Source organism: Salinivibrio sp. MA440 (genome assembly GCF_001996265.1).
Classification (GTDB): Bacteria; Pseudomonadota; Gammaproteobacteria; order Enterobacterales; family Vibrionaceae; genus Salinivibrio; species Salinivibrio costicola.
Map to the genome: position 1 here is coordinate 1 of NZ_MUFI01000032.1, position 42,350 is coordinate 42,350.

The 42,350-nt window shown below is 50.5% G+C and carries 32 protein-coding genes and 1 tRNA gene; 19 read left to right on the plus strand and 14 right to left on the minus strand.

Annotation, left to right across the window (positions count from 1 at the left end; all coding sequences use genetic code 11):
• Positions 1–140: 140 nt before the first annotated feature.
• Positions 141–1,631 carry an aerolysin family beta-barrel pore-forming toxin gene (locus tag BZG80_RS10760; protein ID WP_077679330.1) on the plus strand — a complete coding sequence of 497 codons (1,491 nt, stop codon included), beginning with the start codon at positions 141–143 and terminating at the stop codon, positions 1,629–1,631.
• A 75-nt stretch (positions 1,632–1,706) separates the two neighbouring features.
• Here BZG80_RS10760 and BZG80_RS10765 read toward each other — a convergent pair whose 3' ends face one another.
• The 4 genes from BZG80_RS10765 to BZG80_RS10780 form a co-directional block, all read right to left on the minus strand.
• Positions 1,707–2,264 carry a sugar O-acetyltransferase gene (locus BZG80_RS10765; RefSeq protein WP_077461072.1) on the minus strand — a complete coding sequence of 186 codons (558 nt, stop codon included), beginning with the start codon at positions 2,262–2,264 and terminating at the stop codon, positions 1,707–1,709.
• Between the two features lie 129 nt (positions 2,265–2,393).
• Entirely contained in the window at positions 2,394–4,853 is a 2,460-nt protein-coding gene (locus tag BZG80_RS10770; RefSeq protein ID WP_077679331.1) for a M9 family metallopeptidase, read from the minus strand.
• Between the two features lie 124 nt (positions 4,854–4,977).
• Positions 4,978–6,777 carry a Na/Pi cotransporter family protein gene (locus tag BZG80_RS10775; RefSeq protein WP_241833897.1) on the minus strand — a complete coding sequence of 600 codons (1,800 nt, stop codon included), beginning with the start codon at positions 6,775–6,777 and terminating at the stop codon, positions 4,978–4,980.
• Positions 6,778–6,975: 198 nt separating this feature from the next.
• Positions 6,976–8,982: a M4 family metallopeptidase gene (locus BZG80_RS10780; RefSeq protein ID WP_077679332.1), complete on the minus strand. Its 2,007-nt coding sequence runs from the start codon at positions 8,980–8,982 to the stop codon at positions 6,976–6,978.
• A 184-nt stretch (positions 8,983–9,166) separates the two neighbouring features.
• Between BZG80_RS10780 and BZG80_RS10785 the strand changes: the two genes are divergently transcribed.
• From BZG80_RS10785 to udp, 5 genes are all read left to right on the plus strand, one after another.
• Positions 9,167–9,949 carry a DUF2927 domain-containing protein gene (locus tag BZG80_RS10785; RefSeq protein WP_077679333.1) on the plus strand — a complete coding sequence of 261 codons (783 nt, stop codon included), beginning with the start codon at positions 9,167–9,169 and terminating at the stop codon, positions 9,947–9,949.
• 137 nt (positions 9,950–10,086) lie between these two features.
• Positions 10,087–10,503: a CBS domain-containing protein gene (locus tag BZG80_RS10790; protein ID WP_025744667.1), complete on the plus strand. Its 417-nt coding sequence runs from the start codon at positions 10,087–10,089 to the stop codon at positions 10,501–10,503.
• 400 nt (positions 10,504–10,903) lie between these two features.
• On the plus strand, positions 10,904–12,130 hold the full coding sequence (gltS, locus tag BZG80_RS10795) for a sodium/glutamate symporter (RefSeq protein WP_077461076.1): 1,227 nt from the start codon (positions 10,904–10,906) through the stop codon (positions 12,128–12,130).
• 156 nt (positions 12,131–12,286) lie between these two features.
• Positions 12,287–14,545 (plus strand): zinc/cadmium/mercury/lead-transporting ATPase, encoded by a 2,259-nt coding sequence (locus BZG80_RS10800; RefSeq protein WP_077679334.1) that lies wholly within the window; start codon positions 12,287–12,289, stop codon positions 14,543–14,545.
• A 228-nt stretch (positions 14,546–14,773) separates the two neighbouring features.
• Positions 14,774–15,535 (plus strand): uridine phosphorylase, encoded by a 762-nt coding sequence (udp, locus tag BZG80_RS10805; protein ID WP_077679335.1) that lies wholly within the window; start codon positions 14,774–14,776, stop codon positions 15,533–15,535.
• Positions 15,536–15,638: 103 nt separating this feature from the next.
• Here udp and BZG80_RS10810 read toward each other — a convergent pair whose 3' ends face one another.
• Positions 15,639–16,808: a Card1-like endonuclease domain-containing protein gene (locus BZG80_RS10810; protein WP_077647315.1), complete on the minus strand. Its 1,170-nt coding sequence runs from the start codon at positions 16,806–16,808 to the stop codon at positions 15,639–15,641.
• 236 nt (positions 16,809–17,044) lie between these two features.
• Entirely contained in the window at positions 17,045–19,306 is a 2,262-nt protein-coding gene (gene yccS, locus BZG80_RS10815) for a YccS family putative transporter (RefSeq protein ID WP_077679336.1), read from the minus strand.
• Positions 19,307–19,549: 243 nt separating this feature from the next.
• Between yccS and helD the strand changes: the two genes are divergently transcribed.
• Entirely contained in the window at positions 19,550–21,625 is a 2,076-nt protein-coding gene (helD, locus tag BZG80_RS10820; RefSeq protein WP_077679337.1) for a DNA helicase IV, read from the plus strand.
• 65 nt (positions 21,626–21,690) lie between these two features.
• Here helD and BZG80_RS10825 read toward each other — a convergent pair whose 3' ends face one another.
• Positions 21,691–22,146: a methylglyoxal synthase gene (locus tag BZG80_RS10825; RefSeq protein WP_025744664.1), complete on the minus strand. Its 456-nt coding sequence runs from the start codon at positions 22,144–22,146 to the stop codon at positions 21,691–21,693.
• Positions 22,147–22,460: 314 nt separating this feature from the next.
• Between BZG80_RS10825 and BZG80_RS10830 the strand changes: the two genes are divergently transcribed.
• Both BZG80_RS10830 and BZG80_RS10835 read left to right on the plus strand, forming a co-directional pair.
• A complete protein-coding gene (locus tag BZG80_RS10830; RefSeq protein WP_025744663.1) occupies positions 22,461–22,946 on the plus strand; it encodes a hypothetical protein in 486 nt (161 codons plus the stop codon).
• Positions 22,947–22,975: 29 nt separating this feature from the next.
• Positions 22,976–24,091, plus strand: coding sequence for an endonuclease/exonuclease/phosphatase family protein (locus tag BZG80_RS10835; protein ID WP_108744119.1), 1,116 nt, complete (start codon positions 22,976–22,978; stop codon positions 24,089–24,091).
• Here the strand turns inward: BZG80_RS10835 and BZG80_RS10840 are convergent.
• Positions 24,088–24,960 (minus strand): (2Fe-2S)-binding protein, encoded by an 873-nt coding sequence (locus BZG80_RS10840; protein ID WP_077679338.1) that lies wholly within the window; start codon positions 24,958–24,960, stop codon positions 24,088–24,090. The genes BZG80_RS10835 and BZG80_RS10840 overlap by 4 nt on opposite strands.
• Positions 24,961–25,152: 192 nt before the next feature.
• Positions 25,153–25,755: a YitT family protein gene (locus BZG80_RS10845; RefSeq protein ID WP_077461083.1), complete on the minus strand. Its 603-nt coding sequence runs from the start codon at positions 25,753–25,755 to the stop codon at positions 25,153–25,155.
• Positions 25,756–25,984: 229 nt separating this feature from the next.
• Between BZG80_RS10845 and BZG80_RS10850 the strand changes: the two genes are divergently transcribed.
• The 5 genes from BZG80_RS10850 (at position 25,985) to BZG80_RS10870 (ending at position 32,368) form a co-directional block, all read left to right on the plus strand.
• A complete protein-coding gene (locus tag BZG80_RS10850; protein ID WP_077461084.1) occupies positions 25,985–26,698 on the plus strand; it encodes a GntR family transcriptional regulator in 714 nt (237 codons plus the stop codon).
• 90 nt (positions 26,699–26,788) lie between these two features.
• Positions 26,789–27,658 carry a methylisocitrate lyase gene (prpB, locus tag BZG80_RS10855; protein WP_077661232.1) on the plus strand — a complete coding sequence of 290 codons (870 nt, stop codon included), beginning with the start codon at positions 26,789–26,791 and terminating at the stop codon, positions 27,656–27,658.
• Between the two features lie 114 nt (positions 27,659–27,772).
• The gene (gene prpC, locus BZG80_RS10860; RefSeq protein ID WP_077679339.1) at positions 27,773–28,924 is read left to right on the plus strand and encodes a bifunctional 2-methylcitrate synthase/citrate synthase; all 1,152 of its coding nucleotides are present in this window, start codon (positions 27,773–27,775) and stop codon (positions 28,922–28,924) included.
• A gap of 43 nt (positions 28,925–28,967) precedes the next feature.
• Complete coding sequence (locus BZG80_RS10865) at positions 28,968–30,419, plus strand: bifunctional 2-methylcitrate dehydratase/aconitate hydratase (RefSeq protein WP_077679340.1); 1,452 nt, start codon at positions 28,968–28,970, stop codon at positions 30,417–30,419.
• A gap of 65 nt (positions 30,420–30,484) precedes the next feature.
• Positions 30,485–32,368, plus strand: a complete 1,884-nt coding sequence (locus BZG80_RS10870) for a propionyl-CoA synthetase (RefSeq protein ID WP_077677335.1) — start codon at positions 30,485–30,487, stop codon at positions 32,366–32,368.
• Between the two features lie 185 nt (positions 32,369–32,553).
• Here BZG80_RS10870 and BZG80_RS10875 read toward each other — a convergent pair whose 3' ends face one another.
• Together BZG80_RS10875 and BZG80_RS10880 are read right to left on the minus strand one after the other, a co-directional pair.
• On the minus strand, positions 32,554–33,741 hold the full coding sequence (locus tag BZG80_RS10875; RefSeq protein ID WP_077677336.1) for a class I SAM-dependent methyltransferase: 1,188 nt from the start codon (positions 33,739–33,741) through the stop codon (positions 32,554–32,556).
• Positions 33,742–33,926: 185 nt separating this feature from the next.
• Positions 33,927–35,300 (minus strand): methyl-accepting chemotaxis protein, encoded by a 1,374-nt coding sequence (locus BZG80_RS10880; protein WP_077677337.1) that lies wholly within the window; start codon positions 35,298–35,300, stop codon positions 33,927–33,929.
• Between the two features lie 81 nt (positions 35,301–35,381).
• On the opposite strand from BZG80_RS10880, the gene yccX reads away from it, so the two are divergent.
• Positions 35,382–35,654 carry an acylphosphatase gene (yccX, locus tag BZG80_RS10885; protein ID WP_077677338.1) on the plus strand — a complete coding sequence of 91 codons (273 nt, stop codon included), beginning with the start codon at positions 35,382–35,384 and terminating at the stop codon, positions 35,652–35,654.
• Positions 35,655–35,791: 137 nt separating this feature from the next.
• On the opposite strand, the gene BZG80_RS10890 is transcribed toward yccX, so the two are convergent.
• The 3 genes from BZG80_RS10890 to BZG80_RS10900 all read right to left on the minus strand — a co-directional run bounded on the left by BZG80_RS10890 (position 35,792) and on the right by BZG80_RS10900 (position 38,476).
• The gene (locus tag BZG80_RS10890; protein ID WP_025744655.1) at positions 35,792–36,121 is read right to left on the minus strand and encodes a TusE/DsrC/DsvC family sulfur relay protein; all 330 of its coding nucleotides are present in this window, start codon (positions 36,119–36,121) and stop codon (positions 35,792–35,794) included.
• Between the two features lie 201 nt (positions 36,122–36,322).
• Positions 36,323–36,991 carry a Bax inhibitor-1/YccA family protein gene (locus BZG80_RS10895; RefSeq protein WP_046073363.1) on the minus strand — a complete coding sequence of 223 codons (669 nt, stop codon included), beginning with the start codon at positions 36,989–36,991 and terminating at the stop codon, positions 36,323–36,325.
• Between the two features lie 207 nt (positions 36,992–37,198).
• Positions 37,199–38,476 carry an NRAMP family divalent metal transporter gene (locus BZG80_RS10900; protein ID WP_077679341.1) on the minus strand — a complete coding sequence of 426 codons (1,278 nt, stop codon included), beginning with the start codon at positions 38,474–38,476 and terminating at the stop codon, positions 37,199–37,201.
• Between the two features lie 581 nt (positions 38,477–39,057).
• Here BZG80_RS10900 and BZG80_RS10905 point away from each other — a divergent pair.
• From BZG80_RS10905 to BZG80_RS10920, 4 genes are all read left to right on the plus strand, one after another.
• On the plus strand, positions 39,058–40,266 hold the full coding sequence (locus BZG80_RS10905) for a NupC/NupG family nucleoside CNT transporter (protein WP_077461092.1): 1,209 nt from the start codon (positions 39,058–39,060) through the stop codon (positions 40,264–40,266).
• A 180-nt stretch (positions 40,267–40,446) separates the two neighbouring features.
• Positions 40,447–40,537 (plus strand) — tRNA-Ser (locus tag BZG80_RS10910).
• Positions 40,538–40,982: 445 nt separating this feature from the next.
• Complete coding sequence (locus BZG80_RS10915) at positions 40,983–41,456, plus strand: hypothetical protein (RefSeq protein ID WP_077679342.1); 474 nt, start codon at positions 40,983–40,985, stop codon at positions 41,454–41,456.
• 98 nt (positions 41,457–41,554) lie between these two features.
• Positions 41,555–42,350, plus strand: a 796-nt coding sequence (locus tag BZG80_RS10920; RefSeq protein WP_077679343.1) for a hypothetical protein, incomplete at its 3' end; no start/stop codon positions are given.

The following is a 42,350-nucleotide window of genomic DNA, read 5'->3' on the forward strand; positions in this document are numbered from 1 at the left end:
ACCTAAAGTAATGAACTATAAGGGGAATTTAAATCATCGTTTTTCATTTTGTTTTTATTGTTGGCTATGGAAAGGTCAAAAAGGTCAGCTTTCGAATAGCTGGCAGACTCTAATAACACCTAACAAAAGGAAGACGTCAAATGGCGACAATCTCACGTACAACAACCTTGACTCTCTCCACCATCGCAGTGCTCGTCAGTGCGGGAGTTGCACAGGCGAGAGTCTATCCTGACCAAATTGTGCTTGATACCTTAGGCGATGACCAATGCCGGGCCAACTATCGGCCCTTAACGGCAGACGAGGCGAGTACCCACCGCCACTTTTTGAACGATCGCATGGGGAAATGGCAAATCGCTGGGCTCGAAGGCGATTGGGCGATCATGGGTAGCGGCTATAACGGTGAAATCAAACACTACGGTCAAACGAAAGATACATGGTGTTATCCCATCAATGATAAGGGCGATATTCCGGATTACGCCGCTCAAAGCGTACCAGAAGGGACTGAGCTCGATGTCCAATATTCACTGGTCAATAATCGCAGTGAATTTGTCAAACCGCTGAGCTATCTCGCGCATTACCTGGGTTACGCATGGGTAGGTGGTAATCACAGTGATTACGTCGGTGAAGATATGAACGTTTGGCGTTCCGGTGATCAATGGTTGATTCGGGGCAATAATGATGGCGGGTGTGATGGCTACCGCTGTGGTGATAAAACCACCATCAAAGTGGATAACTTTGCTTATACCTTAAATGACAGTGATTTCTGGCATGGTGATGTGGTTGAGTCCGATAAACAGTTAGTCAAAACGATTTCTGCTGTCGCCCGCAACAACCTCGACGAGCCTCAACAAGTGGTCGTTGATCTCAAAGTCGATGAGGCCACTAATTGGTCGAAAACCAACACCTATGGTTTTGCGCAAAAAGTACAAACAGAAAACGAATTTAAATGGCCATTGGTTGGCGATACCAAGCTCACTATTTCATTTGAGGCGAATCAAAGCTTTGCCAATAGCAATGGTGGCTCGAGCAGTGAGCAGGTGACGTTACAAGCACGTCCATTTGTTCCGGCGAACTCCGAGATACCTATTCGCGTCGAGCTTTATCGGTCGAGCATTTCTTATCCGTATCGCTTTGGCGCCGATATTAGTTATGACGTGACTTTTGACGGCTTCTTGCGCTGGAGCGGTAACGCATGGCACTCGCACCCTGAAAATCGTCCTACAGTACACCACACCTTTACGATGGGACGTAGTAGTGAGCCGTCTGCAGATATCGCATATCAATGGCATCACCGCTACATTCCTGGCGAAGTGAAATGGTGGGACTGGAGCTGGGCGGTTGAAAAGTATGGCCTAGAAAGCATGCAGTGGGCAACAGGAAAAAGCTTACGTCCGTTCTATTCCTACGTGTCGGGTGATTTTTATGCGGAATCCCAGTATGCAGGGACTATAGAGCTTGGCCAAGCGAAGCCGATTGGCAAAGCGGCTTCCGCTCGCGTCAAGCGATCTATTTCGCCAATGACCACGACGGGCGAAGCGAATGGGGTAGAATTGATTTCTAACTTTGACTCCGATGAACTTGCGAGCCTCGGTTTCGACAATGCCGAATTGACCATCAAACCTGTGAAGTAAGCAGGAAGACCAAGCTGTCAGTAAAGAGGTCGCTCCCAAAGGTGCGGCCTTAATTGATTAGCCAGATTCATTTTTCTATCTATTGCCATTAAGTGCCTTTAGGAAACGTGCAGGGGTGCCGCCGTAAAGACTGTCAGGTGGCACGTCGTGTTTAACCACCGCATTGGCGGCGATGACGCTGCGCGCCCCGATAGTGACCCCTTGACAGATCACCACATTACCGCCAATCCACACATCGTCTTCTACCACAATGGGTTGGCACCATGTCTCCCATGCGCGGCGGCTTTGATAGTCGAGGGAGTGGGTAGGGGTGTAGAACTGCGTATTGGGGCCAATCAGCACATGGTTGCCAATCGTGATCGGTGCACCATCCAGCATAGTGACATTCATGTTGATTAAGGTGTTGCTGCCAACCTCAATGGTCTCGCCAAACTCACAATGGAACGGAGGTTGAATGACCGAACCTTCGCCGATGGTACGTAATAACGTGGTAAGCAGTTGCTTTCTTGTCGTCGTATCTAGGCTTTGATTGAATGCTAATAAGGTTCGTGTGGCATGGTCTCGCCTGATATCAATGGATCCATCGCTGTCATCAAACACAAGTCCTTGGCACATCTTTTCCCATTCGGTCATTATTTATCTCCTTATCAACCCCAAAACGACGGATGTTGCAGTTCTAGGTGACGTAAAAAAGCGCCACCTGGGGTAGCGCTTGATAATATTATCGTTACTTAGTTACTTAGTTACTTAGTTACTTAGTTGCTATTGAAAGTAAACACGAACATCGGTTTGGCTCCGGCTGCCGTCGCCAGCGAGTAGCAAGTACAAATGTTGCTGGTTGCGTAAGTCGATCTCAATGTATTGATTGCTGCCGGGTCTTTCAGAGGCTGCCTGATTTTGCGCTTGCGTTGGCCAATACTCTTCAGCCGCAAACACGTTCAAATCACCTGTATCACCGTCTGCCATGACCCACACTTGCGCTTTGGTTGCGCCTTCAGGCACGTCGGCATACAGGTAACGGCGTTGATAGACGCTGATGCTATTGGGACTTGCGACCTTAAGCTGAGCCGGGCGCAAGTCATCGGTGCCAGCCGGTGTTTCAGGCTGTGGCTCTGGCGTTGGCTCGGGATCGACTTGGCCTTCCGCATTTACCGCGACAGTGACATCGGTAAAGTCTCCGCGTCCGGTGACACTCAAGGTATACCGCCCTGGCTCGACATCGTTCAGGGTCACGGTTTCATTACTGGTTTGGTTCCACTCGGTGGTGTCAAAGTCATAATAGTGCGCCTGGCGGTCTTTGGCGACGTAGAGATCAGCATTGCCTTGGCCCGCGATGCTAAAGGTAAGCGCAGTGGCGGCACGGTTCAGGTCGATCTGATAGAGATATTCACTGTATGCCTGCCCGCTAATGGTGACGGTTTGTCCCAGGGATAGGGTTGTAACGTCTGGGTGCTCAGGCTCAGGCTCAGGCTCAGGCTCGGGGTCAGGATCTGGATCTGGACGAGGAGGCTCGCCGCCATCTGAACTATCCAGCGTCGTCAGCCATTGCGAAAATGCGGGGCCATATTGTTCACCATACTCTTTGGCTAAGCTTGCCCATTGTTCAAATTGTCCAGTTCGTCCGGCTGCGAGCAACGCATCTACCGCTTCTGGGTGCTTTTCAAACAAGAAGCGTACGGCCAAATACCCCCAACGATACACACGATTAACATCATGTTGGTAGGTGGTAGCAAACACGTCACTGAGTGAATAACCGCCTTCTTTGCCCAAGTGAATTGCTTCGGCATAGTCATCGCCATGAGCCATGTATTCAGCAAAGCCTTCCAGCCACCACACGGTATGACCATGACGCAGCACGTCGTTGAAGTCGCCGTACATGTTAAAACGGCCATCAAGATAATGAACGTACTCGTGTTCGAGGTTCCAAATGGAGAGCGATTTCCCCTCGTCATTGCGGTAGGCAATAAAGCGAGCTTGGTTGTCAGGGCTTGCTGGGTCGCCCTCTAAGTACTGGCCGCCGTTATCGGTCGAGTTACCAAACAAGAACGATGAATAGGTTTTGTAGTCCGACGGGTTATCAAATACCACCACTTCAACACTGTCGTTTAGATCATCAGCCACCGCTTGATAACCGGAGCGAACGGTTTGATGAAATGCGTTTTCTTTTTGATGCAGGCTTTCACAGGCTTGTTGCGACTGCGCTTGTGTCATGCTTTGTGAGCGGATCACGGCAGGACCATCACATTGAAAACGATAGGGAACGATTTTGGTGGCTAACGTCGATTTGGCATTGGTGAGGCCTAATTCTTGGATTTTATCAGGGGCAAACGCGTCGACCATTTCAACCAGTCCGACCCAAACGGCATCGTTGGCGCCACCTAGAGGAAAACGAGGCAGAAGATCACGGTAGTGGGTTAGAACCCGTGCACGGATACTTGGCTGAGGTGCCATGAGTAATCGGCCCATCTCGCGGACTGTATTCGACACCAATAAAGCACCGTTTTCAGTTTGTGATAACTGAGGGTTATCAATGACAAACTGGTAGAGACGATCGATCAAAGACAAGTCAGCTGCAAGCACATCGTAGAAGGCTTGACGCGATTGGTGACCTGCCATGGCGACAAATAGATTGTTCAGCGCGTTGACATAGCCACGCTCTTGTAAGCGCGCTTGATTCAGGTTTTCCAGCAGTCGCAGTTGTAGGTTAAAGGTTTGTGGTAATTGCTTAATGCTATCGGCCATCAACGTCAGGCCATGTAATGCATCGGTTTGCGCACGGCCATCTTCGGTTGCAAAAGGGGATTGTAGAAACTGGACGATGGTATGCGCCAATGCTTCGTCAAGCTTATCAGAATAATCAGCTTGGTCTGTGTCACCATAAAAGCGGACGTAATAAGCTGCGCGAATATATTCAGTGAGGTTGGCGATTTGGCGTGCTTGCGTTGCTTGACCTTGATATTGCGTGACGGTTTGCTCTAGTCGCTGAGCGACTTTGCGGACAAAGGCTTCTTGGTAAACGGAATCATAACGGCTTGATTGGGTATCGTACCAGCTTGTAAAGCAGCTGCGATCCGCATTCGCAATCACTTGGATAGGGCTAGCACTGGCTGCTAAATCGGCGACCTCGCATGACTCGCTAGCCCATGCACTGGTGCTACTTAGCGCGGCAAGCGCGATAAGTGCCGAAAGAGGCTTGGGACGGGAAGGAAATTCATAAGACATTTCAAGCTCCTAGTTTAATTTGGGCGGAGCTTTTATAACGATTTTCTCGATATTTTTGGCGAATTAAGCCCAAATATTAGGGCTTAGTTCCACTTTGTTTGTCTTATCAGCTACTTATTCATCATTACGTTTCTTTTTCACGCAGGTGCAACTTGGCAATACGTTTGGTCACGGTATAGACGCGCTTGAGCGATTCGGTCCACTCCATTTCAATACTAAACAGTTGAAGACGATTGGGGTTATGCTCGACCAAACGCTCTGCTTGATGAGCCAGTACTTTATCCAATAGCGCGTTAAGGGTACGTTTGGTGTTTAGTACCCGCTTAGCCCGTTGCGTATCCCCACGTCGAATCGCATTCACGCTATCAAGTAACGCATGCGTCACCTTATCCTGGATTTCATCAAGCGTTGATTGCATTTCAGGGCTGATGCTAATCTCCGCATGAAGTGATTTATCCATGATGGGAACTAAGGTGTCTTCAATCAGATCCGCAATGCTTTCGAGTTGGTCGGTCACACTGATCAGCATGATTTGACGATCACTTTGTACCTGTGAAAGTGGCTCTTTACGCAGTCGTCCTAAGTAAAACAAAATATGCCCATGTAGAATATCTACTTGTTGTTCTAGAGTCTCTATTTTCCCCAGCGCCTCCACGGCTGCGCTTTGCTCTTGCTGCGTGGCCAGTTTTGAGGTTAGAGGCGGTAGGGCATTCATCATGTTGCAAACTCTACGCCCAACGCGACCTATCTCAAGCTGTGCCTGGTCCATGGCAATGTCTGGCGTCATCAATAGTTCTTTCGACAAATATTTCGGTGCGACAATCGGCCGTTCGCTGATCGTTGGTTTAGGCGTTTTCGGTATGATTTTTTTTGCCAGCCAAACAAATCCTCCCACGAATGGCAGCATAATAAGCGTATTCACGACGTTAAATAACGTATTCGCATTCGCGATTTGACGCGGGAGCTCAGCTCCTAATCGTTCAACGCCGGTTAAATCAGGGTGAATCGGCGAAAGCGCGACACTCCAATCACTGAGCGTACTGATCATTGGCAACCAAATGAATACGCCAATAATGTTAAAGAGAATATGAACACTGGCGGTTTGCTTGGCTTCGCGAGATTTGCCGATGGCGGCCAATAATGCGGTGACGCAGGTCCCGACGTTAGCCCCCATGGCAAGTGCGATCCCACTTTCCAACGAAATAAAGCCTTGTCCCGCTAATACGATCACAATCCCGGTGGTGGCCGACGAGGATTGTACTAATGCAGTAAACAAGGCTGCAAGTAAGATAGCGAGGAAGGGGTTTCGCATTTGGGCCATGGCATCAATAAATGGCTGATAGCCGCGCAGGGGTGACATCGCCTCACTCATCATATTCATGCCCGTAAAAATAAGACCCAAGCCAAACAGCATCTTGCCGTATTGCTTGGTTTTATCGGCCTTGGCGGTAAATTGAATAAAAAAGCCAATAGCGACCATCAGATACGCGGCTTGGGTGATTTTAAAGGCCACAATCTGGGCCGTTACCGTGGTGCCAATATTGGCACCCATGATCACGCCTGTTGCTTGTGTCAGTGACATCAAACCTGCAGAAATAAAGCCAATTAATAGCACTGTGGTGACAGAGGAAGACTGGATGGTTGCGGTCACACCGGCTCCTGTGAATACACCAGCCACCCGGTTAGTCGTTAGTCGCGCTAACAAGGATTTGAGTCGACTCCCTGCGGCATTTTTAAGCGCATTGGACATCTTATCCATGCCGTATAAAAACAGAGCAAGACCTCCGAGCAGCCCCATGAGCATGGTCGGGTAATGAATCGACGATGTGTTGACCTCAGCGGCCCAGACAGCGGTAGGGATGAGGAGAAGGAGCAGCGCGAGGTGATGCCAGCGTCCGATAGTGGGAAATACCTTTTTTTGCATCCAATCTATCCATAACTTAATTGTTACCAATAATCATTAACATAGATGTAATAAATCAGTAATGCGAGAGATAGGTACCATTATCGGCGAGAATCGCGCGGGGATCACAATACGTCATCGCTTCACTGGCAAGGGATGGGGCGCATGATCAGTAACAGACAAATGAAGCGGCTGGCATGATGCCAGCCGCCATGGAAACTAGCCTTGGCAACGACCTTGGTAGCGCCAAACCCATTGGTTGGACATAGGATCAATGCCCCAATTGTTTTGTGAGGCTTGGAAAAAGTGTCCTTGATACTGAACCTGTACGCCGGCCGAGTAATAATTGTATTGACTCCAGCTAGGCATATTGGCGCAGCGATTTTTTTCTACACCGCGGTCATCAACCCGGGCTAAGACATTCGTGGTGTAGTTACCATTACTGGTTACCGTGACATAAATGTCTTGGCCTTGAACTTGGCTAAAGCCACAATACTCATCGTTGCCCGAATTGGTTGAACGACAGTCATGATCATTCGCGCTTGCCGGGCGACCGACAGCGGCATATAAATCGACATCGCCTTGGCCGCGATAGGTTTGTAGCCAAACCGTACCGCGTGGTGCGGATTGAACCACAAACTGCTGTGTGCTTCCCGCTGTACCTTGAATTTGCACGGGCTGCTCTAAGGTGAGCGGTTTTAGCTGCGGCTCGGGTTGTGGTTCAGGCTCAGGCGTCGGTGTGCCACCGCCACCTTGGCAGTTTTGCATCTCGATACCGACTTCTGCAAAGGCCTGACTCACTGCCCCCGCAGGGTAGTTAAGGTCTTTAGCTGCTTCGCAAACCCCATTCGCGCCTTGTTGGAAGCTCGCGTTAGGACGCCAGTAAAGTTGGTTAGCAGTTGCAAATGCGCGGAAGGCCTTTTTGATATTCCACTGTTCGCTGGTGGCCAAATGATAAAAGGCTTTGTTATAAATCCCCGAGCTTAAGTGGACATCAATGCCTTGATAGTAACGATCAACGTGACCAATAGAGCGACCGTCTTTACTGGGGTTAATGAAATAACGCATAGCTTCGCTATGCTTCATCACATCTTCACCCATTTTCCAGTTAAAGTCGCCGAATACATACTGGCCTAGCGCTGCGGCAGCGATATCTGAAAAGGCTTCATTCATGCCACCAGACATTCCGCGATACTCTAAGCCAGAGTTTTGCTCGGTAAAACCATGACTGACTTCGTGTGCAATCACATCCCAAGTGGTAAGCGGGTACATGCTGCGATTTCCGTCACCAAATGTCATCTGGCGACCATCCCAAAACGCATTACCGTAGCCTTGACCATAGTGAACACGCATTGTGAGCTGCTGGCGAATAGGGCGAACACCTAACCAATCTTGATACATGTTGAAAACTTGCTGACCAAAGTACTGCGCATCATTCATCGGGGCATAGGCGCCGTTGACTTGGCGATAGGTATTTTGAGGGCAATTAAATTGATGAACTTGTCCGCCCCATTCACGGTTGTTCATATTAATGGTTTTCACGTCGGGGCTGTCCATTTGGCAGCGACTATTCACCTGGAATCCACCGAGCTGCGTGTTCGGACCAAAGTTAAACCGACCACTTTTTTGGTTCCCTCCTGGGCCACTCGCTTCTAGGTGAGCGATGCCTTCCCAGCTATCTAAAACAGTGCCGGATTTCGCATCGATAATTTTAATCGGGCGTGACGGATGGCCATTATCGCTGGCTAAATAGTCGACTTTATACACCAGGCGCGCAGTTTGCTGCTCATCAAGCCAAATCAACAACTGTGTGTTCGCATCTGGTTGCTTAAATTGCCGCGCATTTGGGGTCGATTCGCCCTGTGCAATGGCAATAGCCTGTTGCTGATTCAACATCGGCAGCGTGCTGCCAATATCAGACTCAATACCGGTGACGACCTCGCCTTTTACCTCCGGCGCAAAATTGCGCGCCGATGTGTTCTCAACCACCGAGTAACCATAAACAGGAATACCGTAATGAAGTTGTTGTTTGCGAACCAGAGATTGGTCACCAATGTTAAGGCGAGATTGCTCTTGGTAACTTAATGGAGAGCCATTCACCATGGCACTGCGAGATTGCTCAGGTGCGAGTGCTTCGCTCAAATCAATACTGGTCGCATCGACAATATTGGCGGCATAAGCGGGCAACGCAAGTGGAATAAATAAGGCAAGTAACGTTTTACGCATAATATCCTCGTTAGATAGGAAAGATCCTGGTTACTATCCACAGCCATTGCTAGAGTAAAATGTGATTGGAGTCATAGTGTCGATCCGGTTCAAAATCTGTCTAGAAAAATGGTACCTGGCTTCCATTTTTCTGTTGTTTTTGCAGCGACGCTGGATAACGTAATGAAAACAAAGGAGTGATGCTGTGTATCGCCGAGGATGGCTGGCTTTGATGTTGATAGGATGTTTATGGACCGTTCCGGCCGAGGCGAGTGATCAGGCGTGGCAATCGCCTGCTTATATCCTTGACGCTTTTTACCGAATAGCAATGAAAAGCGAATATATTGAAGGGGAGCAGGGCATCCGAAAGTGGCAAGCGCCGATTCGGTATCATATTGCCCATCCAATTAATAACAGTGAGCTCCATGATAATTTAGTGGCGTACCATCTTAGTCATTTGCAATCAATCACTGGGGTAGCCTTTACCCCAACCGAAAGGCCTGAACGCGCCAATCTATCGATCGTATTTACTAATCATGCCCGTTTTTTAGACGATGCACGCAAACAGTTTGCGACGGACGATGTCTCGCCATTAGAGAACGCGATATGTGCTGCCAACATTAAAGTGGATAGACACGGGGTAATTCAGTATGCGGCGGTGCTGATCCCCGTCGATCTCGCCCGATCAAAAGGTAAGCTGGTGGCGTGCGTGGTGGAAGAGTTGACGCAAGTCATGGGGTTACCCAATGACGATAACCGAGTCTATCCGTCTATTTTTAACGATCAGAGCTCGCAGCAGTTACTGACTGGACTCGATAGCCTACTGTTGCAGCTGTTATATCTCGATGCCGTAAAACCAGGGCAAAACTGGGAAACCACCCAGGCAATTATTCGGCCCGTGATCACGAAATGGGCGCAAGATGGCACCATTAATAACGCCCATCGAGCAGTAAAAACCGGAAAACTCTATCCGCTACTCGGATGGTAGCCTGGCTGAAGATGCCAACGTGTTGATGATTGGTCTGCCCGATAACAAAAATTGTTGAAAGTGATTTAGACATTTCGCCAACTTAGACGACACTTAAAGGGTGGACTGATAATGTCATAACGATTTGGGGAGGCGACATGGAGTCGATCACAGTCAAAGATTATATGAACAAACGACCGGTTACATTCTCGCAGGACATGCCGTTGTCTAGTGCGCTCGAAAAGTTACTTCGTAGCCAGCAAACGGGAGGACCAGTCATTGATGCAAATAAGCGTTTGGTGGGCTTTATATCCGAGCAAGATATGTTGCAGCAGTTATTACGAGACAGCTACCACTGTCAAGACTCACACACCGTCTCAGATTGCATGACGCCCAACGCGTTAGCGGTAGAATCAGAAGACAGTATCATTAAACTGGCCGAAATGATGGCACCGACCAAACCTAAACTGTATCCGGTCGTCGATGAAGGTAAATTAGTTGGGATCATCACGCGTCGTGACATACTGCGCGCCATTGGGATGCAGATGGGCGAATGTTTAACCCACCCTGTGTGACCACAGTACGATACGCACGCACCCTACTGAGCCGTCAGTAGGGTGGTTGAATTGAGCATCTCCTCTCGTTTCCCGTCTATTTTTTAATCAGCACACTCTGCTGTTATCCTGCCTTTTAATATTGATATTTCAATAACTAAAGCGATGATCGTGATAGATCGTGCGATTTTTGGTGCCAGTTTTAAGGTTTTCTGCTATTGTGCTGCCCATTGGCAAGCTGGTGGCCTGCCGTGCGGATACAGAGGTTAGCCCCTGTCATGCAGTGAATACGATAAGCAGGATGCGGGAATATCGTGGGTGTGGAGGCCAGCATTGACTTTACGACAATATCAAATGAGGTAGAAACAAAGGTTAAATTGGACGATCAGGGAGGACGAGGTGAGAGAAACAAAGAGGTTATATGTATCAACTCAATTCAATTGGTGCACTAGAATCATTCTTGATTGCTATTGGTGTACTTTTTCTAGGCCATTTCGTTAATTCAAAAATTCCCGCATTACGCAAGTTTAATATTCCCGAACCTATTGTTGGGGGATTGATCATTGCTTGTGTGATTTCAGTTTTACATTATAACGGTATCAACTTTAAATTTGATCTACCGTTAAAAAACACCTTTATGCTAATGTTTTTTGCCACCGTTGGGTTGGCAGCCAATTATAAACAGTTAGTCAAAGGTGGGCTAAAAGTTTTCTGGTTTTTAGCGATCGCGTCTGTCTATATTATCATTCAAAATGCGATTGGCGTCAGTTTTGCCTCGCTCCTAGGCCTTGATCCGTTAATGGGCTTAGTCGCCGGTTCAATTACGCTATCAGGTGGCCATGGTACTGGCGCAGCCTGGGCACAGATATTAACGGATGAATATGGGATTCAAAGCACGCTTGAGATCGCAATGGCCTCAGCCACACTTGGCCTCGTTATTGGCGGGATTATTGGTAGCCCTGTTGCTCAGCGTTTGATTAATAAACACCAACTCGAATCTGAGTATGGACGTGGGACAACAACGCACGAAAAATATCCTGAATTAGTCACATATAATGAAAATGAAGAAGATAAAGTCACTGCTAAAAAAGTGATTGAAGTCTTGTTTATTTTGTTATTGTGTATTACAGGTGCAAGTCATTTATCTGAATGGGTTAGTCAGTTCAACATTCAGTGGCTTATGATCCCTGACTTTGTTTATGCGTTATTCTTGGGTGTGATCATCACCAATACGTTAGAGCTGTTTAATTTACGCAAGCTTGAATCAGAAACGGTTGATATGGTGGGGACGGTCTCTCTGTCTCTATTCTTGGCGATGGCTTTAATGACGCTGAAGTTATGGAATATTCTCGACTTAGCCGTGCCCTTTCTGATTATTCTGGCGATTCAATCGGTAGTGATTGGGTTGTTTAGCTATTATGTCACCTTTAAGCTAATGGGAAGCGATTATACCAGTGCGGTCATTGCTGGTGGGCACTGTGGTTTTGGCTTGGGGGCGACACCGACGGCAGTCATGAACATGGGCTCGATCGTTAACCGCTTTGGGCCAGCGCCTCAAGCCTTTATGGTCGTTCCTATTGTCGGTGCGTTCTTTATCGACATCGTGAATCTCATTATTCTGCAAGGATATATTTTTGTGATTCAGTAACCCATTGCGGGTACGTCGCGGTAATTAAAATTAACGCCCAGCCATTCAACGGCTGGGTGTTTTTATAGTGATACATCCGTCCTTGACTCTGGAGTGGGCTCCAACCCTTATACTGTCCGTAAATGATAAACACAACGACCAACAAAGGAGTCGATTATGTGTAAACACTGCGGACACCACCATTGTCACCAACCCCATCACCAAACCGTTTCTCAGTCCACAGAGGCGGTGACAAACACATGCCAAGAAACAAGTTGCTGTTCGAGTCATCAAGATGGCGAGGGCAATGCAGGTGACGACGATCCTGACAGGCATCGCTTTTCCTCTTCTGTGACCCATGAATGGGCGGTGACGGGAATGGACTGCCCAAGCTGTGCTGCCAAACTAGAGAAGGCGATTCACGCCACACCGGGTGTTGAAAGTGCGACAGTACTGTTTGCGACTGAAAAGTTACGGGTGTCTCTCTCCCATAATGCACCCGCTGATACGCTTGCGGCGATTCAGTACGCGGCCAAAAAAGTGGGCTTTCCACTGCTGGCATTAAATCAACCCGCTATAGAGCCTTCTGGCTGGCAAAAGTGGCGCGATGATGCACTACTGTTTGGATTGATTGGCAGCATGCTCATCGCCTGGGGCCTGCATTATTGGTCTCCCTCACTGTCAGACTGGTTATTTACCGGCGCCACCGTGGTCGGATTAACGCCTATCTTACTCAAAGCGGGCAGGCTGGCACGTCAGGGATCCCCGTTTTCCATTGAAACACTGATGAGTATTGCCGCACTCGGTGCCCTCTACCTAGGAGAAACGACGGAAGCGGCCATGGTGTTGGTACTGTTTCTCATTGGCGAGCGGCTGGAAGGCTATGCCTCGACGCGTGCCCGTGACGGTATTCAATCATTAATGGCGTTAGTGCCAGAAACCGTGACGCGAGTGGGCAAAAACGGTGAACGTGAAGCCGTTGCGGCGAGCACATTAACGCCCGGTGATGTGATTGAGATTAGCGCCGGTGAGCGTTTGCCGGCGGATGGCAAGTTGATGGAAATGGCGGCGAGTTTTGATCAAAGCGCCCTGACGGGAGAGTCGATTCCGGTCGATATTGAAGCGGGCGACACCGTGATGGCAGGCAGTTTAGCCACCGATAAAACGGTGACACTGACGGTGACTTCTGCCCAAGGTGAAAACGCCATTGACCGAATCCTGCATTTGATTGAGCAAGCCGAGTCAAAAAAAGCACCGATTGAACGCTTTATCGATAGATTCAGTCGTTGGTATACCCCGACGATGATTGGCGTAGCCGTGTTAGTGGTTGTCGTTCCACCCCTCTTTTTTGCTGCCAGTTGGCAAGAGTGGTTATACCGTGGCCTAGCACTATTATTGATTGCATGCCCCTGTGCGCTGGTGATTTCCACACCAGCGGCTATCACCTCGGGCTTGGCCACGGCAGCACGTCGAGGCGCGTTAATTAAAGGGGGAGCGGCGCTAGAAAGCTTGGCAGGTATCAACGCGGTATCCTTTGATAAAACGGGCACACTGACAGAAGGTAAGCCCATGGTCACGGATGTTTGCGTGTGGCAAGGCGATGAAACCACGCTGTTGCAACTGGCGACAGCGATCGAACGCGGTAGTCATCATCCATTGGCTAAATCACTCGTGCTCTACAGCACGGAACGCGGTCTTTCTATCCCCGATGCGACAGGGCTTCAAGCCAATGCAGGCCGAGGCGTAGAAGGGACAGTCGACGGCCAGCTTGTTCGGATGGTTGCGCTCGACAAACTCTCGGACGCCACGCTCGAGCATGCGCAGTATCAACAGGCCAGTCAGATCGCGGCACGCGGAGTCACCGTTGCGGTAGTGATGGTCGATGAGCGCCCTTATGGCATGATTGGCTGGCGCGATAAATTGCGCGAGGATGCACGTGAGGCGATTGAGCAGATCCGCGCGATGGGGATCCATCCTGTGATGCTGACAGGGGATAACCCGACAGCCGCTGCTGAAATTGCCGACGAGTTAGGGATTGATTATCGTGCTGGACTATTACCTGAAGACAAGGTTGCGGCGGTTGAAGCGTTTGCGAGTCAGTATCGGATCGCCATGATTGGCGATGGCATTAATGACGCTCCTGCAATGAAAGCCGCTCAGTTGGGGGTCGCGATGGGCAGTGGGACGGATGTTGCGCTTGAAACTGCCGAGGCAGCATTGAGCCATAATCGTTTAATTGAGCTGCCTCGCGTTCTTCAGCTCGCGCGCGCGACGCAAGCCAATGTGCGGCAAAACATCACGATTGCGCTAGGACTAAAAGGGGTGTTTTTGGTCACCAGTGTGTTAGGGATCACCGGTTTATGGGTGGCTGTACTGGCAGACAGTGGGGCGACAGCGTTGGTGACACTGAATGCATTACGCCTGTTGCGTGATTAGGACCAAAAATGAGGACACCCTCTGTCTGCTTTTACCTTTATAAAGTGATTTCGATCTCTAAATCCTGAAAGTTGTAAGAGATGATCGTGCAATATGTCGATTATGGTCACATAAAAAGGAGCAGATTTGGGTATCCTAAACACATAATCAATAACGAGTTCAGGCCTACCTCGGTAGGCCTTACATTATTTTAAATGCTGATGATAGCATCCAGCGAGGAGACTGATTATGTCTGATACCCCTGTATTCCACCTTGGCGTCACAAAAGCCGATCTACAAGGCGCAACCACTGCCATCATTCCTGGTGATCCTGCTCGCGTTGAAAAAATCGCGAACTTGATGGAAAACCCAACGTTTCTCGCCTCACAGCGTGAATATACCTTGTACCTCGGTTGGCTAGATGGCAAATCCGTGGTGGTTTGCTCAACCGGCATTGGTGGACCGTCAACGTCTATTGCGGTAGAAGAATTGGCGCAATTGGGCGTGAATACCTTCTTGCGTGTTGGTACTACAGGCGCTATCCAGCCTGACATTAACGTCGGTGATATGATCGTGACCACCGGCTCTGTACGTCTTGACGGTGCCAGTACTCACTTTGCACCGATGGAATTCCCAGCGGTGCCTGATTTTGATGTTGCGACCGCGATGAAAGCCGCCGTTGATGAAGAGGGTGCTACCGTACATACAGGGGTGACCGCATCAAGTGATACCTTCTACCCTGGCCAAGAGCGTTATGACACCTTTAGCGGGCGCGTTGTGCGTCGTTTCCAAGGCTCAATGCAAGAATGGCAAGAGATGGGTGTGTTGAACTTTGAGATGGAATCGGCCACTTTGCTGACCATGTGTGCCAGCTCAGGCTTACGTGCTGGTTGTGTCGCGGGTGTGATTATCAACCGTACGCAAAAAGAAATCCCAGATCACGCGACCTTAAAAGAAACGGAAACACGTTCCATCAAAGTGGTGGTGGAAGCGGCCCGTAAGCTACTATAAGCTAGCGCGATATCGTTATCCTTGAACGCGGTGCCCTGATGAGCACCGCGTTTTTTATTGCCGACAAGGTTGTCGAACGTGTCGTATCGCCTTGCGTAAGCGATTAACTTGTTCTTACTTCGATAGTACCGCCAGCCGCAATAAACCAATCGTAAAGATGGGTGCGTAAGTTGGCCAGCTGGTCAGGGCCGATCAAAGCTAAACCCAGATCTGTACCCCGTGTAATATCGTGATGACGTAATGGTCTAAAGCTGACCAGCATCGCACGTGCTTGCAAGCCACCCAGTAAATCGCGCAAAGACTCTAATTTATACAGGGTGTCATCACCGTCGCTAGACATGCCTTTTGTCTTGCACTCAATGATATGAAGCTTATTGTTAACCACCATGGCGACATCCAACTCATTGCGGACTTCTCGCTCGCCAATTTGGCGATAAACCTGCATAGAAAGCGCACTGTCTTGGATGGTCGGTAATTCTTTTTGGATAGAAGTGACCGTGTGGTGCACGTAGCTTTCCAGCCATTCTCCGTTGGCAAAACGTCGGGCTTCCTCACAGCTAAAAGTGAGCACACCATTTTCGTAGCGCGCTAATCCCGCATCCGATAAATCGTCGAGCAGCATCCCAAGTTCGCGATAGCCTTGCTGTTTTTCACTCAATGCAACATCCAGGCACTGTTCTTTTCGGCAAGTGGTCGCTAAGTAATTTAAAGTGGCTAAGCCTGGACCTAATTCATACGCATTGCTCGCCCATTTTTCTCCTAACCGATAAATATCATTGGTGAGACAGCCGGTTTCCTCTTCATCGTGATCTGCGCAACGGGCACCAAAAATCGTCATGTACTCGGTCAAACTAATATGATCTTCGACCTGTTGCTGTGGAAGACCGTCGGGGTAGAGCCAGCATAATTCGTCGCTGTAGGGCTCTATCACATAACAGGGCCAGTGGTAAGTTCTAAACACTTCGTAAGCAGACAATAATTGGTGGCGTAGGCCACAGCTCGCATTAAAAAGAATGTCTTCAGAAGATTGGGTGAGCTGTTCGGCAAGACGCTTTACTTGGCTTTTGACTTCTCGGATATTGATATCATCCGAGATTTCAAAAAACTCCGTTTCAATGCCTTTCGGGGCTAACACACGAGTCAGTCGCTCAAACTCGAGATCTTGTTCAAGCGTACCAATCAATACCAACTTACTGACAGGCAATTGTTGATGTAAAACAGGGGTAACGAGTCGGACTGGATCCGAATCAATGATTCCTACATGAATAGCCATAAATGCTCCAGGCGGGCTATGCGGCGACAACAAGCCGCTAAATGATAAGTATAGTTGCCAGACTCAACAGATGACATGGATCTAATATCCGTCTTCAACGTCAGGCTTTCAACCGTAGATCGCGTAAATAAGTGTAATTTGACAGAGTGCTGACCTTGAGGCGTCAGTGTCAGTGTTTTAACCGCAAGCCCAGCCAACGACGGCTCGATAGCTGGGCACGTGCGTGTGAGGAGACGCTAAGTCCGGCTTTGTTTGAGTGCTTGCTGACGCAATGTCGCAGTGAGCATATTTAACTCAGGGATCATACGCTGAATTAATGTTAACTGTTGCAGCACCATGCTTAACGGTGTGTTATCGACCCTATCATGAGCGGCGACGTTAGGCTCTGGGGTGTCGTGATACACAACGTCTGGGTGAGTGTCTGCCAGGTCGCCGGAGAGGGTTTTATCACCGGTTGATGCCACTTGAGTGGGTTGCTCGGTCGGCAGCTCGCGCCGGAGTCGTTCGGTTAACGTATTGAGTGATTGATGAATATCACGATGCAGTTGCGCCATTTTCTGATGATTAACCTCATCGTCCATGCGACGGCGGTGAGCCCCAAGCGCAGAAATATAGCTCAACATCGCATTGTTTAAACACAAAAACCGGAACGTCTCTTCAATGTTGGTGCGATAGCGTCCTGGCTCGACCAACATATTACTGATGGCGGTGGTGAGCTCGGCATCGGCATTGTGTGCATGGCGACGTGCGATTCGGTAGGCGAGATTATCGCGTTTACCGACACGATATTGTGCGATCACATGGGCAAGGTAATCACGATTGGCTTGTAACGCCTCGGTCATGATCCCACGCAACCGGTGCGCTTGCCAATCGGGGAGCACGTAACGAACGGCGGCGACAGCAATCAGGCAGCCGATCACGGTATCTCCCAGCCGTGGCAAGATAACCGCAAAGCCCTGACCAAATTGGCTAAAGCACATGAGTACCAGCAGGGTGATAAACAGGGTCGCGAGCGTATACTGCACGGTACGAAAAGCGAAAAAGAGTACCCCCGTGATCACCATTAACGCTAACTGGCTGCTCGGATCGGGGAACAAATACAAAGCGGGCACACCTAATAGCAACCCACCTACGGTCCCTAGGATCCGTTCTTTGAGTTTGTTTCGCGTCGCCGAGTAGTTCGTCTGACAAACGAATTGAATCGTCATTAAGATCCAAAACCCATGTTCAAGCGATAGCCCTTGAATCACCCCGTAGCCGGCGAGTAGTGACAAAGAGAGGCGCACCGCATGGCGAAAACGTAGCGATTTGAGTGTCATCTGACGACGGATCCGATACACCATTTCGCCCAGAGAGCGCGCATCGGGGTCGGCCAGTTCACTTTCTTGTGTGCCATCATTGGCCGCTAAATTACTAAGGCTCGCCAACTGCTCCTCAACGGTCTCTAGGTTTTTATAGAGAAAATCGAGCTGATGAAGTAAGGCCATGCGCGAGGCATCTTGGGTTTGTTGAGCCAATAAATATTGCATCGATTGCTGGATGGCCAGTAACGCTTGCTGACCCGCTTTTGGGTGCTGGTAGCGCGCCCCGATCGATAACGCTTGTGCAACATCGCGACAGGCGCTGGCCTGGGCATTGAGCAAGGCCTCAAAGCGAAACAAGATATCAGAATGGAAAAACTGCGCGGCAAGATCTTGATAACGATAGTGCGAAGAGCTGACACGTTCATGGATATCTTGGGCAATAAAATAGGTTTGCAGCAACGCTTGATGCCGTTTAGTCAATCGCCCCCGTCGTGCACGGGCCAGCAAAGATGCCTTGGCTTGGTTGAGTGCGGCGACGACTTGGGCATTTCGGTTAGCCGCGGCGATGCGGGTCGGCTGGGGGACCAATTCTGTCACAGGGTGAAATAGGTTCGATTTGGTTTCCATATAGGTCGCGGTTTGGCGAAATACCGCCGCGAGCCGATGCTGTACCGGACGATGAGGCCAGATGACAATCCATATCAGCGACAAAAGGCCATACCAGACTGCCCCTGACAGCAGCATCATGGGCTGCAACCACATATCACTGCCTTGCTCCATGCCTAGCATGGTATAGACCGCCAACAGTAACGACGCAAACGCAATGGTGCCGTAGCGTTCACCAATGGCCCCTAACATGATAAAACCAAAACTCGACACGGTGAGGCCGATAGCAAATAACCATGGCGTGTCATATAAGAGCTCGACGGAAAACGCCGCCACAGTAAAACAGACCAAGGTGACGCCAAGTGCGCGTACTCGGCCCCAAAAATGATCGTCCACTTCTGCCAGTGCCGAGGCGATGACGCCAAGGACGAGCGGGGTGACAATATCGGTACGTCCAGCGTAACTGGCATACAAGGCAACGCCCATCAGCGCAATCAGCACACGAAGGCTGTCATTAATCCGGTGATTGGCCCAATACTCACGCAACGTGAGTGGCACGGTGGGAAAACGTGGCAGAGAAAAAGACATAAATAAACGTTATCGGCCAACAATGCTGGCAAGATACCAGAAACGGCCCGAGAAACTAACCCTGAATGCGTCTTTAAGCACCGCTTTTATCGTTTGGTTGCGGTAGGTCAATTCCTTAAGAGAATCGACGCTGAGAACAGGCTTTGTGGGCGATTGAATTGATTTATAGGATGGTGAGCAGTAGCATGCCAAGCATCTTTTAAAGGCCGCGCCTATCCCTCATTGGCTGACTAACGTATTGATATGAAACTCTCTGCAAATCGCTGGGCACAATGGCTTGTTTATGGCGATCATTATAGTTTACAGCTAGAAAATGATGGCTTACTGCTCGAATCTCGCCACCATCGTCAATATATTCCCTTTTCTGCCTGGGATGGACAGCTCACCATTTCGCGTGGGCTACTCTGGGGAACCATCTCGTTGACTGGCTTCACAGAGCAAGGAGATGCTTATCCATTTGATGTATTTGGCCTGCCTTGGCGACGTGCTAAACAGGCCGGTAAAGCCATTCACGCGCGTTATCAAGCCTATATCGCACGCTATCAAAAACAGTTAGCGCTCATTCGACCGAGCTTGCTGGCTGACTATGAGGCGCTGGTGAACGCGCCAGGATACGTGCGCATGGCGCAATTACGCACTGCCCAGCAAACGTTATTGGATACGCTAGAAAGCGAGGGGATCCCAGCTGCTTTCCTTTCCCAGTTAGATGAAGGTGTCGCCACCATGTTGACGCCGGTGTTGCAAGGCGATACCCATTGGCTGAAAACCCGTAACCAGCAATGGCAAGCGGCGATGCTCAACCAGTGGCAAACCTGGTTTGATCAGATTGAATCGTCACCACTGAATCCGGCGCAGCGTGAGGCTGTGCTTACCGATGAATCTCATACCTTGGTGGTGGCGGGGCCCGGTAGCGGCAAAACCAGCGTACTGGTGGCACGGGCTGCCTACTTAATTGAAAGTGGGCAAGCCAAGCCTGAGCAGCTTTTATTGCTTGCCTTTGGCCGTGATGCCGCGACTGAGCTTAAAACTCGGATCAAGACCAAAACCGGCCATGAGGTGAATGTCACCACTTTTCATGGCTTTGCCCGCCAGCAACTTGCTGAGCACCAAGGGCAGGCGCCTATCATTTCCTCGCTGGCCAGTGATGAGACCGCCAAAGCCGCCTGGCTGACTCAAGCACTCGCCGAGCAGTGGCAGCAGCCCAACACACATAAAGCATGGGAAAAACTGCATCAGCAGCACGCACTGCCGATTGATGATCAGGCCGAGCTCACCGCGTGTGCCCATGAAAGTCGGTTGCACTGCTGGGTTTGGTCACGTCTCTCTCGGGTGATCCAAGCCAATACCACCAAGCGTGCGCTGACCGATAAACTGGCAAGCTTTGAGGAGCAGATCGGGTTAAAAAACGAACTGGCGGTGATTTGGCCGTTGTATCAAGCTTATAAACAAGCACTAAAAGCGGAGAACGCCGTTGATTTTGATGGACTGATCGCAAAAGCGACCAAGTTGTTCCAACAGCGAAAATTCGCCACGCCCATCCAGTTTGTGATGGTCGATGAATACCAAGACATTTCGCCGGCACGATTGGCGATGCTCGAGGCCTTGTGTCACGGCAAAACGGACAGTGAAATCTTAACGCCACGCGCCTCGTTATATGCCGTCGGGGATGATTGGCAAGCCATTTATCGTTTTGCCGGTGCCGATGTCAGTTTAACCACGGATTTTGCTCAGCGCTTTGGAGATAGTGAAATTTGCTGGCTGACCACCTGTTATCGCTATCCAGCAGCGTTGGGGGATATTGCGCAGCAGTTTATTTGCCAAAACCCCAAACAGCTCACTAAGCAATTAGATTACGCGCGCGACAAAGCATCGGCGAAAACGCCCAAAGCGATTAAAGTAATCACTGACGATAAGTTAGAAAAGACACTGGCAAGCCTTGCCAAAAAGCACGCCAAAACGACGCAACCCGTGACTGTGATGCTGATTGGTCGCACCCACTCTCGATGCCCTAACGATCTAGAAACTTGGCAGAAAACGTATCCCTCACTGGCCCTTCGCTATACCACCGCGCACGCCAGCAAGGGGCAAGAAGCCCACTATGTGTTTATTCTCGGCATGGATGAGGGAGTGTTTCCGGCCAAGCAACGCTCGCTGTCACTCGATGAGGCCTTATTAGGGAAAAATGAAGAGCCAATTGAACACGCGGAAGAACGGCGATTATGTTATGTCGCCCTGACGCGCGCACAAAAACAAGTGTGGCTAGTACATCAAAAAGGCCATGCCTCACCGTTTGTGGAGGAACTGAAAGGAAACCTTTGAGGCGGTCTCCCACACTGTTAGCCATAGACGGCGTTAGTTATCGACAGACAGTGTGGGAAAAAAGATCACAAACGCTCGTCTAAGTACGCTTGATAATCAGGAATTTGGATATCGACATCCTGCCCGAATAGCGGCGACGTGATCATAAAGCGGGCGGTTGAGCGGTTGGTGGCAATCGGAATATTCCATACGGAACCGACGCGCAGCAGCGCTTTAACATCTGGATCGTGTGGGACCGCATTGAGGGGATCCCAGAAGAAAATCATCACATCGATTTTTTGTTCAGAAATCATCGCCCCGAGTTGCTGATCCCCGCCCATTGGGCCGCTCATCAAAGGTGTTATTTTTAGCCCCGTTTCTCTTGCAAGGATGTGGCCCGTGGTGCCGGTGGCATAAAGCGCGTGCTGGCTCAGTATTTCTTTATTTTCTTTTACCCAGTCGCTCAAGGCATCTTTATAGTGATCATGCGCTACTAACGCGACGTGTTTGCGTGCAAGCATGGTGCGAGACGTTTGTTTCATAATCGATTCCATCTAAAACAAGGCGATTAACGCCAAACTGCGAATGAACAGTGTATTGAAGCCTACGCCAATCTTGCATCGAATTATAGCGTACACCTGACAAACGCCGAACATAGGCTGTTAGAGTTATCACATTATCAATAAAAACTCTCCAAGCACATGAAATGAAGTCTGTTTTTACAGCCAGTTGTTAATCAAGCACGCAAAAGTGGCGCGACAGTCCATCGAAGTGACAACAAAAAGGCTACAGTTAACTAACTAGGCAAGGGAAGCGCCTCGTTATACAGGAGAGTTTATGAGCAAGGAGTACGCGTATGTGGGTGACACTGGATTTTGAAGCATCCGGTTTGTCGTTAATGTCTTATCCGATTGAGGTAGGATACGTATTGCCAAATGGCGATAGTCAAAGTTTTTTAATTGATCCCTCCACCGCCAGTGGCCATTGGCATCACTGGGACCACGAAGCTGAATCCCGTATTCATGGTATCTCGCAAAAGACATTAGCCACAGAAGGCACCAGTGTATTGGCAGTATGTCAGCACCTTAACCAAACGCTCGCACCGTTTGAGCATGTATTGTGCGACAGCCAGTGGGACCTATTTTGGATGGGGCGGCTTTATAAAGCCTGCTATATGCGTCCTTCATTTACGTTAATGGAGGTAAACCAGTGGCTAAAAAAGCACAGTGATCTCGACCGACGTGATTTTAGTCGCGAAATGAAAGCATTGGGACCCGCCCCCCATCGTGCCGTCGAAGATGCATTACAAATTCGTCGTGCCCTTGAGAGCCTGTTAAAATAGTCGGCTTTTCAGCGCACGAGTAGGCTATCATGACAGCACCATCAACCCTGAGGTTTGCGCAATTTAACCTGTCTTTGGCAGGGCGCAAGGCTGGCGACATTAAATCGCAGATGCAGGCACCAACGCCGAGTCGGCAAATTAAAAACCTCGCGGCCACCTTACAGCGCGTGCGACCTGATGTGGTGGTGCTGTGTGAATTTGATCACCCAGGCGATGGTGGCGATGATGGTGCACTGGCCGCATTTTGTGAGCGCCACTTAGCTAAATCGCAAGACGGCGACCCCCCGATTGATTATCCGTATCGCTATTTGCCTGCCACCAACACGGGTTTAAAACTCACGGTGCCGGTCAGCGCGCATCCACGTTTAACGGATGCTCAGCAGTGTCATGGCTTTGGCGACTATCATGGTCAGTTTGGCTTTGTGATCATATCGCGTTACCCCATTGAAGACACCGCGATTTGCACTTGGCAACACTTTGCGTGGCATCAGCTGCCTCACCATCAAATTCCGTCTGACTACTACACCGAAGCGGCGAAAAAAAAGCTACGTTTAGCTTCGAAAAACCTGGTCTCTGTGCCGATCAGTATCGGAGAGCAGCAGATACGCTTGGTAGCGTGTCACCCCACGCCGCCGGTGTTTGATGGGCCTGAAAAGCGTAATTGGCGGCGCAACAGTGATGAAATTCACCAACTAATTGGCCTTTTGGATAACGCGGATTGGCTGGTGGACGACAAGGGCGTCCACGGCGGGCTTTCTTCCGAGATACCTTTTGTGGTGATTGGCGATTTAAATGCGGACCCGAGCTACGGCGATGGGGATAAACAAGCCATTGGTGCCTTGCTTAACCATCCGCGTGTGCACCCTGATGTCGCCACGGGTGCGCAGGTGCCAAAAAGTGAGGCGGCCCAGTCTCACGCGTTTCGCTTTATCGATGGCAAAGGGCGGGCAATCGCTACCCATAACGGCGGGCTGCGCCTCGATTATGTCTTGCCTTCGCGAGAGCTGGCGGTGTTAGTCTCCGGCGTATTTTGGCCTGCCCCTGATGATGCCGACTACCCACTGATTTGTGATAAAAACGGCCAAGAACACGCGCGTGCCCACTCAGATCACCGCCTTGTTTGGGTCGATGTGGCGCTCAATTAGCGAGGCTGCGAGTCCAGCGCTACGCCTTCACGTTGACACGCGACTTCAGCGAGCCGTTTAGCTTGTTCGTCCGGTTTTAAAAAACAGCAAGTTGAGCAATAGCTGTGATCATCGACAGTAAAGATCCGGCAACAGCCGCCGCGCAAACGGAAGCTATGGGTTTGCAGCACGGTTTGGGTGTCGTTCGGATCGTAGACGGTGACATCGTGAAAACCACTGCGCTTGCTATAAAGCGGGGTGCCGCGTTGATGGACGATCGACAGCGCGGCTTCACGCGCGGCCTGCTCACAATCGCGATGCTTCCCTACCATTAAGAAAGCAATACAGATTGAATCCGCGATCACTTTCCATAGTGGCCCCTCACGCATACCACTTTGCTCGGCAATCGCATCGACGATGGGCGAAAAGTGATGCAATAAAGCACCATGCAAAATCGCACGCCAGTCCTGGTGATCTTGCCGTCTCCATCCCTCAAGGGCGCTGAGATAAAAATGCGGCTTGTGATAAACAAGCTCTTGGCCATTGGGTTTAGTGACGCGGGTAGGTTCGTATTTCACCTTCCAATTATCCAAGTCCAGTGATGGTATCTGCCCGCCTTGTAGCCAGCTTGCCAGCACCGGCAGCAGAAACTCATACGCATAAGCCCCGATAAAAAGGGTACCTTGGGCACGGCTATCCGCATCGCCATAGGTGGCGTTCACTGCAGAAAAACAATGCGCCAGCCCTTGCGCGGTGGTGAGCTGCTTACGGAGCGAAACGCCTTTCATCGCATCAGGCACCATAGATAAGCCCAGGGCTGGCGGAAAAGAGGGCAGTGTCACTGTGGCGGGTAATGGTAATGCATCAACGGTAGGGTTAGCTGCGCTCATCAACACTCCTTTGAGTTGGCGCCTAAAAAGAAGAATTTACCACGTGATATAACCAATTGTAAGAGTGATTCGTATTTGGTTTAAGAGTGTAGCTTGGCGAGAAAAATGTAGCTTGGCGAGAAAAAATGTAGCCTGGCGAGAAAAGATGATCGGTGCAGCGGATCCGACTGCACCGATATAAGGGGTATGCGCCTATCCCGGCTGGACCTGATAGCGCCCAGGCTTGTGATTCATCGCCAGCACGAGGTTAGTGGTAATCGCCGCGGCGACAGATAAGGCAATTAGCCATGGTTCAACGACCATCAGTGACAACACCACAATCGAGCAATCCAGCGCCATTTGCACTTTCCCGGCGCGGATGCCGAATCGTTGCTGTAAGAACAGCGCTAGGGTGTTAAACCCGCCCAAACTGCATTGATGCCGAAACATCACCAGCATGCCCATACCAATGAGGCCACCGCCAATCAAAGCGGCATAGACGGGATGAATACTTTGAATGGTGAGCACGTGATGTAAGTGATCAGCACAGAAAGACACAATGCTGACGGCGACCAAGGTACTTAAGGTGAAGCGTTTACCCATTTGGGTGTAAGCGAGCCAATAGAAAGGTAGGTTGATCACGAAGAAAAGCTCACCAAAACTAAAGTCGGTGACACGTTGTAAAAAGAGTGCCAGCCCAGCGGTACCGCCGGTGAGTAGGCCTACTTGGTTGAAAAAGAAGATGCCAAGTGACACCAGACTACTACCAATGAGTAGCGCCAATGCGTTTTCACGCTTGGAATGATTTCTATCCATACTTGCGTTCTATCCCTATAAAAACGACCGCTACACAATACGCTGCTTTTCAATGAGGTCGAGTCAAACATCCGTTTGATAACAAGTGAATAACAAATCAATGCGTACATTATCATTTACGTTGTGGGCGAGATCACGACAAAAATACGGCGCTACAGACCAAAGTCTAATCTACATTGTCTACAATCTTATTCTATTCTGGCTGTATTAAAGTTTTTAGGCGGTATTTATGTCTTTATTGTCGACAAATGACCAGGCTCTCGACCAACACACGCAATCGACTCCGGCTGAGTCACGTGAGCCCACCAAGTCAGCCAGCCTGACCGAGCAGCTTATCGAGGCGATTGTCACCGGCACCTATCCAGCAGGCACCAAGGTATCGGAAGCGGGATTAGCCGCCGCGTTTGGCGTCAGCCGAGGCCCACTGCGCGAGGCGATGATGCGGGTCGAAGCCTTAGGACTGGTAGAGCGGGTGCCTCATGTGGGCGCGAGAGTGGTGACGCTGACACATCGCCAATTAGCCGAGATCTACGCAGTGCGAGAAGCCTTAGAGGGCATGGCGGCAAGACTGGCGTGCGCGCACATCACCGATGCCGAGATCGATCAGTTAAGTGAGGTGCTCGCCACCCACCATGCCTATATCGAGCGGGTGGAGGGGGCGGCCTACTTTCATCAACAAGGCGACTTTGATTTTCATTATTGCATCATCAAAGCCAGCCATAACCAGAAACTGATCAACCTGTTATGTGGTGAGTTATACCACTTGCTGCGTATGTACCGCTTTCAATCGCCCCGGGCGCATTCTCGCCCCCAGCAAGCGCTGCAAGAGCACATGCAAATTTTGGCGGCAATTCGCGAGCGCGATGCTGAGCTGGCGGAAATGCTGATGCGTCGTCACATTCAGCGCAGCCGCCAACTGATTGAACAGCGAATAGCAGATTGAATAGCAAATAGCAGATTGAATAGTCACTGACGAATTAAAAATAGTGCGGCGGCGATCCCCGCTAAGCTACTAATTTACAAGGAGAATGCTATGAGTGCAGGTGCGCGTTTTCGCCAAGCGGTGAGCAGCAATATTCCGCTGCAAGTCGTCGGCACAATTAACCCCTATTGCGCCATGATGGCAGAGCGGGTGGGGCATCAAGCCATTTATCTATCCGGAGGCGGGATTGCTAACGCCTCTTACGGCTTACCGGATTTGGGGATCACGACTCTCAACGATGTGTTGGAAGATGTTCGCCGGATCACCGCAGCGACCGACGTGCCCTTGCTGGTGGATATTGATACCGGTTTTGGCGGCGCGCTCAATATTGCTCGCACTATTCGTGAAATGGAGCGCGCCGGCGCGGGTGCGGTGCATATGGAAGATCAAGTGGCGCAAAAGCGCTGCGGTCATCGTCCCAACAAAGAAATTGTCAGCCAAGCTGAAATGGTCGATCGCATTAAAGCGGCGGTGGACGCGCGCACCGATCCTGAGTTTGTGATCATGGCGCGCACCGATGCGTTGGCGGTGGAAGGCATGGACAGTGCCGTCGCCCGCGCCAGAGCGTACGTAGAAGCGGGTGCGGACATGATTTTCCCCGAAGCCATGCAAACGCTCGAGCAGTACCAAGCCTTTGTCGAGCAAGTAAAGGTGCCGGTGCTGGCCAATATCACCGAGTTTGGTCAAACCCCACTGTTTACCAGTCAAGAACTAGCGAGCGTGGGGGTCAGCATGGTGTTGTATCCGCTCTCTGCATTTCGTGCTATGAACCAAGCCGCCCTCAATGTGTATCAACACCTGCTGGAGGATGGCCACCAGAAAAACGTGGTCGACGCCATGCAAACCCGTGATGCGCTCTATGACTTCTTGGGGTATCACGCCTACGAACAGCAATTGGATCGCCTATTTGGCAAAGAGTGATCACAGACGCACACCCACGGTGTGAAAACGTCGGTTACACCACTGGAATTATCATCACGTTCACGGATTCATGCAGCGGTTGAATCTGATGGCATCAAAGGAAAGGAGCCAATCATGACAAATGTCGCCGTCGCACCTAACGAGAAACCAACCTCTGGCGCAGGCCTGCGTGGCCAAAGTGCCGGCACCACCGCCTTGTGTACGGTCGGGCAAACCGGCACTGGATTAACCTACCGGGGTTATGACATTACCGATTTAGCCAATTACGCCCAATTTGAGGAAGTGGCGTACCTGCTACTCAAAGGTCAACTTCCCAATCGCCAAGCACTGGCTGACTACACAGAAACCTTGGTTGGCAAGCGGGGATTACCTGACGCCTTAAAAGCGGTGTTGGAACGGATCCCGGCCAATGCGCACCCCATGGATGTGATGCGTACTGGCTGCTCGATGCTGGGTAATTTGGATCAAGAAACCGACTTTAGTGAGCAAGCGGATAAAACCGATACGCTGTTGGCGATGTTACCGGCCATTATCTGCTATTGGTATCGCTATTCGCATGATGGCGTGCGAGTCGATACCTATCAGCCAGAGGTGAAAAGCATTGGTGGTTACTTCCTCAAAATGCTCACTGATGAAACCCCGTCGCCACTGCATGAATCTGTGATGCATTGCTCGCTGGTGCTGTATGCCGAGCATGAGTTTAATGCTTCGACCTTTACCGCCCGAGTGTGCGCGTCCACCTTGTCCGATTTGCACTCTTGCATTACTGCGGCCATCGGCAGTTTGCGCGGCCCATTACATGGCGGTGCCAACGAAGCGGCAATGGCGATGCTGGAACAGTGGCGCACACCTGACGAAGCCGAAGCCGGATTAATGCAAATGCTCGCCAATAAAGACAAGGTGATGGGCTTTGGCCATGCAATTTACCGTGAGTCAGATCCCCGCAATACCCTTATTAAGCATTGGTCGAAACAGCTGGCGGAAAACGCACCAGACGCTTGGCTTTATGACGTGTCTGAGCGGGTTGAGCAAGTGATGAAACGCGAAAAAGGCTTGTTCCCCAATGCCGATTTTTATCACGCATCGGCCTATCACTTTATGGGAATCCCAACCAAATTGTTTACCCCGATTTTTGTGATGAGCCGAGTAACGGGCTGGGCGGCGCATGTGTTTGAGCAGCGCGCCAATAACCGCATTATTCGTCCAAGTGCCGATTACGACGGCCCTGAACACCAAGATTGGCTACCCATCGAGCTGCGCCCCTAATCGGCGCGCATTCACCCGATTGAAATTACAGAAGGAATTGACCATGAGCAACAACGTAGAACTGAACCAGCGCCCGGATCCCGATGCGTTATTGGTGCAAATTGCTGACTATGTCGATAGCACGCCGATTGCTTCGGCAGAAGCCTATAACACTGCCCGTAACTGTTTGATGGATACCCTTGGCTGTGGCTTGCTGGCGCTACGTTTCCCTGAATGCACCAAACACCTGGGTCCACTGGTGCCGGGTACTACAGTGCAACATGGTGCGCGTGTGCCGGGCACCTCTCATGAGCTTGATCCGGTCACTGCCGCGTTTAACATCGGTTGTATTATTCGCTGGCTCGATTTTAACGATACTTGGCTCGCCGCCGAGTGGGGCCATCCGTCCGATAACCTAGGTGGAATTTTGGCCACCGCCGATTACTTAAGCCGTGTGGCCGTGGCCGAAGGCAAACCGCCGCTCACTATGCGCGATGTGCTGACCGCGATGATCAAAGCGCATGAGATCCAAGGCGTGCTTGCTCTTGAAAATAGCTTTAACCGCGTCGGGCTCGATCACGTTTTATTGGTACGTGTGGCGTCGACGGCGGTGGTCACCAAAATGCTGGGCGGTAATCGGGACCAGATCATTGATGCCGTCTCACAAGCTTGGGTGGATGGCTGCGCGCTGCGCACCTACCGCCATGCGCCGAACGCCGGTTCACGCAAATCGTGGGCGGCGGGCGATGCCACTTCTCGCGCGGTGCGTTTGGCGATGATCACCATGAAAGGCGAAATGGGAATGCCGTCGGTACTCAGCGCGCCCAAATGGGGCTATTACGATGTGCTGTTTAACGGCAATCCCTTTAGTATCAAACAAGACTTTGCCAGCTACGTGATGGAAAACGTGCTGTTTAAGATTTCCTTCCCTGCTGAGTTTCATGCTCAAACCGCGGTGGAAGCGGCCGTTACCTTGCATGCACAGGTTAAAGACCGGGCTGACGAGATTGAACGTATTGAAATCACCACCCATGAATCGGCCATTCGCATCATTTCTAAAGAAGGGGAGTTGGCCAACCCGGCCGACCGTGACCACTGCCTGCAATATATGGTGGCGGTGCCGCTGTTATACGGCAATCTGGTGGCCGAGCACTATGAAGATGCCTTCCATCACGCCGACCCGCGTATTGACGCGCTACGGCAAAAAATGGTGATCAAAGAAGACCCACGCTATAGCGCGGAATACCTAGAAGCCGACAAGCGCTCGATTGCCAATGCGATCCAAATCTTCTTTACCGATGGCAGCCACACTGAACAAGTGGCGGTGGAATACCCGATTGGTCATCGCCGTCGCCGCGAGGAAGGGATCCCTGTGCTGGAGCAAAAATTCCGCTCCAACTTGGTAACTCGGTTCCCGCAAGCACAGAGCGATAAAATTGCCGCCTTATGTAACGACCAGGCCGCGCTGGAGAAAACCCCGGTGCACGAATTTATGTCGCTGTTTGTGATTAACTAAGCACGTTCTCAACACGTTGCTTGCTAACTCATCGCTCGCTGATCGCGGGCGATAAGGAGCCGCTTATGCAAGAAGCCAGTTATCAACACCACGCGGATTGGGCTAGCCGTGATCCCGAGGGATTTTGGCAGGCACAGGCCAAACAGCTCGATTGGTTTACCTTTCCTCAAACCATGCTTAGCAAAGACGACAATGGCATTGAGCGCTGGTTTGCCGATGGCACTATGAACACCGCGTATATGGCACTCGATGCCCATGTCGAACAAGGCCGGGGCGAGCAAACCGCGCTGATTTACGACTCACCGGTTACCGATAAAAAAACCACCTACACTTATGCGGCGCTGCGTGACTATGTGGCGAAAGTGGCGGGCATGTTGGCAGGACTAGGGGTTGAAAAAGGGGATCGCGTGGTGATTTATATGCCCATGATCCCAGAAGCAACCGTAGCGATGCTCGCTTGCGCACGGCTTGGTGCTATTCATTCGGTGGTGTTTGGTGGCTTTGCCCCGAACGAGCTGGCGGTACGGATTGAAGATGCGGAGCCCAAAGCGGTGCTCACCGCCTCATGCGGGATTGAAGGCGAGAAAACCTTGGCCTATAAGCCGATGGTTGATCAAGCCATCATGGACAGCCGCTACAAACCCGACCATGTGGTGGTCTATCAACGTGCAATGTGTCGTGCCAATTTAGACAACCCGCGTGATGCCGACTGGGCAGCATTATTGGCTGAAGCAAAGCCTGCAGCACCGGTGCCAGTCAAAGCCACCGATCCTTTGTATATCCTCTACACCTCTGGCACCACCGGCAAACCCAAAGGCGTAGTGCGTGACAATGGCGGTCATGCCGTGGCGATGAAGTACAGCATGAGCGCGATTTACAACGTCAAACCCGGCGAGGTGTTTTGGGCCGCGTCGGATGTCGGTTGGGTGGTGGGGCACTCGTATATTGTGTATGCCCCTTTGCTACACGGCTGCACCACGGTGATGTTTGAAGGCAAGCCAGTCGGTACACCGGATGCGGGTGCCTTTTGGCGCGTGGTTGATACATATAACGTCAGCATCTTGTTCTCGGCGCCTACCGCCTTTCGGGCGATTAAAAAACAAGATCCAAACGGTGATCACCTTGCGCGCTATCCAATGACATCCTTACGCACCGTGTTTATGGCGGGCGAACGGCTTGATCCACCGACATTGGAATGGGTGGAAGAAAAGACCCAGCGACCCGTGGTTGATCACTGGTGGCAAACCGAAACTGGCTGGGCGATTGCGGGTAATCCATTAGGGTTAACTTGCTTTGCGACCAAGCCCGGCTCGGCAACCATGCCAAGCCCTGGCTATCAAGTGCAGATCCTTGATGAAATGGGCGAACTGGCGGCGCCAAACCAACAAGGATATATTGCGATAAAACGGCCCCTGCCGCCTAGCTGCCTGCCCACGGTGTGGCGTAACCACGATCGCTTTGAAGCCGGCTATCTCAGCCAGTTCCCCGGCTATTATGTGTCTGGTGATGGGGGTTACATGGATGAAGATGGCTACGTGTTTGTGATGGGACGGATTGATGATGTGATTAACGTCGCAGGTCACCGTTTATCGACCGGCGAAATGGAAGAGGTGTTAGGCAGCCATGAAGCGGTCGCCGAATGTGCGGTGGTGGGCATGCACGATGAGCTTAAAGGCCAATTGCCGCTCGGCTTAGTGGTGCTGAAAGACGGCTTTGTCTCAGTGAGTGGCGAGATAGAACGGGAATTGGTGCAGCGTGTGCGTGACAGAATTGGCGCAATTGCTTGCTTTAAACAAGCAGTTATCGTCGATAAATTACCCAAAACACGCTCAGGTAAAATCTTGCGCCGTATTATTCGCCAAATGGCGGATGGCGAGTCGTATCAAGTCCCCTCGACCATTGATGACCCTAGCAGTTTGGAGGCGATTGCCTCGGCGTTGTCATCGTAAGCTTTGTTATTCAAGCTTTGTTATTCAAGCTTTATTATTTAGGCCTTGTTATTCAGGGCTTGCTATTTAGAGCTTGTCATTTTGGAGCTTGTCATTCTGAGCGTGACAATAGGTGCGACAACGCGTGGTATCACAGCAATACCACGCGTTAAGATAAGAGCGCGCTTATTGAGTGATGCGCGGGCTTATTGAATCAAACACGCAAACCCTTTGAGGTAGAAACCTTCTGGATAAGCACTGTGAGTGGGGTGATCCGCGGCTTGTGCAAAGCGTTCGATAAACTGCACGTTTTTACCCGCATCTAATGCCGCGTCCGCCAAGATCTTTTGGAATAACCCTGAGTCCATCAGCCCTGAACATGAATAACTGAGCAGCACACCGCCTGGGTTTAACAGCTGCATGGCGAGCATATTGATATCTTTATAACCGCGGCATGCGCCGTTCAGTTGTGATTTCGATTCGGCAAACTTGGGCGGGTCCATCACAATGACGTCAAACCGTTCGCCTTGTTCGCGATAAGTGCGCAGCAGCTTGAACACATCGGCATTCACAAACTCAGCACGGGTGAGATCAAAGCCGTTACGTTCGGCATTGGCCTTGGCTCTATCGAGCGCCGGCTGTGACACATCCACATTGATGACCTGTTTGGCATTGCCTTTTTGCGCATACAAGCCAAAGCCGCCAGTGTAACAAAAGCAGTTTAAGACGCGTTTGCCATCCATATACTTAACCGCTTGCTCGCGGCTATCACGCTGGTCGAGATAAAAACCGGTTTTATGGCCCTTGGTAATGTCGACCTCAATCGCAACCCCATTTTCTTCGATGATGACAGTGGCCGGTGGCTCGTCACCGTGTAATACGCCGATACGTGGTTTCAAACCCTCCTTTTTGCGAATCGCAACATCCGAGCGTTCGTAAATATGGCAGTCAGGAAATTCGCTACGCAGTGCGGTGACCAGGTTATCGCGTTGGGCATCCGCGCCGGCGCTCAGCAATTGGCACACTAGGTAGTTATCGTATTTATCCACGGTAATGCCGGGCACACCGTCTGACTCGGCGGCCAATAGACGGTAACCGGTTAAGCCATCACGCTCGGCGAGCATGGTACGTAGCGATTTTGCCGCACGAATACGGGCGAGGAAAAAGTCACTGTCGATGATGGTTTTCTCAAAGCACCACATGCGTACCCGAATTTGTGATTGCGGCGAGAATGCCCCTAGGCCTAAAAATTCGCCTTGATGATCACAAACAGTGACAGTGTCACCTAATCCGGGCTTGCCTTCAACGCGGGTGATTCCTCGCGAGAAAATCCAAGGATGGCGGCGTTTGATTGATTTATCGCGGCCTTTGGCGAGATACACAGTGGCAGTCATGATGGTTCCTAACAATGGGTGGTGCAAAACACGTCAAAATGCTGAGTGAGGCACCTGCATCATGACGTGACTTGCGGATAAAGCAAAAAGGGCGGGTATTGTCGAGCAAGGCTGACGGCATTGCAATAAAAACGCGCCCAGAGTAGGGCGCGCGATAAGGGGAATAATGGAATCAAGCTATGGCGTTAGGTGCGAAGCCCTGCCACTAAGGTTTTAAGCTGGTGGGCTTGTGCGCCAAGTTCGCTCACTTCGGTAGCGGAATCACGCAGCATTTGGGCAACCTGGGTAGACTGGCTGCGTACTTGCTCCACATCTTGCGAAATCGTACCCGCAACATTACCTTGCTGCTCAGCAGCGGCGGCAATTTCGGTGCTGCGATCGGCAATGGTGCCACTGCGCTCAGCGATTTGGCTGATCTCCGTATCAATCTCTTGCACCGCCGCCTCACTGGCTGACGCATTTTCAACCGTGCCTTCCATCACCCGGCGTAGCTCGGCGGTGTGCGTTTGCAGTGACTCAATCATAGATTGAATATCAACCGTCGATTCCTGGGTGCGGCTAGCCAGTGTGCGCACTTCGTCTGCGACCACGGCAAAGCCACGACCTTGTTCGCCGGCACGCGCGGCTTCAATCGCGGCGTTGAGCGCCAGTAGGTTAGTTTGTTCACTAATACCGTTAATGGTGGTTACCACGGTACCGATTTGCTCGGCGTTTTTGCTCAGCTCGCTGACTTTATCTGCCGCTTGAGCTATCTCGCTGGCAAGACCATTAATCGCGGTCATGGTTTGCTGAACTTGCTGACGCCCCAGATTTGCAGCTTCTGTGGCTTCTTGTGTTTGGGTTGATGTCTCGGTGGCATGCGTTGCGACCTCGCGAATTGAGCTCGCCATTTCTTCGGTCGCGCTGGCCAGCGAATCAAGGTACTGACGCTGGCTCTCGCCCACAGCTTCGCTTTCATTGCTGCGCTGCTGCAAACTTGCGGACAGGCCGTCCATCATCTCTGCGCTTTCCTGGATTGCTTTTACCAAACTCTGTTCACGCTCGAGCACTTGATCGATGGTGACTGCGATCTGGCTAAACTCATCACGGACCGGAATAAAGTTCATCCGGTAACTTAGCTCACCATCTGCTAGCTTTAATAGAGCTTGGTTCATGGTGTACATGGCGCCGCCGATAAAGGTCATGATGTAGTAAATCAGCACCGCAATGACTAAGACCATGCCAAGCAGCAGGCTCCAATCGGTGGCGCTCATATGGCTAAATAGCGAGCCGTCGAGCTGATAGATAAGCTCATTGCCATTGAACGTAAAACCGGTTTGCTGGCTATTGAGCAGGGTTTGCACCTCGCCTTTCGGGAGGTCGTATTTTTCAACGATGGCTTGAATGGCTTGACCTTCCGCCTCCATTTTGTGTGCCACACGGGTATCCGAGGCTGCATCTAAGGTAAGCGCAATCACAACCATTGCGAGTAAGGGGAGGAAAAAAATAAGGTAAAATTTCTCTTGGAGCCGAAGGTGGATGAGATATTTATCAATCCATCGAAACGCAACTTCTTTCATGACGTAATCCTGTCAAACGACTTGTCTCATGTAGCGTTATACAGGTGTCGTTTTGCAATGGGAATACAGTAGAGGTGACCGATGTCTCAAAAATGTATTAGGGCCTATGTCACAGGTCACGTTCAGGGGGTTGGCTTTCGTTATCAGACCGCCCATGAAGCGATAACGCTCTCATTGACCGGGTATGCGAAGAACTTACCGGATGGGCGTGTTGAGGTACTGGCATGTGGCCGCAATGAATCGGTGGATGCCCTCATGGCGTGGTTAGATAAAGGGCCGCCTACCGCGGGTGTTGATCAGGTCGATAAAGAAGACGTGGAGTGGCGCGCCGTAGATGGCTTCGCAATACTATAGCGACTCGATAGGACCATGTCGCCTAGGTAACAAGTCGTGTTTAGCTAAAAAACAGCGCCTAGGTAACAAATAGCAATTAGCTAAAACATGTAAGCGCCGCGGTGGGCAGTGCGGCGCTTATAGGCTGGCCATCGGTACTAAAGACATTTAGCCGGCTTAGGTAAACCTGCCAGTTTTGTTGCCTGTTTAGCGGGACCTTTCGGGAACAGCTTGAACAAATACTTGCTGTTGCCTTTTTCTGGGCCGTATTCTTTTTCCATCGATTTAACCAACAAACGCACCGCCGGTGAGGTGTTGTATTCTTGGTAAAAGTGGCGGACAAAGTGAATCACTTCCCAATGGGCCTCGGTAAGGGCAATGCCTTCTTGCTCTGCAAGCATGGGAACTAATGCTTCGTGCCAGTCGTCCACATTTTTTAAATACCCCTGCGCATCCGTCGCAATGGTTTCACCTTCATACACCAGCATAGTCTTACCTTTGTTCGTCATCTGATCGGACGTTATCGCTGTTATTAAAGCTGCAAAGCATAGCGAGCAGGGAGGGCGAGTGCAACTGGCGTTCAACCGCGACTCCGTGCTGCGCGCCGCACTGAGTGGGTGCGCCATTTAACGACAAAAAAGCCGGCGCGTGCCGGCTCTTTGTGTTTGTTACTGATGAGTCCCTAGGGTTTAGTCGTCGTTCATAAAGCCAAGAATGCTCAGCATATGAACGAAGATGTTGAAGATGTTCAAGTACAGCGACACTGTGGCGCGGATGTAGTTGGTCTCGCCGCCATTAATGATGTTGCTGGTGTCATACAGAATAAAGGCTGAGAAAATCAGTACCGCGATGGTGCTAATTGCCAGGCTCAACGCCGGGATCTGCAAGAAAATATTCGCGACCATTGCCACTAATAGGGCAATCACACCGGCAACCAAGAAACCACCCATGAAAGAGAAGTCTTTCTTAGAGGTAATGGCATACGCCGATAGGCCTAGGAACACCATCCCAGTGGTGGCAAGCGCCTGCATCACAATGCCTGGGCCGCTAGAAAGGCTCAGGTAGTAAGTCAGGGTTGGGCCGAGTGAGGCACCCAGCAAGCCGGTGAAGACGAATGTCCACACAATACCGGCAGAAGAGTTCATGGTGCGTGGTAGCACAAAGAACACGATCGCCAACGCACCTAGGGTCATACCTAGCGACATCATTGGGCCGATGCCGACAGCGATAGCGATAAAGGCCGCGATAGCACTGGTGATCAGTGTCATCGATAGCAGTGCATACGTGTTACGTAGCACCTTGTTTGTAGATAACGCACTCTGCTGTGACTGGCTGTGCGAAACGATACGATCGTTCATAACGTTCTCCCGGTTGGGTTAACAATCCATTTTAATATACGACAGTTATGCGGGCAGTCGTTCACTTTTTCAAGCTGCCCACGTCCTTAACCTAAACCACGACTGGCTTTTATAGGGTTAATAATACCTTATCCGCGCCTAACACCGATGGTGAAGTTGTAAAGGGATGTTAACCCAGCCCTTAAAGCGCGAACAAGGTAAAGTTTGTTACATCAACCACTTCCACCAGACGAACACGGCCAAGAAACCAAATAAATAGACCAGCCCGGTGATTGCCAATGCGCGCATCGCCTTGCTCATGGTCACTTCGGGTGGTAAACGGTGCTTGGTCACCAAAATATAGTTCAATAGCGCGAAAAAGGGCGTGGTGACAAATGCCGCGACCATGGCAAAATCAAGCATGGTCAGCAGCGCCCCAGTCCAAAATGCTACGATAGCCAGTGCCAACACAGCGATCAGTACCATCCAGCCTTGTGTAACTGCGGGTTTTGCTTCTGTTTCTGTTTGCTCGCGTAATAACCGTTGCGATTCGGACACCACCCGCGCATAGCCATCGATTACCGTGATGGTGCTGCCGAAGATACAGAAAAAGGCGACCACCGCAATCAAATAACGTGACCACTCGCCAATGGTGGCGGCATACAAACTCACCAATTGATGAGAAAAGCCAATACCGGATTGTTTCAGTTCAACCCCGCTGCCGTGCAGAAGCAGGGCCCCCAGTGATAAGAACACAATCGCCAATAGCGCGGTGCCAATGTAGCCGACGTTAAAATCAAACAGCGCCGCTTGGGCATTGATTGGCTCAGATTGCGCTTTGCGCTTGAGCCACACCGACGTAATACTAGAAATTTCAATCGGGGCGGGCATCCAACCCATGGTGACCACGATAAAGCCAATCGCTGCTACCGACCAAATCGACGGCGCATTAAAACTAGGCTCGACCGCGACTGGGTTACCGACCGCAACTGTAACCGCGACCAAAGTGGCGCAAGTTAGCGTTGCCATGATTACTTTAGCAAGCAGATCCAATGCCTTGTAGTGGCCAGCAATTAATATCACCAGGCAAGTGATCACAATAATGGTCGACAACACCGTTAGTGACAGATCAAACGGCACAAAATAGCTTAATAAGCTGGCGCTAAATAAGGTCAAGGCAGCGGTGTTAATAACACCAGACACGGCACTCAGTGCAACAAACAGCCACAAGTAAGGGCGGCCTAAGCGCGCATAGCCTTCTACCAGCGTTTCGCCAGTGCCTGCGGTATATTGTACGCCTGCTCGAAAAAAGGGGTATTTAAATAAGTTAACGAGCAGGATCAATGCTGCGAGCTGCCAGCCATAAATAGCACCGGCTTTGGTAGATGCAACAAGGTGAGATCCGCCTACTGCCGCCGCGGCCATCATTATCCCTGGCCCTAAAGCGCGTAGGCGTTGCATCACCGACAAGCTGGGCGCTGTCTGGTGCGAAGAGACGGTTTGCATGGTTGTTTCCTTTATAATAATTGCGTTGTTGTGTTTGCTTAATTTTATGATTTAACGCTATTGCTTTTATATTTTACGCGTAAGGCCGATTTTTATCGTTTTGCCTTCAGTGTTTTTGTCAATAGCTACCCATGAATAGCATATGAGTTAAACGTGTCAACCAGTCTTGCCATATTTATTCAGCATAGGCGTCACGCTGGGTGCGAATGACCAACACCGCTAACCTGACATAAATATAAAGCGAAAAACATCCGACCATTGTCTGAGAGAGCAGACAGCGCCGGAAAAGATCTTAGCAGGGTGCAATCAGGGCTGAATAACTGTGATCTAAGATCAAATTCTGCTGGAAATGAGACTCCAATCACAATAGAATGCTCGCCCAACATGCGCTCTTTGCTCAGTGATAGGCAAAGAGTGGCTGTGTCGCGATTCGCGGCTGAAGAAAAAGCGTCCAAGGTAGGGCCCACCTTCACCGAACCCGCGGTACGATGTAACGCATGATGGAACCTCTTGCCTCCCCGGCAGCGTGTCGTACTCATCCGTACCGCAAGTGCAATACAACACGGCAAGGTAATCTATTTATGCAACTCCTCTATAGTGCGGCAGGTCTCGTCGCTCTGGTTCTGTGCGCGTGCGCATTTTCCACTAACCGTAAAGCCATCAATTGGCGTACCGTGCTCGGCGCGTTTGGTTTGCAAGCTGGTTTCGCGGCGTTAGTGCTCTATATCCCCTTTGGGCAAGCCATGCTGGGCTCAATGAGCAATGGCGCGGCTAAGTTGTTATCGTTCGCCAACGAAGGCATCGAATTTGTATTTGGTCCGCTGGCCAATGATGGATTTATCTTCGCTGTTAAAGTTCTGCCGTTAATCATTTTTATCAGTGCGCTGATTTCTCTCCTTTATCATCTCGGCATTATGCAGTGGGTTATTAAATTGCTCGGCGGGGGCATACAGCGATTACTCGGCACCAGTCGAGCTGAATCGCTGGTAGCCACCAGTAACATCTTTCTTTCTCAGGGCGAATCTCCTTTGGTGGTTCGCCCTTTTCTTAGCAAAATGACTCGCTCAGAGCTATTTGCGGTGATGGTCGGCGGTATGGCCTCGGTGGCCGGTAGTGTGCTTGGCGGTTATGCCGCGATGGGTGTAGATTTAAAATACCTGATTGCGGCGAGCTTTATGGCGGCACCGGGTGGGCTATTGATGGCCAAAATCATCGTCCCAGAGACCGAAACACCGGCCGAGCAAAGCCAGGTTGAGATCAGCGATAGCGACCAAGCAAACGCGATTGATGCATTGGCTAGCGGTGCGATGAACGGCATGAAAGTCGCGGTTGCGGTCGGCACCATGCTGGTGGCCTTTATCAGTGTGATTGCGATGCTAAATGCTGGGCTGAGTAGTTTAGGGGAGTTGGTCGACATTGACGGCTTAAGCCTAGAAATGTTGTTTGGTTACCTGTTCTCACCCCTGGCGCTGCTTACCGGTGTACCCGTGCATGAAGTGTTTGATGTCGGCAACCTCTTGGGACAGAAGATTGCGCTTAATGAGTTTGTCGCCTTTTTATCCTTTGCCGATATTAAAGCCAACCTGTCGGTGCAAAGCCAGGTGATTGTGACTTTTGCCTTGTGTGGCTTTGCCAATATCGGCTCGATTGCCATTCAACTTGGCTCGATTGGTGCCATGGTGCCAGAGCGCCGCAAAGATGTGGCAAGCTTAGGCGTGCGCGCAGTGATTGCTGCCACCTTTGCCAACCTAATGAGTGCGGCATTGGCGGGTATTTTTATCGCGCTATAAACATTGCGCGGTAACGAGACTCGGTTAAAGTATCTCAGTAAAAGCAGGGCGATTGGCGGCAAGCTAATCGCCTTTTGCTAACATATTCGCCAAGCTGATCACAGCTTGAGCGAACAGACAAGAAGCGGTAAATAAAGGGTTTACAACCCACAGCGAACCCAATAATATACGCCGCGTTCCGGAGAGATGGCTGAGTGGTTGAAAGCACCGGTCTTGAAAACCGGCAAGGGTTAATAGCCCTTCTAGGGTTCAAATCCCTATCTCTCCGCCATATACCGAAAATCCGCTGATTATTCAGCGGCTTTTTTGCATTTATGCCCCCCACAAACTCCCAAACCCTGACCGCGCCAACATTTTAGACCCCTTTGCCTAAACACACTGCCCAGCATCTGATAACCTAGCCCGCAAAAAATCGCCCTATAAGGCCTTTTGGACGCCGCTAACCAAAGGGCGGTAGCGTGAGCGCTGCTGAGCCTATCATCTCGTTCCCACGCTCCTGCGTGGTAACGCATTGTGGGTTAGGTGGTACTGTTTCGGGATAATGTGAACGCCTGAGCCGAGATAGGCGGCATGCACACTTTGCAGGCGAGATGATTGCTTTAATTGCTGTAAATGTGTTTAATAATAAGTAGTTAGATGAAAAAAGACGCGTGTAACGGTTTTGGCAAATCGAGCGCGCGCATTAATACAATGTTAAACAGTAAGAAGTCTTACCAATGAACCAGGAAGTTGCAGATCAAATAGCCGAGGAATTCAAACGCATTACGGGCATCGAAGTTTCCCAAAGTTTCATGGGCAACGGTCCGGCACATAGCCCAACCTCTTTACAGCATGGTATGTGCGGTGTCTATGCGTTCATGGCTGGAGAGCATTGTTTCAAGGTGGGAAAAGCAGGTCCGAAGAGCAAAGCGCGCTGGAATTCACACCACTACAACTTGGATGAGACCACCCCAAGCACAATGCCAAAATCGATTATAAAGAATAAAGCACGTTTTAAGAGGTGCTTCGCTGAGGAGAAGCACCGCGAGATAGATGAACTAAACAAAGAGAATTTTCAGCGTTGGATAAAGGACAATATGTCCAGAATGGAATTTCTGATAGAGGATCAGGGCGACGGTTTTGCGCTGAACTTGCTAGAGGCCCTTGTTCAATATCACCTTAAACCTATCTTTGAGGGTCGCGGTGTTTAACCAGTGCGTCAACGGGACCGCTTTGTTCCGCTGCGCTCCACAAATCGGCCCGTTACGCCAGCGTTAGGTGGCCGAGTTACCCATAAGGGAAGAGTTAGATGAATGAACACTCAAGCAAAGATGATTTTATGGAAAAGCCGTCAGAAGAGTATTTAAAGTGGCGGGCGGAACGTCAGAGACGATTCAGGGTTGTTTTGGCGGCAGTACCAGCAATGCTTGGGGTAACTTTCGGGCTTCTCGCGGTATTTTTGCCTAACTATGATCAGCTCATGATATTACCTGGGTTAGATAGAGATATATTTGGCTTGATCACGCCGTTTATGTTTCTTGTTTCTGGCCTCGGTGTGCTAATGATCTATTTGCAAACCGGATTTTCCAAGAAGGCCGATGCAACTAGTGAGTATCTGCGCTATGAGGACGAACTCAGAAGGCTAAGAAATCGAATTGAGCATGGCGACAGCGCCAGCAATAAAGAACTTGAATTGCTGAAAAAGGAAGTTTCAAGGCTTAAATCAGAGCTAGATAGTAATAGCTCAATTACCGCTGCAATTGGTGCTGAAAATAAGAATGAATTAGTTTCATTGCTCAAGAGAGAGATTCAAGAGGAGTCAACAAGTCTGGCGTCTCAAGAATTTTTAGATAAGGTAAAGAAAGAAGCAGCAACATCTGATCAAACAAAAGAGATAGAGAAGGTTTTCTCCAGAACCCTGGAGCGCTTGTATACTGAAACGAGCGCTCTTGGAAGAAGAGGGAATTTGAATCTTAGTCTTGGAATTTTAACCACAATTGTAGGTCTCGCAATTCTTGGTTATTTCGTTATTGAAATAGACACTGTCCCAGAAGACAAGGTTGCATTTATTGCCTACTTCATTCCCCGACTATCCTTGGTAGTGC

Excerpts from the sequence above, each read along its gene's own strand:
- BZG80_RS10760 (WP_077679330.1), top strand. The coding sequence starts at position 141 with ATGGCGACAATCTCACGTACAACAACCTTGACTCTCTCCACCATCGCA.
- BZG80_RS10765 (WP_077461072.1), bottom strand. The coding sequence starts at position 2,264 with ATGACCGAATGGGAAAAGATGTGCCAAGGACTTGTGTTTGATGACAGC.
- BZG80_RS10770 (WP_077679331.1), bottom strand. The coding sequence starts at position 4,853 with ATGTCTTATGAATTTCCTTCCCGTCCCAAGCCTCTTTCGGCACTTATC.
- BZG80_RS10775 (WP_241833897.1), bottom strand. The coding sequence starts at position 6,777 with ATGCAAAAAAAGGTATTTCCCACTATCGGACGCTGGCATCACCTCGCG.
- BZG80_RS10780 (WP_077679332.1), bottom strand. The coding sequence starts at position 8,982 with ATGCGTAAAACGTTACTTGCCTTATTTATTCCACTTGCGTTGCCCGCT.
- BZG80_RS10790 (WP_025744667.1), top strand. The coding sequence starts at position 10,087 with ATGGAGTCGATCACAGTCAAAGATTATATGAACAAACGACCGGTTACA.
- gltS (WP_077461076.1), top strand. The coding sequence starts at position 10,904 with ATGTATCAACTCAATTCAATTGGTGCACTAGAATCATTCTTGATTGCT.
- BZG80_RS10800 (WP_077679334.1), top strand. The coding sequence starts at position 12,287 with ATGTGTAAACACTGCGGACACCACCATTGTCACCAACCCCATCACCAA.
- udp (WP_077679335.1), top strand. The coding sequence starts at position 14,774 with ATGTCTGATACCCCTGTATTCCACCTTGGCGTCACAAAAGCCGATCTA.
- BZG80_RS10810 (WP_077647315.1), bottom strand. The coding sequence starts at position 16,808 with ATGGCTATTCATGTAGGAATCATTGATTCGGATCCAGTCCGACTCGTT.
- yccS (WP_077679336.1), bottom strand. The coding sequence starts at position 19,306 with ATGTCTTTTTCTCTGCCACGTTTTCCCACCGTGCCACTCACGTTGCGT.
- helD (WP_077679337.1), top strand. The coding sequence starts at position 19,550 with ATGAAACTCTCTGCAAATCGCTGGGCACAATGGCTTGTTTATGGCGAT.
- BZG80_RS10825 (WP_025744664.1), bottom strand. The coding sequence starts at position 22,146 with ATGAAACAAACGTCTCGCACCATGCTTGCACGCAAACACGTCGCGTTA.
- BZG80_RS10830 (WP_025744663.1), top strand. The coding sequence starts at position 22,461 with ATGTGGGTGACACTGGATTTTGAAGCATCCGGTTTGTCGTTAATGTCT.
- BZG80_RS10835 (WP_108744119.1), top strand. The coding sequence starts at position 22,976 with ATGACAGCACCATCAACCCTGAGGTTTGCGCAATTTAACCTGTCTTTG.
- BZG80_RS10840 (WP_077679338.1), bottom strand. The coding sequence starts at position 24,960 with ATGAGCGCAGCTAACCCTACCGTTGATGCATTACCATTACCCGCCACA.
- BZG80_RS10845 (WP_077461083.1), bottom strand. The coding sequence starts at position 25,755 with ATGGATAGAAATCATTCCAAGCGTGAAAACGCATTGGCGCTACTCATT.
- BZG80_RS10850 (WP_077461084.1), top strand. The coding sequence starts at position 25,985 with ATGTCTTTATTGTCGACAAATGACCAGGCTCTCGACCAACACACGCAA.
- prpB (WP_077661232.1), top strand. The coding sequence starts at position 26,789 with ATGAGTGCAGGTGCGCGTTTTCGCCAAGCGGTGAGCAGCAATATTCCG.
- prpC (WP_077679339.1), top strand. The coding sequence starts at position 27,773 with ATGACAAATGTCGCCGTCGCACCTAACGAGAAACCAACCTCTGGCGCA.
- BZG80_RS10865 (WP_077679340.1), top strand. The coding sequence starts at position 28,968 with ATGAGCAACAACGTAGAACTGAACCAGCGCCCGGATCCCGATGCGTTA.
- BZG80_RS10870 (WP_077677335.1), top strand. The coding sequence starts at position 30,485 with ATGCAAGAAGCCAGTTATCAACACCACGCGGATTGGGCTAGCCGTGAT.
- BZG80_RS10875 (WP_077677336.1), bottom strand. The coding sequence starts at position 33,741 with ATGACTGCCACTGTGTATCTCGCCAAAGGCCGCGATAAATCAATCAAA.
- BZG80_RS10880 (WP_077677337.1), bottom strand. The coding sequence starts at position 35,300 with ATGAAAGAAGTTGCGTTTCGATGGATTGATAAATATCTCATCCACCTT.
- yccX (WP_077677338.1), top strand. The coding sequence starts at position 35,382 with ATGTCTCAAAAATGTATTAGGGCCTATGTCACAGGTCACGTTCAGGGG.
- BZG80_RS10890 (WP_025744655.1), bottom strand. The coding sequence starts at position 36,121 with ATGCTGGTGTATGAAGGTGAAACCATTGCGACGGATGCGCAGGGGTAT.
- BZG80_RS10895 (WP_046073363.1), bottom strand. The coding sequence starts at position 36,991 with ATGAACGATCGTATCGTTTCGCACAGCCAGTCACAGCAGAGTGCGTTA.
- BZG80_RS10900 (WP_077679341.1), bottom strand. The coding sequence starts at position 38,476 with ATGCAAACCGTCTCTTCGCACCAGACAGCGCCCAGCTTGTCGGTGATG.
- BZG80_RS10905 (WP_077461092.1), top strand. The coding sequence starts at position 39,058 with ATGCAACTCCTCTATAGTGCGGCAGGTCTCGTCGCTCTGGTTCTGTGC.
- BZG80_RS10915 (WP_077679342.1), top strand. The coding sequence starts at position 40,983 with ATGAACCAGGAAGTTGCAGATCAAATAGCCGAGGAATTCAAACGCATT.